This is a genomic window from Pseudomonas sp. IT-P258 (assembly GCF_949767825.1).
Classification (GTDB): domain Bacteria; phylum Pseudomonadota; class Gammaproteobacteria; order Pseudomonadales; family Pseudomonadaceae; genus Aquipseudomonas; species Aquipseudomonas monachiensis.
Map to the genome: position 1 here is coordinate 55,785 of NZ_CATKPU010000098.1, position 56,739 is coordinate 112,523.

Here is a 56,739-nt window from a genome sequence, read left to right on the forward strand (position 1 = left end):
GCTGTCGCGCAGCGGCTTGCCGGAAAACTTCGTCGACGATCTGCTCGACCTGCGCCGCACCATCGAACCGATGGCCGTGCGCTGGGCCTGCGAGCGCGCAACCGGCGAACAGGTGAACGCGATCCTGTTGGCCTGCAATGCGCTGGAACGGGCGGTGGACAGCGGCATCGATTACAACCGTGCCGACCAGTTCTTCCACGAGTGCATCCTCGCCGCCAGCCACAACCAATTCATCGAACAAATGGTTCCCGCCCTCGGTGCGTTGCTGGCGGTGGCCTTTGAAGTGTCCGCCGCCGACCCGGATGAACTGCGTCGCACCCTGCCGATTCACCGGGACCTAGCCGAGGCTATCGCGGCCCGGGATACCGCCCGGGGTGTCTGGGCCTGCATGACCCTGATCGACAACGCGGACTTGGCGATCAAGCGTTACTACCCGCAAGTCATGGCGGATAAAAAGGCCAGCTGACAACGAAAATCCCCACATAAAAACAAGAACAATGCAGGAGGTTTCATGGCGTGGACCGCGGTGACCGAACATCGGGCACAACTGGGCGAAGGCCCGTTCTGGGATGCCCCCACCCAAGCCCTGTACTGGGTGGATATCGCCGGCAGACAGGCGCTGCGATTGATCGGTGCCAACGTGCAGATATGGCAGATGCCGGAGCACGTGTCGGCGTTCATTCCCTGTGAGAGCGGCGACGCCCTGGTGACATTGAGCAGCGGCGTGTATCGCCTCGATCTCGATTCACCCGGCCTGGCGCCGCGCCTGACATTGTTTTGCGTGGCCGATCCGCAACCGGGCAATCGCCCCAACGAAGCCCGCTGCGACGCCCAGGGCCGGCTCTGGCTCGGCACCATGCAAAACAACATCGGCGTAAACGGCGAAGACCTGCCCATCGTCCGTCGTTCCGGTGGGTTGTTCCGCATCGATCGCGACGGGCGGGTTGCACCGTTGCTGCGCAATCTGGGCATTCCCAACACGCTGCTGTGGAGCGATGACGCCACCAGCGTGTATTTCGGCGACAGCCTCGACGGCACCTTGTATCGACATTTCATCCGTACCGACGGTGCCCTCGATGCGCCGCAGGTCTGGTTTGGTCCGCACGGGCGTGGCGGCCCGGACGGTTCGGCGATAGATGCCGAAGGTTTTATCTGGAATGCCCGTTGGGACGGCAGCTGCCTGCTCAGGTTGAGCCCGGACGGCAAGGTCGATCGAATCATCGAGCTGCCGGTCAGTCGCCCCACCAGCTGTGTGTTTGGCGGTGCAGACCTGAAAACCCTGTACATCACCAGCGCGGCGAGTCCGCTGGGCCATCCGTTGGACGGGGCGGTGTTGTCGATCCCGGTAGATGTGCCCGGGAAGCACTGTACGCGCTTCGCTGGGTAAATCCCAAAATATGGGATGTAAATATATATATTGAGATTTTCTGCGTGCCGGGTTTATAGTCGGCCCCACCAGTTACATGCACTCACACTTAAAAAAACAAAACAGGTGAAGTGATGCAGCGAAGTTTCCCCGTGTTCCCTTGCGGAGCCAGTGCCTCAGGGCGTTTCCGAGCTGAAACGTTTTCGCACTCACCTGTTTCCTACCCAGCGCCTTTTGACCGGACATCGACAGATGCCCGGTTTTCGTCGTGTCTTCGAACAGGAGTCTTGATCCATGGCTGAACCACTGTCATTGCCACCAGTGCCCGAACCGCCCAAGGGCGAACGCCTGAAAGGCAAGGTCGTATTGCTGACCGGTGCCGCCCAGGGGATTGGCGAAGCGATTGTGGCGACCTTCGCGTCCCAGCAGGCCAGGCTGATCATCAGCGACATTCAGGCCGAGAAAGTCGAGAAGGTCGCGGCGCACTGGCGGGACCAGGGCGCCGATGTGGTGGCAATAAAAGCTGATGTGTCGCGTCAGCAGGATCTGCACGCCATGGCCCGGTTGGCGATCGACCTGCACGGCCGGATCGACGTGCTGGTCAACTGCGCCGGGGTCAACGTGTTTCGCGATCCGCTGGAAATGACCGAAGAAGACTGGCGTCGTTGCTTCGCCATCGACCTCGATGGCGCCTGGTACGGTTGCAAGGCAGTGCTGCCGCAGATGATCGAGCAGGGCATCGGCAGCATCATCAATATCGCATCCACCCATTCCACCCACATCATTCCGGGGTGCTTCCCGTACCCGGTGGCCAAGCATGGCCTGCTCGGCCTGACCCGTGCGCTGGGCATCGAATATGCGCCCAAGGGTGTGCGCGTCAACGCGATCGCGCCGGGCTACATCGAAACCCAGTTGAACGTCGATTACTGGAACGGTTTTGCCGACCCCCACGCCGAACGCCAGCGCGCGTTCGACTTGCACCCGCCGCGCCGCATCGGGCAGCCGATCGAAGTGGCAATGACCGCCGTGTTCCTGGCCAGTGATGAAGCACCGTTCATCAATGCCTCGTGCATCACCGTCGATGGTGGTCGCTCGGTGATGTACCACGACTGAGCGATCGGGCTTTCAGCCGCCTTGGTACGTCTGAAATCCAATCATCATACGATATGACTATTGGCGGTATGTTTTTACTGCCCGCTGGTTAACAAAGAACGCTTTCAAAGAACGCTCAAGAAAAATAACAAGGAGTCAGCTTATGAATCGTCGTCATGCTATCCGTTCCCTCTGCTGTGCCGCGTTGGCGGTCTCGGCGTTCAGCCTGAGCAGCACGCTGCTGGCAGCCGAAGAAGTGAAGATCGGTTTCCTGGTCAAGCAGGCGGAAGAACCCTGGTTCCAGACCGAGTGGGCCTTTGCCGAAAAGGCCGGGAAAGAGAAGGGCTTCACCCTGATCAAGATCGCCGTGCCGGACGGCGAGAAAACCCTTTCGGCCATCGACAGCCTCGCGGCCAACGGCGCCAAGGGGTTCGTGATCTGCCCGCCGGACGTGTCCCTGGGACCTGCGATCATGGCCAAGGCCAGGCTCAACGGGTTGAAAGTGATCGCCGTCGATGACCGTTTCGTCGATGCCGGCGGCAAGTTCATGGAAGACGTGCCGTACCTCGGCATGGCTGCCTTCGAAGTCGGCCAGAAACAAGGCAGTGCCATGGCGACCGAAGCGAAGAAGCGCGGCTGGGACTGGAAAGACACCTATGCGGTGATCAACACCTACAACGAACTCGACACCGGCAAGAAGCGCACCGACGGTTCGGTCAAAGCGCTGGAAGATGCCGGTATGCCGAAAGACCACATCCTGTTCGCGGCCCTCAAGACCCTCGACGTGCCGGGCAGCATGGACGCCACCAACTCGGCCCTGGTGAAACTGCCGGGGGCGGCGAAGAACCTGATCATCGGCGGCATGAATGACAACACCGTCCTGGGCGGTGTGCGCGCCACCGAGAGCGCCGGTTTTGCCGCGGCCAACGTGATCGGCATCGGCATCAACGGTACCGACGCCATCGGCGAGCTGAAGAAACCCGACAGCGGCTTCTACGGTTCGATGCTGCCGAGCCCGCACATCGAGGGCTACAACACCGCCAGCATGATGTACGAGTGGGTCACCACTGGCAAAGAACCGGCGAAGTACACCGCCATGGATGACGTGACGCTGATCACCCGCGACAACTTCAAGCAGGAACTGGAAAAGATCGGCCTATGGAACTGACAGCCGTTTGATTTCAGCGGTGGCCCCGGCGGCGGGGCTGCCTGATCGGTGTGAAGAGGTGGTTATGCACGCGCAAACAATCCAACAGGAACACAGCCTTACCGGCAGCTTGCGCTTCAACGGGATCGGCAAGACCTTTCCCGGGGTGAAGGCGCTGGACAACATCAGCTTCGTCGCCCATCCGGGGCAGGTTCATGCCTTGATGGGCGAGAACGGCGCCGGCAAGTCGACACTGCTGAAAATCCTTGGCGGGGCCTACACGCCTTGCAGCGGTGCCTTGCAGATCGGCGAGCGGACGATGGACTTCAAGTCCACCGCCGACAGCATCGGCAGTGGCGTCGCGGTGATCCACCAGGAGCTGCATCTGGTGCCGGAAATGACCGTGGCCGAGAACCTGTTTCTCGGGCATCTGCCCGCCAGTTTCGGCCTGATCAATCGCAGTACCCTGCGCCAGCAGGCACTGGCCTGTCTCAAAGGCCTGGCCGATGAAATCGACCCCCAAGAGAAAGTCGGACGCCTGTCTCTCGGCCAGCGGCAACTGGTGGAAATCGCCAAGGCGTTGTCCCGTGGCGCCCACGTGATTGCCTTCGACGAACCCACCAGCAGCCTTTCGGCACGGGAGATCGACCGCTTGATGGCGATCATCGGCCGGCTGCGGGACGAGGGCAAAGTGGTGCTCTACGTATCCCACCGCATGGAAGAAGTGTTCCGCATCTGCAACGCGGTGACGGTGTTCAAGGACGGGCGTTACGTGCGCACCTTCGACGACATGAACCAGCTGACCCACGATCAACTGGTCACCTGCATGGTCGGGCGCGACATCCAGGACATCTACGATTACCGCCCACGCCAGCGCGGCGCGGTGGCTCTCAAGGTCGATGGCCTGCTCGGGCCGGGGTTGCGCGAACCGGTGAGTTTTGAGGTGCACAAAGGTGAAATCCTCGGGCTGTTCGGGCTGGTCGGTGCTGGACGCACCGAGCTGTTGCGCCTGCTCAGCGGCCTGGCGCGCAACAGCGCCGGACAGCTGAAACTTCGAGGCCATGAACTGAAGCTGCGTTCACCCCGGGACGCGATTGCCGCCGGGATCCTGTTGTGTCCCGAGGACCGCAAGAAGGAAGGCATCCTGCCGCTGGCCAGCGTCGCCGAGAACATCAACATCAGTGCCCGCAGTGCTCACTCCACCTTCGGTTGCCTGTTGCGCGGCCTGTGGGAGAAGGACAACGCCAAGCAGCAGATCAGGGCGCTGAAAGTGAAGACGCCCAACCCGGCGCAGAAAATCATGTACCTGTCCGGTGGCAATCAGCAGAAGGCCATTCTCGGCCGCTGGCTGTCGATGCCGATGAAGGTGCTGCTGCTCGACGAACCCACTCGCGGCATCGACATCGGTGCCAAGGCCGAGATCTACCAGATCATCCATAACCTGGCCGCCGAGGGGATCGCGGTGATTGTGGTGTCCAGCGACTTGATGGAAGTCATGGGCATTTCCGACCGCATCCTGGTGCTGTGCGAAGGCGCCCTGCGTGGCGAGCTGAGCCGCGAACAGGCCAACGAATCCAACCTGCTGCAACTGGCTTTGCCGCGCCAACGCGCCGACGGCGTGGCGAACTGAGAGGTGACTATGATGACAACCCAAAACAACACCCTGCCGACTACACGCAAACCGCTGGACCTGCGGCGTTTCCTCGATGACTGGGTGATGCTGCTGGCGGCGGTCGGCATCTTTGTCGCCTGCACCTTGCTGATCGACAACTTCCTTTCACCGCTGAACATGCGCGGCCTGGGCCTGGCGATTTCCACCACCGGGATTGCTGCGTGCACCATGTTGTATTGTCTGGCGTCCGGGCATTTCGACTTGTCGGTGGGCTCGGTGATTGCCTGCGCCGGGGTGGTTGCGGCGGTGGTGATGCGCGATACCAACAGTGTGTTTCTCGGTGTCTGTGCGGCGCTGGTGATGGGCCTGATCGTCGGGCTGATCAACGGGATAGTGATCGCCAAGCTGCGGGTCAACGCGCTGATCACCACGCTGGCGACCATGCAGATCGTGCGTGGCCTGGCCTACATCTTTGCCAACGGCAAAGCGGTGGGGGTGTCCCAGGAATCGTTTTTCGTGTTCGGTAACGGCCAGATGTTTGGCGTGCCGGTACCGATCCTGATCACTATCGTCTGCTTTCTGTTCTTCGGCTGGCTGCTGAACTACACCACCTACGGGCGCAATACCATGGCTATTGGCGGCAATCAGGAAGCGGCGCTGCTGGCCGGTGTGAATGTCGACCGGACCAAGATCATCATCTTCGCCGTGCACGGTGTGATCGGCGCGTTGGCCGGGGTGATCCTGGCGTCGCGCATGACCTCCGGCCAGCCAATGATCGGCCAGGGTTTCGAGCTGACGGTGATCTCGGCCTGCGTGCTGGGCGGGGTGTCGTTGAGTGGCGGGATCGGCATGATCCGGCACGTGATCGCCGGGGTGTTGATTCTGGCGATCATCGAAAATGCGATGAACCTGAAGAACATCGATACGTTTTATCAGTATGTGATCCGGGGTTCGATTTTGTTGTTGGCGGTGGTCATTGATCGACTGAAACAGCGCTGACCACCGAAGTCTGAAGGTACAGATGATCTCCTGTGGGAGCGGCGGTGCGACGATTCGACTTGCTCGCGAAAGCGATCTGTCGGTCACATCGATGTTGGATGTGCTGACGTCTTCGCGAGCAAGCCCGCTCCCACATTGGACCATGTACAAAACAGTTGGCCTTAACCCGCCTTGCGCAACGCCTCGATCAACTCCTGCTTGCGCATCCCCGATCTTCCCGGAATACCCTTGGCCCGGGCTTCCTTCCTCAAGCTATCGACCGTCTGGGTCTCTCTGGAGGCCCTGCTGCCACGCGAGTGTCCCTCACGAGTGGCCACCGCCCGACGCGCCGACTCCTTGCGATCGGCCGATTTTGCACTGGCCGGCTTCTTGCGTCCCGAACCGCCGGCCCGCTCGCCGCCGCCGGACTGCTTGTTGACTGTCGCCCAGGCGCGGGCTTCTGCTTCGTCTTTTGAGACGCCTTTGTTTTCGTAACTGTCTTCGATGTGTTGCGCCTTGCGTTTTTGCTCGGCGGTGTATTTGGTTTTGCTTCCACGAGGCATGGGATTTCTCCTGGCTTCATTACTGGCTCATGTTGCTTTCCTCGTCCTCGGTGGTGCTTGAACCGAGGCCACCACTGCCGGGTGTTTTTTTCTCCGGCAGGTTCGGCCCGCCCTTACGTCCCGCGTCATTGCCTTGAATCCGCGGGTCGGTGCCGGTGGCGGGCGGCAGGTTATGGTCGATCGTCGTGCCATCGGTGTTCATGCCGGGGGCACTCTGGATGGCGGGAGCCCTGGGTTTTTCCACCGGATTGGTCGGGCCGGTGCTCGAGCCGATGGTCCCGGCGAAGGAGGCTGCGGACAAAAGCGCAGTGAGAACGAGGGCGGTCAACCTGGACAGGGTCATGGCGGTGTCTCCAACGAGTAGAGTCCTTACCTGATTAGTCCGCCCTCGATCCGGATGGGTGCATTGTCAGCGACGAACGGCTCAAGCCTGTTCCAGTGCCCTGACTGCTGTGGCCCTGCGCCAGATCAATCGGCCCACGGTGATCAGCCAGTTGAGCGAGGCAACCGCCAACACCGTGAGCAACAGCGTGGGCATGCCTTGTTCAACGATGATTTTCCCGGCCAGCAATGGAAAACCGAACACGCCGATGAAGTACGACAGGCTGAACAGCAGCAGGGATTGCGCGGTGCTGCCGTTCGGCGCTTCATTGGCGGCCAGGCCGTTGATCACCGAGTAGGTCAGGCCATAACCGATCCCGAGCATCACCGCCGCGAGCACATAGCTGAAGCTGCTGTCGACGACAAAACCGAACATCACGATCGATGCCAGCATCAACCCCGAAAGTACGCATGACGCACGGAACGGATCGCGCTTGACCACGAACCCGGCAACCAGCATGCGGCCGCTGATCGCCGCGCTCATGAAGCCGAGGAAGAACAGCGAATAGTCGAGTGAGTGCGCCGCCGCGTAACTGGTTTGAAAGCTCGACAGACCACCGAACACACAACCGCCGAGGCCAACCATGATGATCGGGAAAACGGCCCTGGACGACAGCACCTGAGTCGCTGCACGCCAGGAAATCCGCGACACGCTGCCAGATTGCGCGGGCGTCTGTTTCAGTTGTCGATCCAGGCGCCAGAACAGCAAAACGCCGATCAGGCTGGCCAGCGCCGCCAGGTAAAACGCCGCCGTCACCGGATAACCGAGCGCACTCGCCGCGCGGCCGAGCAAAGGGCCGCTGCCGATTCCGGTCATCATGCTGCCCGACAACAGGGCGAAGTATTTGGCGCGCTGCGCGGGAGTCACAAGACTCGCGACGATGATCGGCCCCAGGGTGTAGAACACGCCCCAGCCCAGGCCCAGCAGCAGTCCGAAAAACAACAGCAGGTGACCGAAGCCCGGGGTCAGGGCGAAGCCCAGGCTGGCTGCTACCAGCAACACACCGAACAACGCCACCGATCGGGCGGCGCCGAGCAAGTCGGACAAATGACCGGAAACAATCACCGCCGCAAAGGTGCTGAGCATCGCCGCCGAAATCACACTGCCGGCGTCGTGTTCGTTACCGCCGCGCGAACCAATCAACAACGACAGCAAAAATGTCGAACCGTAGGACAACGACAACAGGTAACTGGCGAGGCAGAACAGGCCGAACAGCTTGCTTGAAACTGGGGGTATTGCGGTAGGCATGACGCGGTTCCTTGACCGGCTGAATGAGCAGCGCGGCTATCTAACCACGCAGTGCCCAAATGTTAGGTCCGAGGTTATCGATTCCAGGGTTAGTGTTGGCCGGAGTAATGAGCGCATTTGTGGCCAGTGAGCAAGCTCTCTCGCCACACGTCACGCGCCGACTTAGTATGGCGTTTTCCACTTTTGACAAGGCACGTCCATGACGATCGAAATCCGCCCGGCGACCCCCAGTGACGCACCGCAAATCCTCGCGTTCATCACTGAACTGGCCGACTACGAACGTGCCCGCCATGAAGTCATCGCCAGCGTTGCCGATATCGAGCGCAGCCTGTTCAGCGAAGGTGCCACCGCCCATGGCCTGATTTGCCTGCGCGACGGTGCCCCCATCGGTTTCGCGGTGTTCTTCTTCAGCTATTCCACCTGGCTTGGCAGCAACTGCCTGTACCTCGAAGACCTTTACATCACCCCGGAACAGCGCGGCGGCGGTGCGGGCAAGACCCTGCTGCGGCAACTGGCGAAAATCGCCTGCGCCAACGACTGTGGCCGTTTCGAGTGGAGCGTGCTGGAGTGGAATACACCGGCCATCGATTTCTACAAATCCCTGGGGGCGCAGCCGCAGGAGGAGTGGGTGCGCTATCGGATGGATGGGGCGGTGTTGCGGGATTTTGCTTCGGGTAACTGAAACTTCTTAAAAGATCGCAGCCTTCGGCAGCTCCTACGGATCGATGTACACCGCCAAACCGCGGCGGACGATCCCGTGTAGGAGCTGTCGAAGGCTGCGATCTTTTTTTGTCGCGTCTCACAATATGGGATTGATATTTATATATTGAGATTTGTCCCGTCTCAGGTTTATAGTCCCGCTCACTCACTGCCAAAAACCAAAACAGGTGAAGCGATGCAGGCGCAATTGATCGCGCTCGACTGGGGGACAACCTCATTACGTGCTTACAAACTGGCTGAAGGCGGCCAAGTGCTCGAACAGCGTTCGCTGTCGTCGGGGATCATGCAGCTGCCGAAAGCGCCGCGAATCATTGGCGGCCGGGAATGCGCCGATGGTTTCGAACTGGCCTTCGATGAGGCTTGCGGCGACTGGCTCGATGCCCAACCGGATTTGCCGGTGATTGCCTGCGGCATGGTCGGCAGCGCGCAGGGTTGGCGCGAAACGGCCTACCGCGACACGCCGGCGAATGTCGCCACGCTCGGTACTGCCTTGCAAACCGTGCACAGCCTGCGCGGCGTCGATGTGCACATCGTGCCCGGCGTCATCGAGCGTTCGCCTTTGCCGAATGTGATGCGCGGCGAAGAAACCCAGGTGCTCGGCGTGCTGCAAAACCTGACGAGCGAGGCGGGCGCTGATCTGCTGATCGGCCTGCCGGGCAGCCACTCGAAATGGGTGGAAGTGGCCGACGGCTGCATCATGCACTTCGACACTTTCATGACCGGCGAAGTCTTCGCTGTGCTCAGTCAACACAGCATTCTCGGACGCACCCAGCAAAGTGGCGGGTCTTTCGATGGCGATGCGTTTGATCGCGGCGTGCGGGTCGCGTTGTCGGCGGACGGTGACATCGGTCCGCTGTCGACCCTGTTCAGCGCCCGCAGTCTCGGGCTGACCGGCGAGTTGAGCGCCACCGCCCAGGCGGACTATCTGTCCGGCCTGCTGATCGGCCACGAGCTGGTGGCGCTGGCCAACGTGCAACGGCGCCGGCGCAACAGCGTGCATCTGCCTTCGATCATCCTCATCGGCAACACCCAACTCTGTGCCCGCTACAGCCGTGCGCTCGACGCCTGCGGTTTTGCCCGGGTGATCCTGGCCGAACAGGCCACCGAACGCGGGTTGTGGCAACTGGCGCTGGCTGCCGGCCTGGTCACGTGCACCGCATCCCGTTAAACCTGACTGGAGTCCTGACATGCTCAAACAAGCCCTGACGCAAAACGGCCTGATCGCGATCCTGCGTGGCCTGCGTCCGCAGGAAGCGGCGGACATCGGCGAAGTGCTGTACGCCGCCGGATTTCGCGTCATCGAAGTGCCGCTCAATTCCCCTGAGCCCTACGAAAGTATCCGCATCCTGCGCAGTACCTTGCCCGCCGATTGCCTGATCGGTGCCGGTACGGTGTTGACCCCGGAGCAGGTCGAACAAGTGAAAGCCGCGGGCGGCCAGGTGATCGTCATGCCCCATAGCGATCCGAAAGTTTTACGCGCGGCGAAAGCGGCAGGGCTGTACCTGTCGCCGGGAGTCGCCACACCGACTGAAGCCTTCGCGGCACTGGCTGAAGGCGCCGATGTGCTGAAACTGTTTCCGGCCGAGCAGATGGGCCCGGCAGTCGTCAAAGCCTGGCTCGCGGTGTTGCCGGCCGGAACCCTTCTGGCGCCAGTCGGCGGGATCACGCCGGACAACATGCAGTCGTTCATCGACGCCGGCGTCAAAGGTTTCGGCCTCGGCTCCGGCCTGTTCAAACCGGGCATGACGCCAGCGCAAGTAGCGGCCAATGCCGAGGCCTACGTCGCTGCCTGGAAAGCCCTTCGCTAAGACTTCTTTGAGCGCCGAGCGCGCTGCATCTAATAAGAGAGCCAAAAGATGAAAATCACCAAACTGACCACCTTCATCGTTCCGCCGCGCTGGTGCTTCCTCAAGGTCGAAACCGACGAGGGCGTCACCGGTTGGGGCGAGCCCGTGGTCGAAGGCCGCGCCCACACCGTTGCCGCTGCCGTTGAAGAATTGTCCGACTACCTGATCGGCAAGGACCCGCGCAACATCGAAGACATCTGGACCGTGCTCTATCGCGGCGGCTTCTACCGTGGCGGCGCGATCCACATGAGCGCCCTGGCCGGTATCGACCAGGCCTTGTGGGACATCAAGGGCAAGGCGCTGGGCGTCTCGGTCAGCGACCTGTTGGGTGGCCAGGTGCGGGACAAGATCCGTGTGTATTCGTGGATCGGTGGCGACCGTCCGGCGGATACCGCGCGGGCGGCGAAAGAAGCGGTCGAGCGTGGTTTTACCGCGGTGAAAATGAACGGCACCGAAGAACTGCAATTCCTCGACACCTTCGACAAGGTCGACCAGGCCCTGGCCAACGTCGCTGCCGTGCGCGATGCCGTCGGCCCGAACGTCGGCATTGGCGTGGACTTCCATGGCCGGGTGCACAAGCCCATGGCCAAGGTGCTGATGAAGGAGCTTGATCCGTACAAGCTGATGTTCATCGAAGAGCCGGTGCTCAGCGAAAACTACGAAGCGCTCAAAGAACTGGCGCCGCTGACCAGTACGCCGATTGCCCTGGGTGAGCGCCTGTTCTCGCGCTGGGATTTCAAGCGTGTGCTCAGCGAAGGCTACGTCGACATCATCCAGCCGGATGCCTCCCACGCTGGCGGCATCACCGAAACCCGCAAGATCGCCAACATGGCCGAAGCCTACGACGTGGCGCTGGCGCTGCATTGCCCGCTGGGCCCGATTGCCCTGGCGGCGTGCCTGCAACTGGACGCGGCTTGCTACAACGCGTTCATCCAGGAGCAGAGCCTGGGCATCCATTACAACGAGAGCAACGACCTGCTCGACTACGTCAAAGACCCACGGGTATTCGACTACGACAAAGGCTTCGTGAAGATCCCGAACGGCCCGGGCCTGGGCATCGAGATCAACGAGGAATACGTGATCGAACGCGCCGCCATCGGCCACCGCTGGCGCAACCCGATCTGGCGCCATGCCGATGGCAGTTTTGCCGAGTGGTGAGTGCCTGACACACCACTGAACCCCTGTGGGAGCGAGCTTGCTCGCGATAGCGTCCTGTCAGTCACATCAATGCCGGATGTGCCGCCGTCATCGCGAGCAAGCTCGCTCCCACAGGGGGGTAGTGCAAGTCTTCAAAATTGACCTCAATAACCATAAGAAGAGGCACCCCTCATGCAACCGCAAACCCTCACCGGGCAGGCGTCGTTGGTGACGCCCAGCCGCAAGCGTTTTTTCATCATGGTGCTGTTGTTCATCACTGTGGTGATCAATTACCTGGACCGCAGCAACCTGTCGATTGCCGCCCCGGCATTGACCAGTGACCTGGGCATCGACCCGATCCACGTCGGCCTGATCTTCTCCGCATTCGGCTGGACCTACGCCGCCATGCAGATCCCCGGCGGCTGGCTGGTGGACCGCGTGCCGCCACGGATTCTGTACAGCGTCGCCTTGCTGCTGTGGTCGGTGGCCACGGTGATGCTCGGCTTTGCCGCCAGCTTCATCGCGCTGTTCGTGTTGCGCATGGCGGTCGGTGCCCTGGAAGCGCCGGCCTATCCGATCAACAGCCGGGTGGTCACCACCTGGTTCCCGGAGCGCGAGCGCGCCACGGCCATCGGTTTCTACACCTCCGGGCAGTTCGTCGGCCTGGCCTTCCTGACGCCGGTGCTGGCCTGGCTGCAGCACGAATTCGGCTGGCACATGGTGTTCGTCGCCACCGGAGCGGTAGGCATTGTGTGGGCGGTGATCTGGTACGCGGTGTATCGCGAACCACGGGATTTCAAAGGCGCCAATGACGCAGAGATTGATCTGATCCGCGAGGGCGGCGGGCTGGTGGATATCCAGGCCGAACAGGCCAAGGTCAAAGCCCGGTTCAGTTGGACCGACCTGGGGATCGTCCTGACCAAGCGCAAGCTGTGGGGCATCTACCTTGGGCAGTTCTGCCTCAACTCGACCCTGTGGTTCTTCCTCACCTGGTTCCCGACCTACCTGGTGAAGTATCGCGGCATGGACTTCATCAAATCCGGCCTGCTGGCGTCGCTGCCGTTTCTCGCGGCCTTTGTCGGTGTGCTGTGTTCCGGGTTCTTCTCGGACTTTTTGATCCGTCGCGGCTACACGGTGGGTTTCGCCCGCAAGTTGCCGATCATCAGCGGCCTGCTGATTTCCACCTCGATCATTGGCGCCAACTTTGTCGAGTCGACGCCCTTGGTGATTGCCTTCCTCGCGCTGGCGTTCTTTGGCAATGGCCTGGCCTCGATTACCTGGTCGCTGGTGTCGACCTTGGCTCCGGCGCGCTTGCTCGGGCTGACCGGCGGGGTGTTCAACTTCATCGGCAACCTGTCGGCAATTGCCACGCCTATCGTGATCGGCTTCCTCGCGACGGGTGATTCTTTTGCCCCTGCAATCACCTACATTTCGGTGCTGGCGTTGATTGGCGCACTGTCCTACATCTTGCTGGTGGGCAAGGTCGAGCGTATCAAGTTGTAGTCGTGGCATTCGGGCGACCATAATGCCGCCCGTTCACTCGCTCAACGGTAAAGGCTGGATATGCAGGAAGACGCCCCAAAAATCGCCAAGGACGCCGCGCCGACCGGCACCCAGACCCTGCTTCGCGGTTTGGGTGTGGTTCACGCCGTGGCCAGCGGCGCCCGGGATCTCAAGGAAATCGCCCGGCTGATTGGCACCACGCGCAGCACCACCCATCGCCTGGCCAGTTGCCTGGTGGACGAGCGTTATCTGCGGGTAGTGCCGCAAGTCGGTTATCTGCTGGGGCCGAAACTGATCGAGTTGGGCTTTCAGGCCCGTGAAGAGTTGCCGTTGGTGACCCTGGCCGGGCCGTATCTGGATGAGTTGTCGGCGTTGACCGGCGACACCATTCACCTGGCGATTCGTGAGGGCGACGAAGTGCTGTACCTGCACAAGAATCCGGGGCGCAATGGTCCGGAAATGCGTTCGCGGGTCGGCCATCGCATGCCGTTGGCGCGCACCGGGATCGGCAAGGCGCTGATGCTCGATGATTCGCCGCAAGAGTGGCAGCGCCTGTACGAAGTCAGCCTGCCGGTGGGTGGGAAAAACCAGTTCTGGCCGCAGCACCCGGAGCAATCCTGGGAGCAATTCGAGCAGCGCATGGTCGAGTACGTGGCCGGCGGTTATGCCTTCGACCTGGAAGACAACGAGCCGTCGATCCGCTGCGTAGCCGCGCCGATCCGCGATGCCAGCAAACGCATTGTCGCCGGTATCAGCATCGCCAGTACCGTACCGTATATGCCGCTGGAAAAAATGGCCGAGCTGATTCCCCTGATCAAAGGGGTCACGGCCCGGCTGTCGGCGGAGCTTGGCCTTAAGGTTTAAACCTTGAGGGTCGCCATGTCGATGACGAAGCGGTATTTCACGTCACCGGCGATCATGCGGGCGTAAGCCTCGTTGATCTGGCGGATGTCGAGCATCTCGATGTCGCAGGTGATGTTGTGCTCGGCGCAGAAATCCAGCACTTCCTGGGTTTCGGCGATGCCGCCGATCAGCGAGCCGGCGAGCACGCGACGTCCCAATACCAGTTTGGCGGCATGCACCGGTGGCTCCACCGGTTCGATCAACCCCACCAGGATATGCACGCCGTCGAAACGCAGCGTATCGAGGTATGGGTTGAGGTCGTGCTGCACCGGAATGGTGTCGAGCAGGAAATCGAAGTGACCGGCGGCAGCCTGCATCTGCGCGTCATCGGTGGACACGATCACATGGTCCGCACCCTGGCGGCGAGCCTCTTCGGCCTTGCTTGCCGAGCGGGTGAACAGCGTCACTTGCGCGCCCAGGGCCTTGGCGAACTTGATACCCATGTGGCCCAGGCCACCCATGCCGAGAATCCCGACCTTGTCACCGGCCTTCACGCCGTAGTGCTTGAGCGGCGAGTAGGTAGTGATGCCGGCGCACAGGATCGGCGCGGCGCTGGCCGGGTCCAGTGACTTGGGAATGCGCACCACGAAGTGCTCGCTGACCACGATGCTGTCGGAGTAGCCGCCCATGGTGTTGCTGCCGTCGACCCGGTCCGGGGTGGCGTAGGTCAGGGTCGGGCCTTCGAGGCAGTATTGCTCCAGGTTGGCCTGGCAGGCTTCGCAGCTGCGGCACGAGTCGACCATGCAGCCGACACCGACCAGATCGCCGACTTTGTGCTGGGTGACTTTCACACCGACGGCGGTCACCTTGCCTACGATTTCGTGGCCGGGCATCAGCGGGTAAACGGCAATGCCCCACTCGTTGCGGGCCTGATGGATGTCGGAATGACAGACGCCGCAATAGAGAATCTCGATGGCAACGTCGTCAGGCCTTGGGCTGCGACGTTCGAATTTCACGGGGGCAAGGGGAGTGGTGGCCGACTGGGCGGCGTATCCGATGGCGGTGTACATGGTGAACCTCGCAAAAGCGCTGACGGGTGAGGTGGCGCATTCTGGGCGCCGAACCCTGTACTGGCCATGGTGATTCCTCCGGGTGTCATGCCTATTCCTCCGGCATGCGGGTGTGAGCCGTCGCATTGGTCAGCGGATCTGCGATGATGCTTTCGTCCCTTTTTCCGCGATTTTTTCTGTGAAGTGCCCCGATGCTGTTAACCCGTCACCTTGATGCCAATGCCACCCTGGTTTCGCTGATCGAGCCGCTGTCCACTCGCGACGGTTTCGTCCCGACTGCCTTGCCGGGCGTGCAGGTTCTGCGGGCCAGCTGCGATGTGGCCCGTGGGCCGCAGATCTACGAGCCGAGCCTGGTGATCATCGCCCAGGGCAGCAAACTGGCGTACCTGGGGCCGCGCACCCTGGAATATGGCGCAGGGCACTACCTGATTCAGGCGCTGCCGGTGCCGTTCGAGTGTGAAACCTTTGCCGCGCCGGACGGGCCGATGCTCGGGGTGTCGGTCGCGATCGACCGGGTGATGCTCGGCGAGTTGGTATTGGCGATGGGCCTGGCGCCGGGGCGGCATATTCCGGCGCAAACACCTGAGTCCATGACCTGCGCAGTGCTCGATGATGCGATGCGTGGTTGTGTCGAACGATTGTTGCGTTGCCTGCACGATCCGCTGGAATGCCAGATCATGGGGCAAGCGCGTTTGCGTGAGCTGCTGTTCGTCGCATTGCGCGGTCCGCAAGCCGATGTATTGCGAGCACTGGTGGAGCAGCAGGGGCAGTTCGCCCGGATCGCGGCCTCCCTCAGTCATCTGCATGCGCATTTTGCCGAACCGTTGAACGTCGAGACCCTGGCCAGTTGCGCGAACATGAGTGCATCGACCTTTCACGAGCATTTCAAGCGCAGCACCTTGTTGTCGCCGGTACAGTATCTGAAGCGATTACGTCTGCTGCGGGCGCAGCAGTTGTTGGTGGGGGAGGGGTTGGGCGTGGCGCAGGTGGCGCATCGGGTGGGGTATCAGAGCACTTCGCAGTTCAGTCGCGAGTACAAACGGTACTTCGAGCGTAATCCTGGCGACGAACGTGCAGCCTGACTCACCGCCAATCCCCTGTGGGGGCGGCGGTGCGGCGATCCGACTTGCTCGCGAAAACGGTGTGTCAGTCAGTATAAATGGTGAAGGATCAACCGTATTCGCGCGCAGGCCCGCTCCCACATTCGTCTTGTGGTGTGGCTTAAGTCGCGGGCAACAAAAAGGCCCCCATGTCGGGAGCCTTGATGTTCAGCGGTTCGGCTTACATGTTCGGGTAAGTCGGGCCGCCAGCGCCTTCCGGTGTCACCCAGGTGATGTTCTGTGCAGGGTCCTTGATGTCGCAGGTCTTGCAGTGAACGCAGTTCTGGGCGTTGATCTGGAAGCGCTTCTCGCCGTCTTCCTTGGTGATCACTTCATACACGCCGGCCGGGCAGTAACGCTGTGCCGGTTCATCGTATAGCGGCAGGTTCTTGCTGATCGGGATGCTTGGGTCGGTCAGCTTCAGGTGGCACGGCTGTTCTTCTTCGTGGTTGGTACCGGAGATGAACACCGAGCTCAATTTGTCGAAGCTGAGCTTGCCGTCCGGTTTCGGGTAGTCGATCTTCTTGCAGTCGGCCGCGAGCTTGAGGCAAGCGTAATCCGGCTTGGTGTCGTGCAAGGTGAACGGCAGTTTGCCGCCGAAGATGTTCTGGTCCAGCCAGTTGAAACCGCCACCGACGATGGCGCCGAACTTGTGGATCGCCGGGCCGAAATTGCGGCTGGCGAACAGTTCTTCGTAGAGCCAGCTCTTCTTGAACGCGTCGACGTAGGTGGTCAGCTCTTCGGTGCCATCCTTCTCGGCGAACAGCGCGTCAGCCACGGATTCAGCGGCGAGCATGCCGGACTTCATCGCAGTGTGGCTGCCCTTGATCTTGGCGAAGTTCAGGGTGCCGAGGTCGCAACCGATCAGCGCGCCGCCCTTGAATACCATTTTCGGCAGCGAGTTCAGGCCGCCCTTGCTGATGGCACGTGCGCCGTAGCTGATGCGCTTGCCGCCTTCCAGGTACTGGGCAAGCACCGGGTGATGCTTGAGGCGCTGGAACTCGTCGAACGGCGACAGGTAGGTGTTGCTGTAGGACAGGTCGACGATCAGGCCAACCACGACCTGGTTGTTTTCCAGGTGGTAGAGGAACGAGCCACCGGTGTTCTCGGTGCCCATGATGTCCATCGGCCAACCGGCGGTGTGCACCACCAGGCCAGGCTGGTGCTTGGCCGGATCGACTTCCCAGATTTCTTTCAGGCCGATGCCGTAGTGCTGGGCATCAGCGTCAGTGTCCAGGTTGAAGCGCTTGATCAGTTGCTTGCCGATGTGGCCGCGGCAACCTTCGGCGAACAGCGTGTATTTGCCACGCAGTTCCATGCCGGGGGTGTACAGGCCTTCCTTCGGGTTGCCTTCGCGGTCGACGCCCAGGTCACCGGTGATGATCCCGCGAACCACGCCGTTCTCATCGATCAGCGCTTCCTGAGCGGCGAAGCCCGGGTAGATTTCCACGCCCAGGTTCTCGGCCTGCTGGGCCAGCCAGCGGCACAGGTTGCCCAGGGAGATGATGTAGTTGCCTTCGTTGTGCATGGTCTTGGGCACAAAGAAGTCTGGAATTTTCTGCGCGCTTTCAGCGTTCTTGAGAACGAAGATGTCGTCGCGGGTTACCGGCGTGTTCAGCGGCGCGCCGAGTTCTTTCCAGTTCGGGAACAGTTCGTTCAGGGCCCGTGGTTCGAACACGGCGCCGGACAGGATGTGAGCACCGACTTCGGAGCCTTTTTCGACCACGCAGACGCTGATTTCCTTACCGGCTTCAGCGGCCTTCTGCTTCAAGCGGCAGGCGGCGGAAAGACCAGCGGGGCCGGCACCGACGATGACCACGTCGAATTCCATGTATTCGCGTTCCACAGGTTATCTCCTACTCAAGGCTCAACAGTTTTTTTTCTAATTTGGAAGTCGGGTGTCGCATCCATGAATCCCGGCGCAACGCCGGAAGAGGACAATCGATTGACCACCTTTCTCTTTTGGTGGCGCATTATATCTACACCACTCTCAGCGTCCAATACAAACGTTTGTTTGAATTGGCTCAAGGCCAGAGAAATCAAAGTCACGCGCCTTATGAACGGCCATTTTGGCGTATTGACCGGAATAGGCGTTCCGGTCAAGATACGGGCGGTTTTGCGCTCGCCGTAGGCTGACTGTTGGTTTCAAGAGCACCTCTAAAGACAGGGCGATGGCAGTAGAGAGTGATGTGCTGCGCGGGTTTGATGTGCAGTTTACACGCCGCGATGTTGAATGACTCGTCAGTCACCACTGACGAACGGTCATCCAGATCATGAGCGATAGTCACTTGACAGCTTTGCCGGCGTTTTTGGAGGTGCCCTTGCGCCCGATGAGCATCAACCGCCAGGTTCGCCTAGGCGACTTTCTTTTCACCGGAGAGTAACGAGGAATCCATGAAGGTTCTTGTAGCTGTCAAACGCGTTGTGGATTACAACGTCAAGGTTCGCGTCAAGGCGGACAATTCCGGCGTCGATCTTGCCAACGTCAAGATGTCGATGAACCCGTTCTGCGAAATCGCCGTGGAAGAAGCCGTACGCCTGAAAGAGAAGGGTGTTGCGACTGAAATCGTCGTCGTCTCCGTAGGCCCGTCCACCGCTCAAGAGCAACTGCGCACCGCGCTGGCTCTGGGTGCCGACCGCGCCATCCTCGTCGAGTCCGCCGAAGACCTGACTTCCCTGGCTGTTGCCAAACTGTTGAAAGCTGTTGTCGACAAGGAACAGCCTCAGCTGGTGATCCTTGGCAAACAGGCCATCGACAGCGACAACAACCAGACTGGCCAGATGCTTGCTGCATTGAGCGGCTACGGTCAGGGTACGTTCGCTTCGAAAGTCGAAATCAGCGGCGACAGCGTGGCTGTCACCCGCGAAATCGACGGCGGCGCGCAGACAGTTTCCCTGAAACTGCCGGCCATCGTCACCACTGACCTGCGTTTGAACGAGCCGCGCTACGCGTCTCTGCCAAACATCATGAAAGCCAAGAAGAAGCCTCTCGAAGTGCTGACTCCGGATGCTTTGGGCGTTTCCACCGCCTCCACCAACAAGACTGTGAAAGTCGAAGCGCCGGCTGCACGCAGCGCGGGTATCAAGGTCAAGTCGGTGGCTGAACTGGTCGAGAAACTGAAAAACGAAGCGAAGGTAATCTAAATGACTATCTTGGTTATTGCTGAACACGACAACAAAGTGCTGGCCCCGGCCACGCTGAACACCGTTGCTGCTGCCGCCAAAATCGGTGGCGACATCCACGTTCTGGTTGCCGGCCAGGGCGCTGGCGCCGTGGCTGAAGCCGCTGCGAAAGTCGCTGGCGTGGCTAAAGTGCTGGTGGCCGATAACGCTGCCTACGCTCACCAGCTGCCGGAAAACGTTGCTCCTCTGGTTGCAGCTCTTGCCCAAGAAGCAGGGGCTGCGGGCTACAGCCACATCCTGGCTGCCGCTACTTCCAACGGCAAAAACATCCTGCCGCGCGTTGCCGCTGCACTGGACGTTGACCAGATCTCCGAGATCATCTCGGTAGAAAGCGCCGACACCTTCAAGCGTCCGATCTACGCCGGTAACGCCATCGCTACCGTTCAGTCGAACGCTGCGGTCAAGGTGATCACCGTGCGTGCCACCGGTTTCGACCCGGTTGCAGCTGAAGGCGGCTCCGCTGCCGTTGAAGCTGTTGCTGCTGCCCACGACGCTGGCATCTCCAGCTTCGTTGGCGAAGAACTGGCCAAGTCCGATCGTCCGGAACTGACCGCTGCCAAAATCGTCGTTTCCGGCGGTCGCGGCATGCAGAACGGCGACAACTTCAAACACCTGTACGCCCTGGCCGACAAGCTGGGCGCTGCCGTCGGTGCTTCGCGCGCCGCGGTCGACGCAGGCTTTGTACCGAACGATATGCAGGTCGGTCAGACCGGCAAGATCGTTGCTCCACAGCTGTACATCGCCGTCGGTATCTCCGGCGCGATCCAGCACCTGGCCGGCATGAAAGACTCCAAAGTGATCGTTGCGATCAACAAGGACGAAGAAGCGCCGATCTTCCAGGTGGCCGATTACGGCCTGGTGGCGGACCTGTTCGAAGCCATCCCTGAGCTGGAGAAGCTGGTCTAATCCGGCTGCTTCACTTATAAAGAGCCCGGCCTTTTGGTCGGGCTTTTTTTTGTTCCGGATTTGAATGGGAGTGTGATGCCATGGATCTGCGTCGCCTGTGCGGCTGGTCGTTGTTGCTGCTGGGACTGTCGGCTATGCCGGCACTGTCTGTCGCCGCGGGTAAATGCGAGCACCTGGTGGTCACCGGCAGCCCGGATGCGCCACCGTACCTGTGGCAAGACCCGCAGAATCCCAAATACCTGATCGGTGCCAGCGCCGATTTGCTGCAGCAAGTGGCGGGGGAGTTGGGGCTCAAGGTCGAACTGCTTTATGCCGGCAAACGCGCCCAGGCCCTGGACGAAGTGCGCAGTGGGCGCATGGACATGCTGGCGGACGCGGCGTTGACCGTCAGCGAGCTGGAAACCCTGGATTACATTCATCCAGCCTTGCTGGAAAACGACTATCTGGTCTGGACTCGCAAGGACTCGACCCTGGTCTACAACGAAGCACAGGACCTGCACGGCCATCCCGGTGCCGTGTCGGAAAAGGCCCGAATGACCGCGCAATTCAGCACCTTTGCCGGGCAGCAACTGACCCTCACGCGCACGTCCAACCTGACCCAGGCCTTTCAGAAACTGCTGTTGGGTGAAGTCGAGTTTGTACTGGCAGGGCGTTACTCGGGCATGGCGACTGCACAGACACTGGGCATGGCCGCTGATCTGATCGCACGCTCACAACCGGTCGACAAACCTGGCCTGTACCTGGCGATTTCCCATGACTCGGCCTGCAACGATCCGTGGTTGCGCGGACAGTTGGCCAAAAAGATGACAGAATTGCCCGCGTCCGGACTGACGGAGGCCGTGCTGATGCGCAATATCGAGCGATGGAAAGCACAACGCTCACAACCACAGCCAATCCCCCAGCAACAACCCGTCAGTACCCCAAAACAGTAAGGATTTTCAGTGAGTATTCGACCTCTTTTCGCTGCCGTGGCCTTTGCCGCCCTGGCGGGTTGTGCAACCGATCCTGCGCCGAATGAACAGATTCGCCTGACCGAACAGGCACTCGAACAGGCCAAGGCCGTGGGCGCCACGGCAGACGATGTGCCGGAAATGAAACTGGCCGAAGACAAGTTCAACCGCGCCAAGGGCAACATGACCGATCAATCCTTCAAAAACGCACGCATGCGGGCCGAACAGGCCGAACTCGATGCGCGCCTGGCTGAAGCCAAGGTATTGACGGCCAAGAGCGAGGAACAGTTGAACGTGCTCAACACCCGCATCGCCCGCCTGCGCAAGCAACTGGGAGATGCCCAATGAGCCTCAAGAGCAAAGCCCTCGGCGGTTTGATCCTGGCAGGCTGCGCGAGCCTCTTTGGCTGCGCCAGCCAGCACAGCGAGTCCGCGTTGCAGCAGGCCGGTGCCGACTTTCAGAAGGTCAAGGAAGACTCCAATGTACTGCGAATCGCCCCCAAGGACGTGATTCGCGCCGGTGAATCCCTGGCCCGTGCCGATCGCCTGTCCAGCTATTGGGGCAGCGGTTCGGACGTGGTGCATTACGCCTACCTGAGCCAGCGCTACAGCGCCATTGCCCGGGAACACACCAATCAGGTGCTTAACGAAGAGCAGGCGGCGAAACTCGAACTGGAACGGCAGCGCCTGCAACTGGCACTGCGTGAGTCCAAACTGTTCAGCGTGCAGCAGCAAGGCAAATGGCTCGAGGAGCAGATCCTTGCATTGACCACCAGCCAGACCGACCGCGGGCTGGTGATGACCTTGGGCGATATGCTGTTCGACACCGGCGAAGCGGAATTGAAGCCGTCGGCCAACCGTGTGGTGTTGAAGATCGTGCAGTTCCTGCAACTCAACCCCAAGCGTGTGGTGCGGATCGAAGGTTATACGGACAGTACCGGGGGCAAGCAGGAAAACCTCAAGCTGTCCCGCGACCGTGCGCAATCGGTGGCTGACGTGCTGATGGACCTGGGTATCGACGACAAGCGCATCCAGGTCGAAGGTTATGGCGACGAGTATCCGGTGGACGCGAATGCGTCGGAACGGGGTCGGGCGCAGAATCGTCGGGTGGAAATTGTGTTTTCCGACGAAAAGGGCCAGCTCGGCGCCGCCCGGTAGGAGCTGGCGGAGCCTGCGATCTTTTGATCTTGCTCTTGCCCTTGATACTCAAGTGGGGCTGGAAAGATCGCAGCCTCGTTTCACTCGACAGCTCCTACAACCCGGCCTGCCATGCAGCGCCGGGTTTTTTTGCCTGCCGATTACCGCACAAAACAGTACAGATTTTGCTGACACTGCACTGTACGGTCGACTATTGTGGCAACTGTTCCCGTACACTTCTAAACTGTTCCGGTATTGTTTCACACAAGAATAAAATGCCCGTGAAATCGAGTGCTGCGTCATGACCAACCTTTTGCTCTATCAACGTATTGCTCAACAACTGGCCGAAGACATCCGCCGTGGGGTCTATCAGCCGGGGGAGCGCGTGCCTTCGGTGCGCAAGATGAGCTCGCAGCTCAATGTCAGCCATGCGACGGTGTTGCAGGCGTATGCCAATCTCGAAGATCAAGGGTTGATCCGCGCCCGGCCGCAGTCGGGTTACTACGTGCACCAGACGCCGGCACTCACCGCGCCGACGCCGGACATCGCCCGGGTCGAGCGCCCCGGGCTGGTCACCCGCAGCAGCATCATTCAGCAAGTGCTGGTCGAATCCCGTCGTGAAGGTGTCTTCCCGCTGGGCGCTGCGGTGCCGAGTGTCGACTATTTGCCGGTGCGGGCACTGCATCAGCAATTGGCCAAGGTCACCCGTTTCCATAGCCCGCGGGCCTTCAGCTACATGTTCAGCCCCGGTTTCGAGCCGTTGCGCCGACAGGTGGCGATCCGCATGCGCGATGCCGGCGTGGTGGTCGATCCGTCGGAGGTGGTGATCACTCACGGTTGTGTCGATGCGCTGCAGATGTCCCTGCGCGTGCTGACCCGTCCGGGCGATCTGATCGCGGCCGAGTCGCCGACCTATTACGGCTTGCTGCAACTGGCTGACCTGCTGGGCCTCAAGGTCATCGAGATCCCCAGCGATCCCGCCACGGGCATGAGCCTGGAAGCCCTGCAACTGGCGGCCAACCAATGGTCGATCAAGGCGTTGGTGCTGACCACCCGACTGAGCAATCCATTGGGCGGCACCATGCCCGAGGAGCGGCAGAAACAATTGCTGCGCCTGGCGTCGGACTTCGATATCCAGGTTGTCGAAGACGATATCTACGGTGAGTTGATGTTCGAGCAGGGGCGCACCAAGTCCCTCAAGGCCTACGATCGGCTGGACCGGGTGATCTATTGCTCGAGCTTCTCCAAGACCCTGTCGCCTGGCGTGCGGATCGGCTGGATGATTGCCGGCAAGTACCAGCAGGAGATCCAGCGCTTGCAGACCTTCAGTACGCATTCCGCGTGCAGCGTGACCCAGATGGGCATTGCCGCGTACCTGGAAAACGGCGGGTACGATCGGCATTTGCGTTTCATCCGTCAGGAATACCGGAAAAACCTCAGTGCCTTCCAGCTGGCCGTGCAGCAGTATTTCCCGGAAGGCACGCAGATGACCCGGCCTACCGGCGGCTTCATTCTGTGGGTCAGCCTGCCGGGGCGGGTCAACACGCAAGAGTTGCACGTGCGGGCATTGCAGCAGGGCATCAGTATCGCGCCGGGACTGATCTTCAGTAATACCGAGCAATTCAATCACTGCATCCGGCTCAACTGCGGCATCCCGTGGAACCGTGAAGCCGAGCGCGCATTGATGACCCTGGGCATGCTGGCCACCCAACTCTGCCAGGAGATGGCCGTCGGTTTGTAACAGGCTGCGACTACGCTTGTCTTGTGGGCTGCAACAGGCCAGCATATGCATCTCTGCCGTTTGCACCCACCGTTGGATACATGAAACCGACTTTTCCTGCCGCCTGGCTTTTGCTCTGCCTGATTGCGAGTATTCAACCGGCATCCGTCGTGGCGGCTACCGAGCAGGATCAGGCAACCGGCAGTTTCCACGTCGCACCGATAGACACCGCACCTGTAAAAAAAGCCTCGGCGGCGAGTAAGCAGGCTGCGCCCGTGAAAAAGCGTCCGCCCATTGCCTCCAAATCGAAACCGGCCAGCGAGGTGGTAAAGACCGAGCTTCCATCTGCCAAGCTGGACCTGAGCTTGCCCAAGGATATGGTTCAAGAGCTCAAGCCGGTCGGAACGGTGCCGTTGGTCAGGCGTGAACCGTTGTTACCCCAGATGTTCGGTGACAAAAGCGGCAGCAGCGAGTTCCAGCTCAATGGCCGCCTGCTTAGCAACGAAATGCAGCTGCAACTGCGAAATGAAGAACGCCACGAGGTCGAAGGCGCGGCACTGGATTTCGAGTTCAAGCAGTAACCCCGTCAGGATCCGCGAGCCGCAGGCCAGACGCTTTGTCGGAGACTGGCCGGTCATGCCCATTTGCGTTGAAAAACCCGCTCGCAGGTAATTTAAAACAACTGTTTAAGCGGGTACTCTGTGCCCCGTCCATTAACACATTGCTCGTCGCGAGGAGCTTGTCGTCATGAAATGCCGTGAGGGCTGTGGCGCTTGTTGCATTGCCCCTTCCATCAGTTCGCCGATTCCCGGTATGCCAAACGGCAAGGCCGCGGGGCAGCGTTGCCTGCAACTTTCCTCCGATAACCTGTGCAGTATTTTCGGCCAGCCGGAACGGCCGATGGTGTGTTCTGCCTTCGAGGCCGACCCCGAGGTGTGCGGAAGCAGCAGCGAAGAGGCCATCCGGTTGATTGGCTGGTGGGAACAAATGACGGCGGCGTGATGTGTGGGCTTGCACCTCCGAAAAACCTGAAGGTGATCGGAGGTGCAGGCCCAACGAACGGAACTTCAACAATAAGGAATAAGACTATGGGTTCGCTGCATCGTATGGCTGTGTTGTGTGGTTTGACGGTTGCGCTGGCTACCTCGACGGCCCAGGCCGAAGACTGGAAAGTCAAAAAGGACGAAGACGGCATCAAGATCTCCCTGAGTGAAGTGGCCGGCTCCGACTACAAGGCTTACCAGGGCGTCACATTGATGAAGACCACCATGGCCAAGCTGCGTGCGTTGCAGGAAGACGTGCCCGGAGCCTGCGCCTGGATTCACGAATGCAAAACCCAGAAGCTGCTCAAGCACGAAGGTGACCAGAGCTGGACCTACACCCAGTTCAACACCCCGTGGCCGGTTACTCCCCGTGATTCGGTGTTGCACGTCACCACCATCGAAGGCGCCGATGGCAGCCTGACCCGCAAGCTTGAAGGGGTACCGAAGTACATTCCTGAAGAAAAAGGCTTCGTCCGGGTCGCCAAGGTCGACGGTTTCTGGAAGTTCGTCCCCAAGGGCGACCAGATCGAAGTGACCTATCAGGTGCACACTGAGCCGGGCGGCAGCGTGCCGTCGATGGTGGCCAACAAGTTCGTGGTGGATGCCCCGTTCAATACCTTGAAAGCCCTCAAGGAACGCGCCGAGAAGTAAATGTCTCGCGCTTTTGAGGTGACTTCGTAACGCCCCGACTCGATCGGGGCGTTTGCGTTTTTGACCGCTGCGCAGGCTTTAATTTGTTTCTGGATATGCGTTGCACGAAATTTTCACCCACTCTCCAAGACAATTCGCCGGATCTCCCGTAACACCCTGTGTATTGCTGAATGCAGGATGAAAGAGTCGGGATGAGGGTAGTTATCAATGGCAATGCTGCCGTTGATCGTGCAACATTTGCGCACCGCGCAAACCCCCAGGCCTGGTACGGGCCGAAAAGAGGGCAAGGCGCAGCTGTATTTTTGAAACTTCAACTTCCAATGGGTCCTAAAACGACATGGCAATCCCGGACGCCCTGAATCAGCAGCGAGCTTCTAGTCGCCTGCTGCAACCGACCGTCAAATCGCATCTGGCCTACACGCTGTTGTGTGCCCTGGTCATGATGGTCATGTTCAGCCTGCTGCGCGTCGCGCTGCTGGCTTACAACAGCTCGATGATCCTCGACACACCGGCCTCGACCTTCCTCGAGGCATTCGCCAACGGTCTGCGCTTCGACCTGCGCCTGGTGGTCTATCTCAGTATCCCGTTGCTGCTGGCCTTGTTCAGTGCCCGGGCCATGGCCGCACGCGGGCTGTTCCGTCTGTGGTTGACGATCGTCTCCAGCATTGCGCTGTTCCTGGGCCTGATGGAGATGGACTTCTATCGTGAGTTCCACCAGCGCCTCAACGGGCTGGTCTTCCAGTACGTCAAGGAAGATCCGAAAACCGTGATGAGCATGCTCTGGTACGGTTTCCCGGTGGTCCGTTACTTGCTGGCCTGGGCCGTGGGCACCTGGATCCTGAGCCTGGCGTTCAAGGGCGCCGATCGTGCGACCCGCCCTCGTGGCCCGTTCAGTGGCGGCAGCATCGGCACACGCCAGGTTGCGCCGTGGTACTCGCGTATCGCGGTATTCGTGGTGTGCCTGCTGGTTTGCGTGGTCGCTGCCCGTGGCACCCTGCGCCAGGGCCCGCCGCTGCGTTGGGGTGACGTCTATACCACCGACTCGAATTTCGCCAACCAGTTGGGCCTCAATGGCACGTTGTCGCTGGTAGCCGCCGCCAAGAGCCGGATGTCCGAAGATCGCGACAATATCTGGAAGGCGACCCTGCCGCAGCCACAAGCCCAGCAAGTGGTGCGTGACATGCTGGTGCTGCCGGCCGAGAAACTGGTGGATGCCGACACCGCGGCGGTACGTCGCGATTACACCCCTCCAGCCGACAAGACCCTGCCGATCAAGAACGTCGTCGTAATCCTGATGGAAAGCATGGCCGGTCACTCGGTGGGTGCTCTGGGTGGCCCGGGCAACATCACGCCGTACCTCGACAAACTGTCGAAGGAGGGCTTGCTGTTCGACCGCTTCTTCTCCAACGGTACCCATACCCACCAGGGCATGTTCGCCACCATGGCCTGCTTCCCGAACCTGCCGGGCTTCGAATACCTGATGCAGACCCCGGAAGGCAGCCACAAGCTGTCCGGTCTGCCGCAGTTGCTCAGCGCCCGCGACTTCGACGACGTGTATGTCTACAACGGCGATTTCGCCTGGGACAACCAGTCGGGTTTCTTCAGCAACCAGGGCATGACCAACTTCATCGGCCGTAACGATTTCGTGAATCCGGTGTTCTCTGATCCGACCTGGGGCGTGTCCGACCAGGACATGTTCGACCGTGGCCTGGTCGAACTCAAGGCACGGGAAAACGGCAAGCCGTTCTATGCCTTGCTGCAAACCCTGTCCAACCACACGCCTTACGCCTTGCCGACGCCATTGCCGGTTGAGCGCGTGACCGATCGTGGCAGCCTGAACGAACACCTGACCGCCATGCGTTACTCGGACTGGGCGCTGGGCCAGTTCTTTGAAAAGGCCCGAAAGGAGCCGTACTTCAAGGAAACCCTGTTTGTCATCGTCGGTGACCACGGTTTTGGTAACGAACAGCAGATCACCGAAATGGACCTGGGCCGCTTCAACGTGCCGATGCTGATGATCGCGCCGGGCATCCAGGACAAATTCGGCCAGCGTGACCACACCGTGGGCACTCAGATCGACATCGTGCCGACCATCATGGGCCGCATTGGTGGTGAGGTGCGTCATCAGTGCTGGGGGCGCGACCTGCTCAACCTGCCCGAAGGCGACGCCGGTATTGGTGTGATCAAGCCGTCGGGCAGCGAGCAGACCACGGCCATCCTTACCGCAGACCAGATTCTGGTCCTGCCGAAGGACAAGGACATGGCGCCGAAGTTGTATCAGTATGAATTGGGGGACAAGCCTCGCGCCGAAGTCATTGCCGATGCGCCGCGTACCGCCGAGTTGAAACTCAAGCTCGAAGCGTTCCTGCAAACAGCGACCAAGAGCCTGCTGGACAACACCGCCGGTGTTGTTGATGGCAAGCCGGACTAAGTTGTGACGCAATAGAAAAGAGGCCCTTCAAGGGCCTCTTTTTTTTTGCCTGGCGGATATTTATATTCGGCCAAGCAAGAGCAGGATCAACAGCACCACCAATACGACGCCGATGATTCCGGACGGGCCGTAACCCCAACTTCTGGAGTGCGGGAAGACCGGTAAACCACCGATCAGTAACAGGATCAGAATGATGATCAGTATTGTGCCCATGTCTATTTCCTTGTCGAAAATGCAGTGGATTGACCATGCCAATCAAGGTCAGCTGGAATGAAGTAGATTCGAGCTGCTTAAAAATTCCGACTCTTGCGGTTGCAGGAAAATTCCAAGTTTTTTTGAAGTATTTCGGACGGGTTCTTATTTCTTTTGTAGTTGCCTTGGTTGCGTCTGGCGCTCCCGCAGTTTGCTCGGGCCATTCAGCAATCTGATGGAGCGTGGGTCGGGCAATTTCCTTCGCTACACTCGGTGCATCTTCCGAGAACAACAAGGCTGTTTGCTATGCAAAATCGCATGATGATCACTGGTGCAGGCTCTGGCCTGGGTCGCGAAATCGCGCTGCGCTGGGCGCGTGAAGGCTGGCAACTGGCCTTGTCGGACGTTAGCGAGCCCGGCTTGCAGGAAACCCTCAAGCTGGTCCGCGAAGCGGGCGGCGACGGTTTTATCCAGCGTTGCGACGTACGCGATTACAGCCAGTTGACTGCGTTCGCCCAGGCCTGCGAGGTCAAGCTCGGCGGCATCGATGTCATCGTCAATAACGCGGGTGTAGCGTCTGGAGGGTTTTTCAGTGAGTTGTCCCTGGAGGACTGGGACTGGCAGATCGCGATCAACCTGATGGGCGTGGTCAAGGGCTGCAAGGCTTTCCTGCCACTGCTGGAAAAAAGCAAAGGTAAAATCATCAACATCGCGTCCATGGCGGCGCTGATGCAAGGCCCGGCGATGAGCAACTACAACGTGGCCAAGGCGGGCGTGGTGGCGTTGTCCGAAAGCCTGCTGATCGAGCTGGCGCATCAGGAAGTCGGCGTGCATGTGGTGTGTCCGTCGTTCTTCCAGACCAACCTGCTGGACTCCTTCCGCGGCCCGACTCCGGCCATGAAAGCCCAGGTCGGCAAGTTGCTGGAAAGCTCGCCGATCAGCGCCGCCGACATCGCCGACTACATCTATCGGCAGGTCGCCGCCGGCGAGTTCATGATCCTGCCCCACGAGCAGGGACGCATGGCCTGGGCGATCAAGCAGAAGAACCCGCAATTGCTCTACAACGAAATGACCGCCATGGCCGACAAAATGCGCGCCAAGGCCAGGCAATCGGCAAGCTGATCTTGCCCGCGGGCAATGCTGTGGTTAGGGTGGCCGCCATCGGCCATCCTCGCGAGACGCTTGCATGCTCAATTACCTGTGGTTTTTCCTCGCCGCGCTGTTCGAAATTGCCGGTTGTTTTGCCTTCTGGATGTGGTTGCGCCAGGGTAAAAGCATGTGGTGGGTGGTGCCGGCGCTCCTGAGCCTGACCCTGTTTGCCCTGCTGCTGACCCGGATCGAAGCCACCTACGCCGGCCGCGCCTATGCCGCTTACGGAGGCATCTACATCATTGCCTCGATCGGCTGGTTGGCCGTGGTCGAGCGGATTCGCCCCCTGGGTTCGGACTGGCTCGGCGTGGCGCTGTGTGTGATCGGCGCGAGCATCATTCTGTTCGGGCCTCGATTCTCCGTGTCCTGACAGACCAGCCCCTACATTCAATCGGCCTGTCAGACCTTTCCGTAAGTGCCGTACGTCAAGGGCTGTCAGTCCGGTCTGGTTTGCTGTCGGAGCATTGTGGGTGTACGTCGGGCCGGGCATCTTCAAGGGCCAGAAACCCCTGAAGGACACTCCTCATGCTCGTACTCACTCGTGTTGTGGGCGAAACCATTTCCATCGGTGACAACATTACCGTGCGCGTTCTCGCGATCAATGGAAACAACATTCGCTTTGGCGTCGAAGCGCCCCGGGACGTCAACGTGCACCGCTGCGAAATCTACGAACGCATCCAGAAAAAACTGGCGAAAACCAAGGGACGCTGAAGACTTCAGTCAAACAGGTGTTTGGGCACGTCGTGCTTGAGCATCAGTTGGCACTGCTCGCTTTCCGGGTCGAAGACAATCAGTGCCTGGCCCTTGGTCAGCGCCTGGCGCACGCGCAGTACACGGGTTTCCAGGGGCGTGTCGTCACCATTGTCCGTGCCGTCGCGGGTCACGAAATCCTCGATCAGGCGGGTGAGGGTGTCGACTTGGAGTTGGTCGTGGGGGATCAGCATAGGCACCTCGGTTGGATCAATGGCGCGATGCTACGGCGAATGGGCGAGGACGGCCAGCCCGGGATCTTGTGTTGTCTGACAGATTGCTTTCGCGAGCAAGCCCGCTCCCACATTCGACCGCATTTTCCTGGAGTAACTCGGTCAACTGTGGGAGCGGGCTTGCTCGCGAAGGCGTTAGACCAGACACCGAAAGTCTCAGTGTTTCAACTCAATTCTCCGAACGCTGCCCCACCAGGCTGTCCACCGACGGTACCCGCGTGTCGCTTTCCATCTGAGTGTCATGTTCGAGCTGATGGCTGAAGCGATCCAGTGAGCCCTTGGCCGGTTGTGCATCGCTGGCAAACACGGGCGGGCTGAGGATGTACGCACCGAGCAGGCGGCTCAGGGCGGCGAGGCTGTCGATGTGAGTGCGCTCGTAACCGTGGGTGGCATCGCAGCCGAAGGCGAGCAGGGCGGTGCGAATATCGTGGCCGGCGGTGACCGCCGAGTGTGCGTCGCTGAAGTAGTAGCGGAACAGGTCCCGGCGTGCCGGCAACTCGTTGTCGCTGGCCAGGCGCAAGAGGTGGCGCGACAGGTGATAGTCATAGGGCCCGCCGGAATCCTGCATCGCGATGCTCACCGCGTGCTCGCTGGAGTGTTGACCTGGCGCGACCGGTGCGATGTCGATGCCGACGAACTCACTGACATCCCAGGGCAGTGCCGCCGCCGCGCCGCTGCCGGTTTCTTCGGTGATGGTGAACAGCGGATGGCAGTCGATCATCAGTTCTTCGCCACTGTCGACGATGGCCTTGAGCGCCGCCAGCAGTGCGGCCACCCCGGCCTTGTCGTCGAGGTGACGGGCACTGATGTGGCCGCTTTCGGTGAACTCCGGCAGCGGGTCGAAGGCGACGAAATCGCCGACGCTGATGCCCAGCGACTCGCAGTCGGCACGGGTGGCGCAGTAGGCGTCCAGGCGCAACTCGATGTGATCCCAACTGATTGGCATCTCATCCACGGCGGTATTGAATGCGTGCCCGGAAGCCATCAGCGGCAAGACGCTGCCACGGATCACACCACTGTCGGTAAACAGGCTGACCCGGCTGCCCTCGGCAAAACGGCTGGACCAGCAGCCGACGGGCGCGAGGGTCAGGCGGCCGTTGTCTTTCACTGCACGTACCGCCGCGCCGATGGTGTCCAGGTGGGCGGAAACGGCGCGGTCGGGGCTGTTCTTCTTGCCCTTGAGCGTGGCGCGGATGGTGCCGCGACGGGTCAGCTCGAAGGGAATGCCCAGTTCTTCAAGGCGTTCGGCGACGTAGCGCACGATGGTGTCGGTGAACCCGGTGGGGCTGGGAATGGCGAGCATTTCCAACAGCACTTTTTGCAGGTAACCGAGGTCCGGCTCGGGGATTTTGCTGGTCATGGAAACTCCTGATTGGTTATCGCCTGTTCGGCCGCCTTCGCGAGCAAGCCCGCTCCCACAGGGGAATGCGATCACATGTGGGAGCGGGCTTGCTCGCGAAGGGGCCAGCCCAGGCAACGCATCACTAAGAGACCACCGGCTGACTGTACGGAAACAACAGATCCACAAACCGCTCCGCTGTCGGCTGCGGTTCATGGTTGGCCAGCCCGGCTCGTTCGTTGGCTTCGATAAACACATAGTCCGGCTGGTCAGCGGCCGTCACCATCAGGTCGAGGCCAACCATGGGAATGTCCAGTGCCCGCGCGGCCCGTACCGCCGCATCCACCAGCGTCGGGTGCAGGATCGCCGTGACGTCTTCAAGCACGCCGCCGGTATGAAGGTTCGCCGTGCGTCGCACGAACAGGTGCTCACCGGCCTGCAGAATGCTGCTGTAGTCGTATCCGGCTGCACGCAAGGTGCGCTGGGTTTCCTGGTCCTGCGGGATCTTGCTTTCGCCGCCCGTGGCCGCCTGTCGCCGCCGGCTCTGGGCTTCGATCAATGCACCGATGGAGTGCTGGCCGTCGCCCACCACTTCGGCTGGCCGGCGAATGGCGGCAGCGACCATTTCAAAACCGATCACCACAATGCGCAGGTCCAGGCCTTCGTGGAAACTTTCCAGCAGCACGCGGCTGTCGAAGTGACGAGCGGCTTCTATGGCTTGCTGCACTTCCTCGATGGTGCGCAAATCCACCGCCACCCCTTGGCCCTGTTCACCATCCAGCGGCTTGACCACCACGCGCTGGTGTTCATCGAGGAAGGCCAGGTTGTCATCGGCGTTACCCGCCAGTTGCTGCGCCGGCAGGTTCAAGCCGGCAGCCTTGAGCACTTTGTGGGTCAGGCTTTTGTCCTGGCACAGGGTCATGCTGACGGCGCTGGTCAGGTCGCTCAGGGATTCGCGGCAGCGTACCCGGCGCCCGCCATGGCTGAGGGTGAACATCCCGGCGTCGGCGTCATCGACGTGCACATCGATGCCACGACGGTGTGCTTCCTCGACAATGATCCGCGCGTAGGGGTTGAACGCGGCTTCCGGGCCGGGCCCGAGAAACAGCGGCTGATTGATGCCGTTCTTGCGCTTGATGGCGAAGGTCGTCAGGTTGCGAAAGCCGAGCTTGGCGTAAAGGCTTTTCGCCTGGCGGTTGTCGTGCAGCACCGACAGGTCGAGGCAGGCGAGCCCGCGACTCATGAAGTGTTCGATCAAATGCCGCACCAGCACTTCACCGACACCCGGCCGCGCACAATGCGGGTCGACCGCCAGGCACCACAGGCTGCTGCCGTTCTCCGGATCATTGAAGGCCTTGTGGTGGTTGAGGCCCATGACGCTGCCGATGACTGCGCCGCTGTCTTCGTCTTCGGCCAGCCAGTACACCGGGCCGCCCAGATGACGCGGCGTCAGCAGGGTGGCATCGATGGGCAACATGCCGCGGGCCTGATACAGCTGGTTGATGGCCTGCCAGTCGGCATCGCTTTGCGCGCGTCGAATGCGGAAACCGCGAAACACCCGGGTTGCCTGCCGGTAGTCGCTGAACCACAGGCGCAAGGTATCGGACGGGTCGAGGAACAGCTGCGTCGGCTCCAGCCCCAGTACTTGCTGGGGCGCGGCGACGTACAGGGCAATGTCCCGCTCGCCGGGTTGCTCGTTGAGCAACTCTCCGGCCAGGCTCGCGGCATCGGCAAAGGTGTGTCCGATCAGCAAGCGCCCCCAGCCGCAATGCACGGCAATCGGCGCACCGCCGAGTTCACAGCGATCCTCGGCCAGGCGTGCCTGCAAGCGTTCATAGGAGGGTGACTGGCCGCGCAACAGGCGTTGGCTGATAGCCGTGGCGTGAGGTTTCATCGGTCAGATTCCTTGTTCGCTGAGCCACAGGTTGAGGGCCGCCAGTTGCCACAGCTTCGAGCCGCGTAACGGTGTCAATTGCCCCTGTGGATCAGTCAGTAGACGGTCGAGCATCGCGGGGTTGAACAGGCCGCGATCCTGGCTGGGATCAAGCAGCAGTTCGCGCACCCATTCCAGCGTATCGCCCTGCAAATGCTTGAGGCCCGGCACCGGGAAGTAACCTTTCTTGCGGTCGATCACTTCACTGGGAATCACTTGTCGCGCGGCTTCTTTCAAGACTTGCTTGCCGCCGTCCGGCAGTTTGAAACGCCCCGGAATCCGTGCCGAGAGCTCCACCAGGCGGTAGTCGAGAAACGGCGTGCGCGCTTCCAGGCCCCAGGCCATGGTCATGTTGTCGACCCGTTTGACCGGGTCGTCCACCAGCATCACCGTACTGTCCAGACGCAAGGCCTTGTCCACCGCCGTATCGGCACCGGGCTGGGCGAAATGGGCTTTGACGAAGTCACCGGCGGCGTCATTCGCGGTCAGCCATTTCGGTTGCACGGTGGCGGCGTAGTCGTCGTAACTGCGGTCGAAAAATGCTTCGCGGTACGCGGCATATGGATCGCTCGCGCCGTCCACTTGCGGATACCAGTGGTAACCGGCGAACAGTTCATCGGCGCCCTGGCCGCTCTGGACCACCTTGCAATGTTTGGCCACTTCCCGGGACAACAGGTAGAAGGCGATGCAGTCGTGGCTGACCATCGGTTCGCTCATGGCACGGAACGCGGCGGGCAGTTGTTCGATGATTTCCTTTTCGTCGATGCGCAGTTGGTGATGTTGCGTGCCGTAGTGTCGGGCGATCAGGTCCGAATACTGGAACTCGTCCCCGCGCTCGCCACCGGCATCCTGGAAACCGATGGAGAAGGTCGACAGATTGTCCACGCCGACTTCCCGCAACAGGCCCACCAGCAGACTTGAGTCGACGCCGCCGGACAACAGCACGCCGACATCCACTGCCGCGCGTTGGCGGATGGCGACCGCTTCGCGGGTGCTGTCGAGCACACGGTCGCGCCAGTCTTCGAGGGTCAGATCCATCTCATCGGCGTGAGGGCCATAGGGCAGGGCCCACCAGGTTTTCTGCTCGGTGCGGCCATCGGCTTCGATGCGCATCCAGGTGGCCGGCGGCAGTTTTTCGATGCCCGCCAGCAAGGTGCGCGGTGCCGGGACCACGGCGTGGAAATTCAGGTAGTGATTGAGCGCCACGGGATCGAGGATCGGGCTGATGTCGCCGCCCTTGAGCAATGCCGGCAATGCCGAGGCGAAGCGCAGGCGCTGGCCGGTGCGCGACAGGTACAGCGGTTTCACGCCGAGACGGTCGCGGGCGATGAACAGGCGTTGGGCATCGCGCTCCCAGATGGCAAAGGCAAACATGCCGTTGAGTTTTGGCAGCAAGGCTTCGCCCCAGGCGTGATAGCCCTTGAGCAAGACTTCGGTGTCGCCACCGGAATAGAAGGCGTAACCCAGGTTTTCCAGTTCCGCGCGCAGTTCCGGAAAGTTGTAGATCGCCCCGTTGAAGGCCAGGGACAAGCCCAGTTGCGGGTCGATCATCGGCTGCGCCGAGCCGTCCGACAGGTCCATGATTTTCAGGCGCCGATGGCCCAGGGCAACCGGTCCCTGGCTATGAAATCCCCAGGCGTCGGGGCCGCGAGGGGCCAGGTGGTGGGTGATTCGTTCAATGGCTGCAAGGTCTGCAGGTTGGTGATCAAAACGTAACTCGCCAGCTAATCCGCACATAAATTCCTTACCGGTTTTTCCGTTGGGGAGGGTCGATCGATACCGCACCGAAACAGCGGGTGCTCAGAAAGTGACCCTCATCGGTAAGGGGAGTTTTAGATCGATGAGTTATATGCGCGACTGGCCACGGCCGAATCGCCCGGTGAGGGCGACTTCGGCTGCTGTATCGACTACTTGCCCCGGATCAGGCGCCGCAGGGCAAACCGGTTGGGGTGACAGGCTTCAGCCACACTTCTGGGCAACGGCAGGGGTTCGTTGTCCAGCCAGGCTGCCAGCAGTTCTGCGGACAGCGGCGCGGTGATCAGGCCGCGCGAGCCGTGACCGCTGTTGATGTACAAACCGTCAAGCCATGGGCATTCGACGTCCGGTACCTGCCGTGCGTCCTTGCTTAGTGCTGCATACACCTGAGTGAACACCTGGGTATCGGCCAGCGGGCCGACGATTGGCAAGTAGTCGGGGCTGGTGCAACGAAAGGCAGCGCGACCCTGGAGACTTTCAGGCGCAAGTTTATCGGCCTGTAGACGCTCGACCAGGTCGTGGGAAATCTCTTCGAGCATGGCCAGGTTGCCCAGGTGTTCTGCCGTGGTCGGCGTCAGGTCATCGCTCTTGAAATCGAAACTGGCTCCCAGGGTATGTTCGCCCAAGCGGGCAGGGGCGACATAGCCTTCGGCACATACCACGGTGCTCAGTGCCTGGCTTTGCGGGGTTTGCGCCAGGCGGGTGATTTGCCCGCGAATGCGTTTGAGCGGCAACTCGGCGCTTTCGGGGAAACGCTGGATTTCAGCCGCGCCGGCGAGTACCACCACGGGGGCGTCGGCAAGCAATCGATCGCCGTCCCAGGCTTGCCAACGGCCTTCAACCTTGCGCAGTTCCAGCGCATCGTGATGGGTGAGCAGTTGAATCTGTGGATGCGCAGCCTGCCACTGGCACAGCGCCGGTGGGTGGACCCAGCCGCCTTCGGGATAGAACAGGCCTCCCTGTGCCAGCCCGATACCGGCCACGGCCTGTGCCTCGGTTTGATCCAGCAGGTGCAACAAGTCCGCCGCAAACGCCGCGGCCAACTGCGCCTGACGCTCGGCCTCCTTGGCATTGAAGGCCAGTTGCAACACGCCGCAATCGTCCCAGTCGCGGCCCCGTTGCAAGTGTTCGAGCAGGCGTCGGGTGTAGCCGAATCCGCTGACGATCATTTGCGACAGCGCCGTGCCGTGGGCGGATAACTTCAGGTAGAGCACGCCCTGCGGGTTACCCGAGGCTTCCCGGGCGATGTCGTCGTGGCGCTCCAGCACTGTCACTTGCCAGCCCCGCGCGGCGAGGCTGGCGGCGCTGGCACAACCGGCCAGGCCGGCACCGATCACCAGTGCCTGGCGCTCGCCGGTCAGCGGAGTTGGGCGGGCGAACCAGGGTTTATCCAGGGCCGGAGCCGGCGTTTCCTGGGGCCAGCCGAGGAACTCGCCGCGCAGGATCTCCCATTTGTGGCCGATGCCGGGGGTGCGTTTCATCTTGAAGCCGGCGGCGTTGAGCAGGCGCCGCACCCAGCCGGTGCTGGTGAAAGTGCTGATGGATGCACCGGGAGCGGCCAGGCGAGCCAGTTCGGCAAACAGTTCGGCGGTCCACATGTCGGGGTTTTTCGCCGGGGCGAAACCGTCGAGGAACCAGGCGTCGATTCGGGCATCGAGTTGCGGCAGTTGCTCCAGTGCATCGCCGATCAGCAGCGTCAGGGTCACGCGGCCGTGGTCCAGCGTCAGGCGCTGAAAGCCCTGATGGATGGCCACGTATTGCTCCAGCAGTTGATCGGCAAACACCTTGAGTTCCGGCCACAGCGCCAGGGCCCGCTGCAAGTCGGCCGGGCTCAGCGGGTACTTCTCGACGCTGACAAAATGCAACCGCGCACCGGCCGCGGCGTGTTGCTCGAACACCTGCCAGGCGCACAGGAAATTCAGCCCGGTGCCGAACCCCGTTTCCCCGATGACCAGCCGCCCGCCTTCGGGCAAGGCCGCAAAGCGCTCCGCCAAACGGTTCTGTTCGATAAAGACGTAGCGGGTTTCGTCCAGCCCCGACTGGTCGGAGAAATACACATCGTCGAACACTCGCGAATACGGGCGACCTTGGTCGTCCCAGTCGAGTTGGGCGTGGGGCAATACAGGTTTCATGGCTGGCTCGGCAACGGCAAGGCCGCCATTCTAGCCGATCGCAGGCGTGGTGCTTGATCCGTGGCAAGACATGCATTGGCCGAGGACGGGAAAATCCCTGCTGGCCTTCAGTTCAATCCGCTAGTCTTGCTCACATCTGGAAGGGAGCCGCTCATGTTTGAATCCGCCGAAATCGATCACGCCATCGACAAAGAAACCTACGACGCCGAAATCCCGGCCCTGCGCGAAGCGTTGCTCGAAGCGCAATTCGAATTGCAGCAGCAACGCCGCTTTCCGGTGATCATTTTGATCAATGGCATCGAAGGTGCCGGCAAGGGTGAGACGATCAAGGTGCTCAACGAGTGGATGGACCCGCGCCTGATCGAGGTCCGCACCTTCGATCAGCAAACCGACGAAGAACTGGCGCGGCCCCCGGCCTGGCGGTACTGGCGGATGCTCCCGGCCAAGGGGCGCATGGGGATTTTCTTCGGCAACTGGTACAGCCAGATGCTGCAGGGACGGGTCCATGGCGAGTTCAAGGATCCGCGCCTGGACCAGGCGATCAACGGCGCCGAGCGCCTGGAAAAGATGCTTTGCGACGAAGGTGCGCTGATCTTCAAGTTCTGGTTTCACCTCTCCAAGAAGCAAATGAAGGCACGCCTCAAGGCGCTGGCCGACGATCCGCTGCACAGCTGGCGCATCAGCCCGCTGGATTGGCAGCAGTCGCAAACGTACGACAGGTTCGTGAAGTATGGTGAACGGGCGCTGCGCCGCACCAGCCGTGACTATGCACCCTGGCATGTGATCGCCGGAGCGGATGCCCACTATCGCAGCCTGGCCGTGGGACGGATTCTGCTGGCGGGCCTGCAAGGCGCATTGAAGCGACCGAAGATCCATCCGGAAAAGGTCAGCGCCGCGCCAGTGTTCCCCAGTGTCGATCAAGTGAACCTGATCGACAGCCTGGACCTGACCCTGCAGTTGGACAAAGAAGATTATGAAGAACAGCTGATCACCGAGCAGGCGCGGTTTTCCGGGTTGATGCGTGACAAACGCATGCGTCGCCACGCGTTGGTGGCAGTGTTCGAGGGCAATGACGCGGCCGGCAAGGGCGGGGCGATCCGCCGGGTAGCGGCAGCGCTTGATCCGCGCCAGTACAGCATCGTGCCGATTGCCGCGCCCACCGAGGAAGAACGGGCGCAACCGTATCTGTGGCGTTTCTGGCGGCACCTGCCGGCCCGGGGCAAGTTCACCGTGTTCGACCGCTCATGGTATGGCCGGGTGTTGGTGGAGCGCATCGAAGGTTTTTGCAGCCCGGCGGACTGGCTGCGTGCCTACGGTGAAATCAACGATTTCGAAGAGCAGCTCACCGACGCCGGTGTGATCGTAGTCAAGTTCTGGCTGTCCATCGACAAACTGACGCAACTGGAGCGCTTCGAGGCGCGCGAAAAGATTCCCTTCAAGCGCTTCAAGATCACTGAAGATGACTGGCGCAACCGTGAAAAGTGGGACGATTATCGCGGGGCGGTCGGCGACATGGTCGACCGTACCAGCACCGAGATTGCGCCATGGACCCTGGTGGAAGCCAACGACAAGCGCTGGGCACGGGTCAAGGTGCTGCGCACCATCAACCGGGCGCTGGAGCAGGCTTTCGAAAAAACCGACCGGCATGAACGCAAGCGCAAGGACAAGGATTGAGGTCATGGTTACGCATACGCGAGGTGAATGATCGTCGCGGTCGGTGAAGGGCTGGACTTATGCTCGATCCACTCTCAACCGATAACAACAATGAGGTATGCCATGCGTGAAGTGGTGATCGTCGACAGCGTGCGGACCGGCCTGGCCAAATCCTTTCGCGGTAAATTCAACATGACCCGCCCGGACGACATGGCGGCACACTGTGTCGATGCGCTGTTGGCGCGCACCGGAATCGATCCGGCGAGCGTCGAGGACTGCATCGTCGGCGCCGGCTCCAACGAAGGCGCCCAGGGTTTCAATATCGGTCGCAACGTCGCGGTGCTCTCGCGCCTGGGCATCGGCACGGCCGGCATGACCCTCAACCGGTTCTGTTCCTCGGGCTTGCAGGCGATCGCCATTGCCGCCAACCAGATCGCTTCGGGGTGCAGCGACATCATCGTCGCCGGTGGCGTCGAGTCCATCAGCCTGACCATGAAAAGCGTCAACACCGACAACCTGATCAACCCGCTGCTCAAGGAACAGGTGCCGGGCATCTACTTCCCGATGGGCCAGACTGCTGAAATCGTCGCGCGTCGGTACAACGTCAGCCGTCAAGAGCAGGACCTATACGCGCTGCAAAGCCAGCAGCGCACCGCAGAGGCTCAGGCCGCCGGGCTGTTCACTGATGAAATCGTGCCGATGGCGGTGAAGTATCGCGTCGAAGACAAGGCCACCGGTCAGGCACAGATCCTCGACGGCATCGTCGACCGCGATGACTGCAACCGCCCGGACACCACCCTGGAAAGCCTGGCCGGATTGAAACCGGTGTTCGCCGAAGATGGCTCGGTCACGGCGGGCAACTCTTCGCAGTTGTCTGACGGCGCGTCCATGACCCTGGTGATGAGCCTGGAGAAAGCGCTGGAACTGGGGCTCAAGCCGAAAGCGTTCTTCCGTGGTTTTACCGTCGCCGGTTGCGCGCCGGACGAAATGGGCATCGGCCCGGTGTTCTCGGTACCGAAACTGCTCAAGGCCAAAGGCTTGCGGATTGACGACATCGACCTGTGGGAACTCAACGAAGCGTTCGCCTCGCAATGCCTGTACAGCCGCAACCGCCTGGAAATCGACAACGCCCGGTACAACGTCAACGGCGGTTCGATTTCCATCGGTCACCCGTTCGGCATGACCGGTTCGCGTCAGGTCGGGCATCTGGTTCGTGAATTGCAGCGACGCAATTTGCGGTATGGCATCGTCACCATGTGCGTGGGTGGCGGGATGGGGGCGACCGGGCTGTTTGAAGCAGTGCGTTAATTTTCATTGTTTTGTGTGACTTCTCAGATCGCATTCGTCGGAACGCCGCCCGGAGCAAGCCCGCTCCCACATTCAACCGTATATACCTTGAGTACTCGGTCAAATGTGGGAGCGGCGGTGCGACGATTCGACTTGCTCGCGAATGCAGACGACGCGGTTTACCGGCTCATCCATAGCCCCTCAAAGATTACGACCCGCACAGTTTCATTCGCGGCCAGACTGAAACTGTGCCTGTGTACGCTACCGCTGCGAGCCTAGAATGACGACTCTTGTCAGTTGGCGTTGGGGTTCACATGCACATTTCATCGGGTCGCTGGGGTTACGGTCTGTTCCTGGCCTTGTTGACCGCGTTGTTGTGGGGAATCCTGCCGATCAAGCTCAAGCAAGTGTTGCTGGTGATGGACCCGGTGACGGTGACCTGGTTTCGCCTGCTGGTGTCCGGCGGCTGCCTGTTCATTTACCTGGCGGCCACCAGGCGCCTTCCCAGTCGCAAAGTGCTCGGTCCTCGTGGTGGCTGGCTGGTGCTGATGGCGGTGCTCGGCCTGGTCGGTAACTATGTGCTGTATCTGATGGGCCTGAACCTGCTCAGCCCCGGCACGGCGCAACTGGTGGTGCAGATGGGCCCGATCATGCTGCTGATCGCCAGTCTGTTTGTGTTCAAGGAGCGTTTCAGCCTGGGGCAGGGGATTGGCCTGCTGGTGCTGCTGATCGGCTTTGCGCTGTTTTTCAACCAGCGCTTGAGTGAGTTGCTCACGTCGCTGACCGACTACACCGCCGGCGTGCTGCTGGTGCTGCTGGCGTCCACGGTCTGGACCTTCTATGCCCTGGGGCAGAAGCAATTGCTGACGGTGTGGAATTCGCTGCAGGTGATGATGGTGATCTACCTGTTCTGCGCGGCGCTGTTGACGCCATGGGTGCATCCGCTCGAAGCGTTGCAATTGAACCCCTTGCAGGGTTGGTTGCTGCTGGCCTGCTGTCTCAATACCCTGATTGCCTATGGCGCGTTTGCCGAGGCCCTGGCCCATTGGGAAGCCTCTCGGGTCAGCGCGACGTTGGCCATAACGCCGTTGGTGACCTTTGCCGCGGTTGCCATGGCGGCGTGGCTTTGGCCCGACTATGTGCATGCCGAGACCATCAATGGCCTGGGATATGGCGGTGCGGTGCTGGTGGTGCTGGGGTCGGCGCTGGTGGCGTTGGGGCCTTCGTTGATTGCCGGGCTGAAGGCGCGGAAGTTACGGATGGCCTGAATATCAAAAGATCGCAGCCTGCGGCAGCTCCTACAGGGATAGGCATTTACATGTAGGAGCTGCCGCAGGCTGCGATCTTTTCGCTTCACTGCAAATCTCAGCCCTTGGCCCCAGCCTCCAGCATATTTTCCGGCCTCACCCACGCATCGAACTCTTCGTCAGTCAGATACCCGAGCTGCAGCGCCGCCTCGCGCAAGGTCAGGCCTTCGCTGTAGGCCTTCTTGGCGATCTCCGCTGATTTGTCATAGCCAATGTGCGGGTTGAGCGCCGTCACCAGCATCAGGCCACGCTCCAGGTGTTCAGCCATTTTTTCCGCATCCGGCTCCAGACCGGCCACGCAGTGCTGCTGGAAGTTGCTGCAGCCATCAGCCAGCAAACGGATCGATTGCAGCAGGTTATGGATGATCACCGGTTTGAACACGTTGAGCTGCAAGTGGCCCTGACTGGCGGCAAAGCCGATGGCGACGTCGTTGCCCAACACCTGGCAGGCCAACATCGACAGCGCTTCGCACTGGGTCGGGTTGACCTTGCCCGGCATGATCGAACTACCCGGTTCATTGGCCGGCAGCCTGACTTCGGCGAAGCCGGCGCGCGGGCCGGAACCCAGAAGGCGCAAATCGTTGGCGATTTTCATCAGCGTCACGGCGAGGGTTTTCAGCGCCCCGGACAGCGTGGTCAGCGGCTCATGGCCGGCCAGCGCGGCAAACTTGTTCGGTGCCGTGATGAACGGCAATCCGGAGAGGGCGGCCAATTCCGCGGCGATGGCCTCACCGAAGCCGTGGGGTGAATTGAGCCCGGTGCCGACGGCCGTTCCGCCCTGGGCCAGCTCGCAGACCGCGGGCAATGCGCTGCGGATCGCCCGCTCGGCGTAATGGAGTTGGGCAATGAAGGCCGATATTTCCTGTCCGAAGCTGATCGGTGTCGCATCCATCATGTGCGTACGGCCGGTCTTGACCAGTTTCATGTGGCGGGCGGCCAGCTCGGCCAGCCCGCCGGACAGTTCGCTGATCGCCGGCAGCAAGTGCTGTTGCACCGCCTGGACGGCGGCGATGTGCATGGCGGTGGGGAAGCTGTCGTTGGAGCTCTGGGAGCGATTGACGTGATCGTTGGGGTGCACCGGGGACTTGCCGCCACGGGGGTTGCCGGCCAGCTCGTTGGCGCGACCGGCGATCACTTCGTTGACGTTCATGTTGCTCTGGGTACCGCTGCCTGTTTGCCAGACCACCAGCGGAAACTGGTCGTCGTGTTCGCCGGCGAGCACTTCGTCGGCCGCCTGCTCGATCAGGCGGGCAATATCGGCGGGCACGTCGCCGTTGCGATCATTGACCCGTGCCGCGGCTTTCTTGATCAGCGCCAAGGCATGCAACACGGCCAGCGGCATGCGTTCGTTGCCGATGGCGAAGTTGATCAGCGAGCGTTGTGTCTGAGCGCCCCAATAGGCTTCATCCGGGACTTCAACCTGGCCGAGGCTGTCGGTTTCGATACGGCTCATCTTGCTCACTCCTGTAGGTCCGATTGCGCAGTTTAGGCCGTGATCGACGGCCGTGGTTCCATCAGTCTGAATTTGACCATTGAACCCCTCTAAATCAGGTGCGACAAGGCTTGGGGTTGAGCGACACACTTTTTTAGGCGCAGAATGGACGCCCTTGGGGTCTTACCTCGCCAGCTAGAAAAGGAAACTCGATGACTCGTCTTCGTGCCATCTGTACCGCCGTTGCTTTGGTCTGCGCCAGCGGCCAGGTTTTTGCCGACACCGCCAGCCATAACGCCAGTGCCGAGGCTTTCCTGACCATGGCGCACGCTGACAAACTGGGCACCCCGGTGTACATGCAAGTACAGCAGATGTTTGCCCAGCGTTTCGAACAGACCAAAGCCCCTGAGTCGAAAAAGGCCGTGCTGGAAACCTACCAGGCCAAGGCCAACGCCGCTCTGGACCAGGCCATTGGCTGGAACAAGCTGAAGCCGGACATGGTCAAGCTCTACACCACCAACTTCACCGAATCCGAGCTCAAGGACCTGGTTGCGTTCTACCAGTCGCCACTGGGCAAGAAAGTCCTGGAAAAAATGCCTCAGCTGACCCAGCAATCGGCCCAGATGACCCAGGCCAAGCTGGAAAGCGCGGTGCCGGTGGTCAACAAGCTGCTGGCTGACATGACCGCCGAGCTGACGCCGAAAGATGCGGCCGCCCCAGCCAAGAAAAAGCCTTAAGCGGAGTCCGGTATGACCATGCAACAACGCATCGAATCGACGCTGGGCCTGCTTCAGCCCGAGCATCTGCAAGTGCTGGATGAAAGCCACATGCACAGCCGTGGGCTGCAAACCCATTTCAAGGCCGTGGTGGTCAGTACGCAGTTCGAAGGCCTGAACCGGGTCAAGCGTCACCAGAAGGTCTACGGCACGCTCGGCGAGCTGATGGGAGAGTTCCATGCGTTGGCGCTGCATACCTACACGCCAGAGGAATGGGCCCGGATCGACGCGGCTCCGGCCTCGCCGACCTGTGCCGGTGGCAGCAAGCACTAAGCTCAAAAGATCGCAGCCTGCGGCAGCTCCTACAGGAATACGCATTCCCATGTAGGAGCTGCCGCAGGCTGCGATCTTTTTTGTTAGAATGCCCAACGCGCCGCTAACCCGGCGCGTTTTTTTTCGCATCCGGTTCACCCCTTACGAGGGTAGCCACCTGGAGATTTACCCATGACACAACAGATTGTCGTGGCGGCACTGTATAAGTTCGTCACCCTGGAAGATTACGTCGCCCTGCGCGAGCCTCTGTTGCAAGCGATGGTCGACAATGGCATCAAAGGCACCCTGCTGATTGCCGAAGAAGGCATCAACGGCACCGTGTCCGGCAGCCGCGAAGGCATTGACGGGCTGATGGCCTGGCTCAAGAACGACCCGCGCATGGACGACATCGACCATAAAGAGTCGTACTGCGATGAGCAGCCGTTCTACCGCACCAAAGTCAAACTCAAGAAAGAAATCGTCACCCTCGGCGTGGAAGGCGTGGACCCGAACAAAAAGGTCGGCACCTACGTCGATCCGCGGGACTGGAACGCCCTGATCAGCGACCCGGAAGTGTTGTTGATCGACACCCGAAACGATTACGAAGTCTCGATCGGTACCTTCGAAGGCGCCATTGACCCGAAAACCACCAGTTTTCGCGAATTTCCCGACTACATCAAAGCTAACTTCGACCCGGCCGTGCACAAGAAGGTCGCAATGTTCTGTACCGGAGGCATCCGCTGCGAGAAGGCGTCGAGCTACATGCTCAGCGAGGGCTACGGTGAGGTTTTTCACCTCAAGGGTGGCATCCTGAAGTACCTCGAAGAGGTGCCGCAGGAAGAAACCAAGTGGCAGGGCGACTGCTTCGTGTTCGACAACCGCGTGACCGTTCGTCACGACCTGAGCGAAGGCGATTACGATCAATGTCATGCCTGCCGCACGCCGGTGAGCGTGGAAGACCGCGCGTCCGAGCATTACGTGGCCGGCATCAGTTGCCCGCATTGCTGGGATAAGCTGAGTGAGAAGACCCGTCGCAGCGCGATCGACCGGCAGAAGCAGATCGAACTGGCCAAGGCTCGTAACCAGCCTCACCCGATCGGCTTCAACTACAAGCAAGCATCCTCCGAGGCCTGAACCATGTCTGCGCGCCTGCTCTATGTGATGGACCCGATGTGTTCCTGGTGCTGGGGGTTTGCCCCGGTGGCCAACGCACTGGTCGAGCAGGCGCAAGCCGCGGGTGTGGATGTGCATCTGATCGTGGGTGGTTTGCGCACCGGTAGCGGTGCGGCGCTGGAGCCGACCACCCGCCGCTACATCCTGGAACACTGGCAGGCGGTCACCGAGGCCACCGGCCAGCCCTTCAAGTTCGAGGGCGCGTTACCCGATGGCTTTGTCTACGACACCGAGCCTGCCTGCCGGGCACTGGTGACGGCGCGCGCACTGGCGCCGGATTGCGCCTGGAAGTTGCTCGGGCTGATCCAGCATGCGTTTTATGTCGAAGGCCGGGACGTCACCCGCGCCAGCGTGCTGGTGGAACTGGCCGAGCAGGCCGGCGTGCCGCGTATCGAGTTCGCCGCCGCTTTCGACCGTGCCGACATGCACACGGCGACTGAAGCCGATTTCACCTGGGTCCAGGACCTGGGCATTGCCGGTTTCCCCACTCTGTTGGCCGAGCGTAACGGCCAACTGGCGTTATTGACCAATGGCTATCAGCCGTTGAGCGAGTTGTCCGCGCTGCTCGGCCGCTGGCTGGAGCGTGCTGCCTGTGCATGACTTGCCTGATGATGTCGCACCCGCTAAACGTGTCGACCGTCTGAGCTGGGCGGAAATCCGCCGCCTGGCCCTGCATCACAAGAAATCCCTGTGGATCGCCAACGGCGTGGCCGTGCTGGCGACCTTGTGCAGCGTGCCGATCCCCTTGCTCCTGCCGTTGCTGGTGGACGAGGTGTTGCTGGGGCATGGTGATGCCGCGCTGAAGATCATGAACCATGTGCTGCCCGAAGGCTGGCAGAAGGCCGCGGGTTACATCGGGCTGATGCTGGTGGTGACTTTGACCCTGCGTTGCTCGGCGTTGCTGTTCAACGTGGTGCAGGCGAAATTATTCGCCGGGCTGGCCAAGGACATCGTCTATCGCATTCGCATACGCCTGATCGAGCGTCTCAAGCGTATCTCCCTGGGCGAGTACGAAAGCCTGGGCAGCGGCACGGTGACCACGCATCTGGTCACCGACCTGGATACGCTGGACAAATTCGTCGGCGAAACCCTCAGCCGTTTCCTCGTGGCCATGCTGACCCTGGTCGGCACGGCGGGCATTCTGATGTGGATGCACTGGAAACTGGCATTGCTGATTCTGCTGTTCAACCCGCTGGTGATCTACGCCACGGTGCAGTTGGGCAAGCGGGTCAAGCACCTGAAGAAACTCGAGAACGACAGCACTTCGCGCTTTACCCAGGCACTGACCGAAACGCTGGATGCCATCCAGGAAGTTCGCGCCGGCAACCGCCAGGGGTTTTTCCTCGGTCGCCTGGGGCAACGCGCCCGGGACGTGCGTGACTATGCGGTGAATTCGCAATGGAAAACCGATGCGTCGAACCGTGCCAGCGGTTTGCTGTTCCAGTTCGGCATCGATATTTTCCGGGCTGCGGCGATGCTCACCGTGCTGTTTTCCGACCTTTCAATCGGCCAGATGCTCGCGGTGTTCAGCTACCTGTGGTTCATGATCGGTCCGGTTGAGCAACTGCTGAACCTGCAATATGCCTACTACGCTGCCGGCGGTGCGCTGTCGCGGATCAACGAACTGCTGTCCCGGGCCGATGAGCCCGAATACCCGGGCGGCGTCGACCCTTTCGCCGGTCGCGAGACGGTCGGGCTTGAAGTACAAGGGTTGAGCTTCGGTTACGGTGATGAACTGGTCCTGAACCAGATGAATCTGTCTATCGCCCCCGGCGAAAAGGTCGCGATCGTCGGCGCCAGTGGCGGTGGCAAGAGCACGCTGGTGCAACTGCTGCTGGGCTTGTACACGCCGTTGGCCGGAACGATTCGTTTCGGCGGTTCGACCCAGCAGGAGATCGGCCTGGAAACGGTGCGGGAAAATGTTGCCGTGGTCCTGCAACATCCAGCGCTGTTCAACGACACCATCCGGGCCAACCTGACCATGGGTCGCGAACGCAGTGACGAGGCCTGCTGGCAGGCACTGGAAATCGCCCAATTGCACGGCACCGTCCGGGATTTGCCCAATGGCCTGGACAGTATCGTCGGGCGTTCCGGGGTGCGGTTGTCCGGCGGGCAACGTCAACGCCTGGCCATCGCCCGGATGGTACTGGCCGAACCCAAGGTGGTGATCCTCGACGAAGCCACCTCCGCGCTGGACGCCGCCACCGAATACAATCTGCACCAGGCACTGGCGCGTTTCCTGAGCAACCGCACCACGTTGATCATCGCCCATCGTCTTTCGGCGGTAAAACAGGCTGACCGTGTGCTGGTGTTCGACGGCGGGCAAGTTGCCGAAGACGGCGACCACCAGCAACTGATCGCCGAGGGTGGGCTGTACGCCAAGCTGTATGGGCATTTGCAGCGGTTGTAATTCAGGACCACAACACTTTCAACGCGTCTGCCCCGCCGTCATGGCCGAACTCTTTCATCACCATGGAACATGACTCGCAAGGGCGCATGGTCGTGGCGATGTCCACGGAGCGCAGCTCTTCGGAGTCGGGGTACTTCTCGCGAAGCACGCGGATCAGCTTGCTTTCGCTGTCCAGTGACGTCGGGCGGGCGGCCATTGACGGATGGTATTTGCCGATGTTCTTGATCGTCAAAGGCACGGCCAGCAGGTTGCCTTCGGTTGTCACGTCCAGCGACGTCTTGGGAAACGTCAGACTGTAATCAATGTTGATGTAGGTCGTATCACCGATCCGTACATGGTTGGCACCCAGATGACGGAACAATGGTAGTCGGGTGGTGGAGCCCCGGGCGCCCGACACGCTGACATAGACCTCGCGTTTACCGTTCGCGGTAGTAACGTCGGCATAGGCAATGTTCCTGGCATTAAACGGGCGTTCGTATCTGGGCAACAGGTTTTGCAGTTTCTGCATCGCGCTGTCGATTCGCAATGCAGCATCCGCATTCCTGGGGTTGATGGTCGGCGACAGGAACAGGGTATCGAATACTTCTGCCGTTTTTTGCCGCAACGCCTGGGAAGCCTCTTTGCTGCGAGTCCACGATGCAGCGCCTTCCGGCCGCTGCGCGACAATCATTCGGGTCCGGTGATCGTACATCAAGGCCTCTCCGGGGCTGGTGTCCACGTTCAGCCACTTCATGTTCGCGGGTGGATTCGAGGTGGTGCCGAGGGGGATGGCGATGGTTTCCATGGTGGTCATGGCGCGTTCGATGTCTTCGAGCTTGTGGATGCGCGCGTTGTTGTTGGCCATCAACCCGCCTTCGTACACGGTCAACAACTCTGCCCCGAGCGTTCCTTCGGCCATCTCGGCGGGTTGCAGGCGCTTGAAAGTCAGCGTAACAGGCGGTTTCTGGCCTTTGGGAATCGTCGTCATGTAGAAATCCAGGGTATTGACCCGGAAAAACGCATAATCGGCAGACTCATCGACAGCAGGCACGAGAACCGCGCCGACCCGTTGCGAATCGTTGAGCCCGTCATACGTCCCGTCAACTTTGATGCGTGCAAAAATGCCTTTGCGAAACTGCAGCGTGGCCTGGGTCTGCTGCCTTGGCACCAGCCTGCCGCCCGGGATGCCCAAACGGGCCAGGTTTCCGGTAAACAATGTCGGTCTGTCGTCCACGATTCGATAGAGCTTGGCATCGACCGCCAAAAACGAACCTTCATGACCTGGCAATGCCGCGGCGTCGGATATCCGGTCGCCAAACCAGGGTGCATAACCCTTGGATTTGTCGATCGTGCCAATCGGCGGTGTGGGTGACGGTTCGCCACTCACATAGCTCGCACGACAATCGCCGGGACTGTCCGGTGCGCGGCTTGGTCGGCACGGTATCCGTGACCAGAGGCTGCTGTCATCGATCATCTCGATGCGGCGCAGTTCTTCGCCATCCAGGCGGTAGGGGACGTCGTCGATGAAGACGGTTGTGCGCCCATCGATGTCGAACTGGTAGCGGGCGTGCGCCTGTTCCGGGAGCTCGACGAAGACCAGGTCGTCGGTTTTTTTCACGCTGTCATAGCTTGAGCGACCGAGTGACAGTTCGTGGTGCTGCGGCGTGAGCCGGGGGCCATAGGGGCGGGTGGACAGCGGGTCAAGCAAGTAATGGTGGCCGTCGATCTTTCGCACCGGAACATCTTCGATGCCTTTGACAATGCCCAGTCGGTCGGTATCCACCAGCGGTTTCCAGCGTCCCGGTTCGGTCGCCTGGGGCAGGCTGCTGACAAAGTCATAGCTATCGGCCTTGCCGGCGAGTTTTTTCAATTGGAACATCGCCCGTTTTTCCAGATAGACGACTGCACGTCCGGTGCCTTTTACGCCCCTGCCAGCGAGCCGCAGCAGATCCACTGAGCCGTCCAGGGGATTGAGGTTCTTCAAGCTCGAAGTCAACAGTTTGCCGGACAACCGCACCATTCGCGGCAGCGTCGAGCGAATCCCCAATCCGCCGGTTCGCACGGCCAGCCTGATGCTTCCTGCGGCGAACTTACCCAAGGGAACTGCAAATGACACGATGTCGAGCACCAGGCCGATTGCGCCGAGAACGCGATCACCGAATTTGTCCGATTGAAGGTCTTCGATGCTACCCCAGAATGGTACGAATCCCTTGAGGTTGTGAAGCCAGTGTTTTTTGTCGCGGTCGCGTTCGAACTGCGTGACTCCCAAGGCTTCGCGACGGAGCTCCTGTTCATCAGCATAAAAAAGGTGGGTTGCGATAAAGGACGCGATTTGCCGCGTACGGGCAGATGTCAGTGTGAGATTGGGAGAACTGTCGTGATGTGCCGACGGCGTTAGAGTCGGGGGGAGGGCGTCGCCGAGTGGGTCAAGAATCGCGTTACAGGTGGCTCCTGGTTTCGGAGGTGTGCCGGTTGTATGGGCATCCCGATCGAATGGCAGGCGGTGTGTGCGATTGGCGATATAGAAGGCATAGTCCTCCTCGACAAGGTGGTCGACGTAATAATAATTGGCACGGACGCCACCGACCTGGGCAGTTGTCACATCGGTGCGCGGTCGTATGACGCCGGCACGAGGCAGGCATTCGTAGAAGCGCACGGCGTTCCCGTAAGTGGCTTGCAGTACAAACCCCATGCGTGACCTGAGCGGCAGCGTGTGTGCTGCGGTTTCTTCCTCGACCTTGAGTCCGGTTTCGTCCCGGAGGCTGAGCACCCTGACGTCTCCATGCTCCAGCGCCTTGCGATCGTCCCACGGCAGTGAGACCAACAGGCTTTTGATCAGGCCTTCGTAGGCTATTTTTGATTTGGCGAGGTAACTTTTGAATTGCTCGTCGAACAGAGCGTCGATATCAGTCAGGGTGCGGTTGCGTGGAAGCAGCAAGATCGGGGAAGGAGATTCGTCAGGGTTTGCCAACCCCCATTCAAACTTGCGATCAGGGGACAGCCTGATCCAAAAACTCGAGTTCTTGCCGTTGCTACTGATGTACCACTTGCGATCGGGGCTCAAGCCGCCCGACGCGTATACCTCCAGCAGCGGCCAGGTTTTCTGCGGTAAGTCGAGGGTGTCTATGATGTTGCGCTCAACGCGAATGCCCGCCCGATACAGGTTGCGCATCACGCGGATTCTCATGGGGTCTTGGGCAAGGTCGCTGGCCAATGCCGATTTCAGTTCTTGTTCCGCCAGTTTCAGGCGTTTTGGGGGCGCGACATCGAGTTGGACAATTGCCTCGTTCAACTGCGCCTTGTGGTCTTCCAGCGCTTGCAAGGCATTCAGTCTGCTTTCCTGAATATTGCCAATTTGCGCGCTCGGTTCCACTGCCCCGGTCGCCTGCGCCCAGGTCAACGCCGCTGGAACTCGCGTCAGGGCGATCAACTGGAGCAGGGCGTCGCTGGCGCCCTCGCTTTTCTTCAACGGCAGATCGGTGATTTGCTGGAAGGTCAGTCGTTGCAGCAGGGTTGGGTCCAGTGCATGAGCGAGATGGGCGCCGTGAACGAAATTGACCCAGACGATTGAAGTGGCATAGGGCAAGTCGTGAGGAATGTCGCGCACCTGAAATTCAACTGGAAAACTGGCTTGGCAGAGCCTTCCCAGCAGCGCTGTTTCGGTCGGCGTTGTCGTGCGAAGTGAATCCTCCAGGTGTTGCCGGAAGTTCTTGAGGATAGCCGCGTAGCTTTTGCCGTGGTTGGCGCGTTGTTGCAGTTGATAGCCGGCAATGCTCTGAGACGGATCGGTGTGCGACAGTTCGTACCACAGTCGCAACGCTTCCAGCAGCAGTTTTGCGCCGATCTCCGGTGCCGTTTCTTCGTCGGATTTGCTGCCGTACCAGTTGAGGGTTTCCAGCAGGCGTTTGGCCAGGTCGCGTGCCTTTGGAGTGTCGAGCAAGCGCTCAAGGCAGGCGGTGGGCTGGGTGGCCAGTTGCTGTGGTGTCATGGGGGGCGTGATCGCGCCGGCCAGGGCGTCGATGACGGAACCGGCGTCATCTGTGAGAACTTCGCTGATGACGTCGTAAATCGCAGTGTGATCATGCGGTTCTATCAGTTCACTGATTTGCAGCCCCTGCTCAAGGTTCAATCGGTGAATGGCGCATTTTTCCTCCACCTCTTCAATCAGTCGGGTCAGGGAGTTCGTGTTTTGAGCAGTTGGCAATGCGAGGCCGTAATACTTCAGGACCTGCGACAGGGGTAACACCCTGTCGGTGCGAATGTGTCCACCTATGTCCACAAGCGCTCGTTGAAAGGCTCGAATCTCGCTGGTGGAGCTTGTTACATCCTTGATTATGTGTGTAGCGACGGTGCCATCCTTGTGGGTCGTCGAGAACACACACTGATCGGCGATACCGTAGACTTCCGTCAGCAGTCCTTTAAGTGATCGAAGGTGTTTAGACAAGGCGTTGTCACCGGCCCCTTCGAACAATGCGAGGAGAAGCGTTTTCGCGCGTTCGTACTCAAGGGTCAGGGGCGAATCTGCCATGGGTGACAGGTAGTATCCACGCAGGTCCGAGGCTTTCGCCTTTACGGCTCGTAACGCGGTCAGTATTACCCCGTACTCGGCCTGATGGCCGGCATGCCGTTGAACCGGGGTGGGCGCAGCAGTTGCAGTTTGCATGAGAAGGCGGCTCTTGAATGGATGAGAGCCGCCAGTTTCAAAGTTTTGTTCACTACGGATGCGGTACATATGTAGTGCATGTTGTACCGTGTCTGGCTTGCCGGAAGCGATATCGCCCCCTAGTCTAGCTAAAGCGATTTCGTCCGGAAGACGAGCAGGCAGTGCTAATGCAAGGGACCACATGAATCAAACGCGGACTCTCGGAACGCCACGGTTGTTGGGCATCGTCTGGCCATTTATCGCCGTTGTGGTGTTTCAAGCCTTGCTGGGCGGCGTTAGCCTTTATGTGCTGTCGGCGGTCCGCGGCTATGTTGCCGGCGAAAGCCTCTGGTCCAAAGGCCAGAAAGACGCCATTTATTATCTCAACCTCTATGCCGACAGCGGCGACGAAGCGATTTTTCATAAATACCAGAACGCCATTTCCGTGCCTCAGGGCGGGCATGAATTACGCGTGGCGCTCGATCATCGGCCGCCGAACATCGAGGCGGCACGTGTGGCGATCCTCAAGGGCGGCAACCATCCGGATGACATCTCCAGTGTGATCTGGCTGTACCTGAATTTCCGGCACTTCAGTTACCACGAGAAAGCCATCGACCTTTGGAGGGTGGGCGACGGGTATCTGGTGCAGCTCGATGCCATTGCGCGGGAGATGCATCAGCGCATCACCACCAGGCAGGCCACCGATGCCGATATCAAGCGCTGGAAGGATCAGATATTCGTCATCAATGAAAGTGTGACACCGGCGGCGAAGGCCTTCAGCGATGCCTTGGGCGAAGGCTCGCGGATGATCCTGCGACTGTTGCTGGTGACCAACCTCGCCACAGCCCTGGGCTTGATTGCATTGGCCTTGATGCGCACCCATAAGCTGCTCAAGCAGCGCCATGCCTTTGCCGATGCGCTGCAGGTGGAGAAAGAACGGGCGCAGATCACCTTGCAATCGATAGGCGACGGAGTGATCACCACGGATGTTTCCGGTGCGATCGCCTACATGAATCCGGCGGCCGAGGCGTTGACCCACTGGAAGGCCGAGCAGGCGACGGGGTTGCCTCTGGCGGCGCTGTTCAACCTGTTGGACGAAAATGCCCAGACCGATGGCTTTACCCTGATCGAGCATATTCTGAGCGGCCAACTCAGTGGTGGCAGTGAACACTCCAAACTGATTCAACGCCTGGACGGCAGCACGGTGTCCGTCACGCTGGTGGGCGCGCCGATCCGCAATGCCGGCAAAGTCAGCGGGACGGTGCTGGTGCTGCATGATATGACCCAGGAGCGGCAATACATCGCCAATCTGTCGTGGCAGGCGACCCATGACGCCTTGACCGGTCTTGCCAACCGTCGGGAGTTCGAATATCGCCTGGAGCAGGCGCTGCACAACCTGACCCGCTACGCGGGTCGCCATGCCCTGATGTTCCTCGATCTGGACCAGTTCAAGCTGGTCAACGATACCTGCGGCCACGCGGCGGGCGACGAACTGTTGCGGCACATCTGCGCGCTGTTGCAATCCGGGCTGCGCGAAGGCGATACCCTGGCGCGCCTTGGCGGCGACGAGTTTGGCATCCTGCTGGAAAACTGCGCACCGGAAGCGGCGGAGAAAATTGCCGAAAGCCTGCGCCAGACTGTGCAGAACCTGCATTTTGTCTGGAAGGGCCGGCCTTTCGTGACCACGGTCAGTATCGGGCTGGTCCATGTCGCGCAGAATCCGACGACGCTCGAAGCCTCGCTGCGTGCTGCCGATATGGCGTGCTACATGGCCAAGGAAAAGGGGCGCAACCGGGTCCAGGTCTATCATCCGGATGACTCGGAGTTGTCCCTGCGCTTCGGTGAGATGGCCTGGGTGCAGCGTTTGCATATGGCGCTGGAGGAAGACCGCTTCTGTCTGTACGCCCAGGAAATTGCCCCCTTGGGCCAAGTCGAACAGGGTAGCGGGCACATTGAAATTCTACTGCGATTGCATGATGAAGCCGGGCGGATGATCTTGCCTGACAGCTTCATTCCGGCTGCCGAGCGTTATGGCCTGATGAGCTCGCTGGATCGTTGGGTGGTGCAGAACGTGTTCAAGATCATTGCCCAATGCCGGGCCGAGCAAGGCCCCGGGCCGCTGGCCATGTGTGCGATAAATTTGTCAGGCACGACGATCGGGGATGAGGCCTTCCTGGACTTCTTGCGCGAACAGTTTGTGACGTATTCGATTCCGCCTGAAATGATTTGTTTTGAAATTACTGAAACCAGTGCTATTTCAAATCTTGGCAGCGCCATTCGATTCATTAATGAACTCAAAGGCTTAGGCTGCCATTTTTCCCTGGACGATTTTTGTGCCGGAATGTCCTCGTTCGCGTACCTGAAACATTTGCCTGTAGACTTCCTGAAGATCGACGGGAGTTTCGTAAAGGATATGCTGGACGACCCGATTAACCGCGCCATGGTCGAAGTGATCAATCACATTGGCCATGTGATGGGTAAGCGTACGATTGCCGAGTTTGTCGAAACGCCCCAGATCGAGCAGGCATTGCTGGAGATCGGGGTAGATTACGCTCAAGGGTATGTGATTGAACGCCCGCAGTTGTTTACCTGCGACAGCTTGTTGAGTCGCCCTGCCAGGCCTCAGCCGCTGCTGTTCAAGGCGCCAGGCACGTTCCGTTGAAACTCCTGCCGGTCTTACAATCACAATCAAAAGGAGCTCGACAGTGATCGATACATTCAACCGAACCGGACCGCTCATGGAAGCTGCAAGTTACCCTGCCTGGGCCCAGCGCCTGATCCAGGATTGCAGCGAGAGCAAGCGCCGGGTTGTCGAACACGAACTGTACCAACGCATGCGAGACAACAAACTCAGTGCGAAGACCATGCGCCAGTACCTGATCGGAGGCTGGCCGGTGGTCGAACAGTTCGCGTTGTATATGGCACAAAACCTGACCAAGACCCGCTTTGCCCGTCATCCCGGCGAAGACATGGCCCGTCGCTGGCTGATGCGCAACATCCGCGTCGAACTGAACCACGCCGATTACTGGGTGCACTGGAGTCGCGCGCACGGTGTCAGCCTGGAAGAGCTGCAGGCCCAGCAGGTTCCCCCCGAGCTTCACGCCCTTAGCCATTGGTGCTGGCACACCAGTTCCGCCGACTCGCTGATCGTCGCGATTGCCGCCACCAACTACGCCATCGAAGGGGCGACCGGGGAATGGTCGGCGGTCGTGTGTTCCAACGGTATCTACGCCGCCTCGTTCCCCGAGGAAGATCGCAAGCGGGCGATGAAGTGGCTGAAGATGCATGCCCAGTACGACGATGCCCATCCATGGGAAGCCCTGGAGATCATCTGCACATTGGCGGGCAGCAACCCGAGCAAATCCCTGCAGGTGGAGTTACGCCAGGCTGTTTGCAAGAGCTACGACTATATGTACCTGTTCCTCGAACGTTGCATGCAAATCGAACATGCAGAGCGGGCACCGGTCGTGCGTGAGCGGATGGCGCTGGCCGAAAGCTGATCCAGCTATTACGCAATAAAACTGTGGGAGCGGCGGTGCGACCGCCGCTCCCACATTGGTTTGTGTCGTGGCTGAACAATCAGCGCGCCATTTCCAGCCGGTTACGACCTTCGCGCTTGGCCACATACAGCGCGCTGTCTGCCCGTCGCAACAGGCTTTCGGCAGACTCGCCGGGCAACAGGGTCGAACAGCCGAGGCTGACCGTCAGCAGGATCCT

The 56,739-nt window shown here is 60.5% G+C and carries 51 protein-coding genes (2 of these 51 running past the window's edge); 37 read left to right on the plus strand and 14 right to left on the minus strand.

Annotated elements, in window-relative coordinates; translation table 11 throughout:
* From ACM6G4_RS26275 to araH, 6 genes are all read left to right on the plus strand, one after another.
* A protein-coding gene (locus ACM6G4_RS26275; RefSeq protein ID WP_056727210.1) for a FadR/GntR family transcriptional regulator crosses the window boundary here: on the plus strand, positions 1-466 show its 3' portion. It extends 251 nt beyond the left edge of the window; the window shows 466 of its 717 coding nt (coding positions 252-717); the start codon falls outside the window, past its left edge; the stop codon is at positions 464-466.
* Between the two features lie 45 nt (positions 467-511).
* Positions 512-1,387, plus strand: a complete 876-nt coding sequence (locus ACM6G4_RS26280) for an SMP-30/gluconolactonase/LRE family protein (protein ID WP_414914920.1) — start codon at positions 512-514, stop codon at positions 1,385-1,387.
* A 273-nt stretch (positions 1,388-1,660) separates the two neighbouring features.
* Entirely contained in the window at positions 1,661-2,479 is an 819-nt protein-coding gene (locus ACM6G4_RS26285; RefSeq protein ID WP_056727208.1) for an SDR family oxidoreductase, read from the plus strand.
* 142 nt (positions 2,480-2,621) lie between these two features.
* Entirely contained in the window at positions 2,622-3,626 is a 1,005-nt protein-coding gene (locus ACM6G4_RS26290) for a substrate-binding domain-containing protein (protein ID WP_414914921.1), read from the plus strand.
* 64 nt (positions 3,627-3,690) lie between these two features.
* Positions 3,691-5,235, plus strand: a complete 1,545-nt coding sequence (gene araG / locus ACM6G4_RS26295; protein ID WP_414914922.1) for an L-arabinose ABC transporter ATP-binding protein AraG — start codon at positions 3,691-3,693, stop codon at positions 5,233-5,235.
* 12 nt (positions 5,236-5,247) lie between these two features.
* Complete coding sequence (gene araH / locus ACM6G4_RS26300; RefSeq protein WP_056727447.1) at positions 5,248-6,216, plus strand: L-arabinose ABC transporter permease AraH; 969 nt, start codon at positions 5,248-5,250, stop codon at positions 6,214-6,216.
* A 161-nt stretch (positions 6,217-6,377) separates the two neighbouring features.
* On the opposite strand, the gene ACM6G4_RS26305 is transcribed toward araH, so the two are convergent.
* From ACM6G4_RS26305 to ACM6G4_RS26315, 3 genes are all read right to left on the minus strand, one after another.
* Complete coding sequence (locus ACM6G4_RS26305; protein ID WP_056727205.1) at positions 6,378-6,758, minus strand: Rho termination factor N-terminal domain-containing protein; 381 nt, start codon at positions 6,756-6,758, stop codon at positions 6,378-6,380.
* Positions 6,759-6,777: 19 nt separating this feature from the next.
* The gene (locus tag ACM6G4_RS26310; RefSeq protein WP_056727204.1) at positions 6,778-7,101 is read right to left on the minus strand and encodes a hypothetical protein; all 324 of its coding nucleotides are present in this window, start codon (positions 7,099-7,101) and stop codon (positions 6,778-6,780) included.
* An 81-nt stretch (positions 7,102-7,182) separates the two neighbouring features.
* On the minus strand, positions 7,183-8,388 hold the full coding sequence (locus ACM6G4_RS26315; RefSeq protein WP_414914923.1) for an MFS transporter: 1,206 nt from the start codon (positions 8,386-8,388) through the stop codon (positions 7,183-7,185).
* A gap of 199 nt (positions 8,389-8,587) precedes the next feature.
* On the opposite strand from ACM6G4_RS26315, the gene ACM6G4_RS26320 reads away from it, so the two are divergent.
* From ACM6G4_RS26320 to ACM6G4_RS26345, 6 genes are all read left to right on the plus strand, one after another.
* A complete protein-coding gene (locus tag ACM6G4_RS26320) occupies positions 8,588-9,070 on the plus strand; it encodes a GNAT family N-acetyltransferase (protein ID WP_056727202.1) in 483 nt (160 codons plus the stop codon).
* Between the two features lie 213 nt (positions 9,071-9,283).
* Positions 9,284-10,276, plus strand: coding sequence for a 2-dehydro-3-deoxygalactonokinase (locus tag ACM6G4_RS26325; protein WP_414914924.1), 993 nt, complete (start codon positions 9,284-9,286; stop codon positions 10,274-10,276).
* A gap of 19 nt (positions 10,277-10,295) precedes the next feature.
* Positions 10,296-10,916, plus strand: coding sequence for a 2-dehydro-3-deoxy-6-phosphogalactonate aldolase (locus tag ACM6G4_RS26330; RefSeq protein WP_414914925.1), 621 nt, complete (start codon positions 10,296-10,298; stop codon positions 10,914-10,916).
* A 48-nt stretch (positions 10,917-10,964) separates the two neighbouring features.
* Positions 10,965-12,113, plus strand: a complete 1,149-nt coding sequence (dgoD, locus tag ACM6G4_RS26335) for a galactonate dehydratase (RefSeq protein WP_008047041.1) — start codon at positions 10,965-10,967, stop codon at positions 12,111-12,113.
* 171 nt (positions 12,114-12,284) lie between these two features.
* Positions 12,285-13,595, plus strand: coding sequence for an MFS transporter (locus ACM6G4_RS26340; protein ID WP_056727199.1), 1,311 nt, complete (start codon positions 12,285-12,287; stop codon positions 13,593-13,595).
* A gap of 60 nt (positions 13,596-13,655) precedes the next feature.
* Positions 13,656-14,459: an IclR family transcriptional regulator gene (locus ACM6G4_RS26345; RefSeq protein WP_056727198.1), complete on the plus strand. Its 804-nt coding sequence runs from the start codon at positions 13,656-13,658 to the stop codon at positions 14,457-14,459.
* Here ACM6G4_RS26345 and ACM6G4_RS26350 read toward each other — a convergent pair.
* Positions 14,456-15,508 (minus strand): NAD(P)-dependent alcohol dehydrogenase, encoded by a 1,053-nt coding sequence (locus tag ACM6G4_RS26350; protein WP_414914926.1) that lies wholly within the window; start codon positions 15,506-15,508, stop codon positions 14,456-14,458. The two genes, ACM6G4_RS26345 and ACM6G4_RS26350, sit on opposite strands and share 4 nt — an antisense overlap.
* 191 nt (positions 15,509-15,699) lie before the next feature.
* Here ACM6G4_RS26350 and ACM6G4_RS26355 point away from each other — a divergent pair, with 191 nt between their 5' ends.
* A complete protein-coding gene (locus ACM6G4_RS26355) occupies positions 15,700-16,590 on the plus strand; it encodes an AraC family transcriptional regulator (RefSeq protein ID WP_056727196.1) in 891 nt (296 codons plus the stop codon).
* Positions 16,591-16,789: 199 nt separating this feature from the next.
* On the opposite strand, the gene ACM6G4_RS26360 is transcribed toward ACM6G4_RS26355, so the two are convergent.
* Positions 16,790-18,454, minus strand: coding sequence for an electron transfer flavoprotein-ubiquinone oxidoreductase (locus ACM6G4_RS26360; RefSeq protein WP_056727195.1), 1,665 nt, complete (start codon positions 18,452-18,454; stop codon positions 16,790-16,792).
* Between the two features lie 548 nt (positions 18,455-19,002).
* On the opposite strand from ACM6G4_RS26360, the gene ACM6G4_RS26365 reads away from it, so the two are divergent.
* The 10 genes from ACM6G4_RS26365 to ACM6G4_RS26410 all read left to right on the plus strand — a co-directional run bounded on the left by ACM6G4_RS26365 (position 19,003) and on the right by ACM6G4_RS26410 (position 28,628).
* Positions 19,003-19,752: an electron transfer flavoprotein subunit beta/FixA family protein gene (locus ACM6G4_RS26365; protein ID WP_007987229.1), complete on the plus strand. Its 750-nt coding sequence runs from the start codon at positions 19,003-19,005 to the stop codon at positions 19,750-19,752.
* Entirely contained in the window at positions 19,753-20,697 is a 945-nt protein-coding gene (locus ACM6G4_RS26370; RefSeq protein WP_414914927.1) for an electron transfer flavoprotein subunit alpha/FixB family protein, read from the plus strand.
* Positions 20,698-20,777: 80 nt separating this feature from the next.
* Positions 20,778-21,629, plus strand: coding sequence for a substrate-binding periplasmic protein (locus ACM6G4_RS26375; RefSeq protein WP_414914928.1), 852 nt, complete (start codon positions 20,778-20,780; stop codon positions 21,627-21,629).
* Positions 21,630-21,638: 9 nt separating this feature from the next.
* On the plus strand, positions 21,639-21,995 hold the full coding sequence (locus tag ACM6G4_RS26380) for a DUF4398 domain-containing protein (protein ID WP_056727192.1): 357 nt from the start codon (positions 21,639-21,641) through the stop codon (positions 21,993-21,995).
* Complete coding sequence (locus ACM6G4_RS26385; RefSeq protein WP_057713742.1) at positions 21,992-22,804, plus strand: OmpA family protein; 813 nt, start codon at positions 21,992-21,994, stop codon at positions 22,802-22,804. Before ACM6G4_RS26380 ends, ACM6G4_RS26385 begins: the two co-directional genes overlap by 4 nt.
* A 280-nt stretch (positions 22,805-23,084) precedes the next feature.
* Positions 23,085-24,524 (plus strand): PLP-dependent aminotransferase family protein, encoded by a 1,440-nt coding sequence (locus tag ACM6G4_RS26390; protein ID WP_056727190.1) that lies wholly within the window; start codon positions 23,085-23,087, stop codon positions 24,522-24,524.
* Positions 24,525-24,604: 80 nt separating this feature from the next.
* The gene (locus ACM6G4_RS26395; RefSeq protein WP_056727189.1) at positions 24,605-25,084 is read left to right on the plus strand and encodes a hypothetical protein; all 480 of its coding nucleotides are present in this window, start codon (positions 24,605-24,607) and stop codon (positions 25,082-25,084) included.
* Positions 25,085-25,250: 166 nt separating this feature from the next.
* Positions 25,251-25,505, plus strand: a complete 255-nt coding sequence (locus ACM6G4_RS26400; protein ID WP_414914929.1) for a YkgJ family cysteine cluster protein — start codon at positions 25,251-25,253, stop codon at positions 25,503-25,505.
* An 86-nt stretch (positions 25,506-25,591) separates the two neighbouring features.
* Positions 25,592-26,197, plus strand: coding sequence for an START domain-containing protein (locus ACM6G4_RS26405; RefSeq protein ID WP_056727188.1), 606 nt, complete (start codon positions 25,592-25,594; stop codon positions 26,195-26,197).
* 337 nt (positions 26,198-26,534) lie between these two features.
* A complete protein-coding gene (locus ACM6G4_RS26410; protein WP_056727187.1) occupies positions 26,535-28,628 on the plus strand; it encodes an LTA synthase family protein in 2,094 nt (697 codons plus the stop codon).
* 60 nt (positions 28,629-28,688) lie between these two features.
* On the opposite strand, the gene ACM6G4_RS26415 is transcribed toward ACM6G4_RS26410, so the two are convergent.
* Positions 28,689-28,847: a DUF3309 family protein gene (locus ACM6G4_RS26415; protein ID WP_172435350.1), complete on the minus strand. Its 159-nt coding sequence runs from the start codon at positions 28,845-28,847 to the stop codon at positions 28,689-28,691.
* A 29-nt stretch (positions 28,848-28,876) separates the two neighbouring features.
* Between ACM6G4_RS26415 and ACM6G4_RS26420 the strand changes: the two genes are divergently transcribed.
* The 4 genes from ACM6G4_RS26420 (at position 28,877) to csrA (ending at position 30,680) form a co-directional block, all read left to right on the plus strand.
* Complete coding sequence (locus ACM6G4_RS26420) at positions 28,877-29,056, plus strand: hypothetical protein (RefSeq protein WP_156385853.1); 180 nt, start codon at positions 28,877-28,879, stop codon at positions 29,054-29,056.
* A gap of 70 nt (positions 29,057-29,126) precedes the next feature.
* Entirely contained in the window at positions 29,127-29,942 is an 816-nt protein-coding gene (locus ACM6G4_RS26425) for an SDR family oxidoreductase (protein ID WP_008048965.1), read from the plus strand.
* A gap of 64 nt (positions 29,943-30,006) precedes the next feature.
* Positions 30,007-30,339, plus strand: coding sequence for a YnfA family protein (locus ACM6G4_RS26430; protein WP_056727186.1), 333 nt, complete (start codon positions 30,007-30,009; stop codon positions 30,337-30,339).
* A 155-nt stretch (positions 30,340-30,494) separates the two neighbouring features.
* Positions 30,495-30,680, plus strand: coding sequence for a carbon storage regulator CsrA (csrA, locus tag ACM6G4_RS26435; RefSeq protein ID WP_409078920.1), 186 nt, complete (start codon positions 30,495-30,497; stop codon positions 30,678-30,680).
* Between the two features lie 5 nt (positions 30,681-30,685).
* On the opposite strand, the gene ACM6G4_RS26440 is transcribed toward csrA, so the two are convergent.
* The 5 genes from ACM6G4_RS26440 to mnmC all read right to left on the minus strand — a co-directional run bounded on the left by ACM6G4_RS26440 (position 30,686) and on the right by mnmC (position 38,111).
* On the minus strand, positions 30,686-30,913 hold the full coding sequence (locus tag ACM6G4_RS26440; protein ID WP_056727184.1) for a YheU family protein: 228 nt from the start codon (positions 30,911-30,913) through the stop codon (positions 30,686-30,688).
* Positions 30,914-31,121: 208 nt separating this feature from the next.
* Positions 31,122-32,312: an osmoprotectant NAGGN system M42 family peptidase gene (locus ACM6G4_RS26445; RefSeq protein ID WP_414914930.1), complete on the minus strand. Its 1,191-nt coding sequence runs from the start codon at positions 32,310-32,312 to the stop codon at positions 31,122-31,124.
* Positions 32,313-32,436: 124 nt separating this feature from the next.
* On the minus strand, positions 32,437-34,185 hold the full coding sequence (ngg, locus tag ACM6G4_RS26450; RefSeq protein ID WP_414914931.1) for an N-acetylglutaminylglutamine synthetase: 1,749 nt from the start codon (positions 34,183-34,185) through the stop codon (positions 32,437-32,439).
* 3 nt (positions 34,186-34,188) lie between these two features.
* The gene (locus ACM6G4_RS26455) at positions 34,189-35,961 is read right to left on the minus strand and encodes an N-acetylglutaminylglutamine amidotransferase (RefSeq protein WP_414914932.1); all 1,773 of its coding nucleotides are present in this window, start codon (positions 35,959-35,961) and stop codon (positions 34,189-34,191) included.
* 170 nt (positions 35,962-36,131) lie between these two features.
* Positions 36,132-38,111, minus strand: coding sequence for a bifunctional tRNA (5-methylaminomethyl-2-thiouridine)(34)-methyltransferase MnmD/FAD-dependent 5-carboxymethylaminomethyl-2-thiouridine(34) oxidoreductase MnmC (gene mnmC / locus ACM6G4_RS26460; RefSeq protein WP_414914933.1), 1,980 nt, complete (start codon positions 38,109-38,111; stop codon positions 36,132-36,134).
* Positions 38,112-38,264: 153 nt separating this feature from the next.
* Between mnmC and pap the strand changes: the two genes are divergently transcribed.
* The 3 genes from pap to ACM6G4_RS26475 all read left to right on the plus strand — a co-directional run bounded on the left by pap (position 38,265) and on the right by ACM6G4_RS26475 (position 42,319).
* Positions 38,265-39,785 carry a polyphosphate:AMP phosphotransferase gene (pap, locus tag ACM6G4_RS26465; RefSeq protein ID WP_056727179.1) on the plus strand — a complete coding sequence of 507 codons (1,521 nt, stop codon included), beginning with the start codon at positions 38,265-38,267 and terminating at the stop codon, positions 39,783-39,785.
* Between the two features lie 102 nt (positions 39,786-39,887).
* Positions 39,888-41,072, plus strand: a complete 1,185-nt coding sequence (locus tag ACM6G4_RS26470) for a thiolase family protein (RefSeq protein ID WP_056727178.1) — start codon at positions 39,888-39,890, stop codon at positions 41,070-41,072.
* Between the two features lie 293 nt (positions 41,073-41,365).
* Complete coding sequence (locus tag ACM6G4_RS26475) at positions 41,366-42,319, plus strand: DMT family transporter (protein WP_223541102.1); 954 nt, start codon at positions 41,366-41,368, stop codon at positions 42,317-42,319.
* A 97-nt stretch (positions 42,320-42,416) separates the two neighbouring features.
* Here ACM6G4_RS26475 and ACM6G4_RS26480 read toward each other — a convergent pair whose 3' ends face one another.
* Positions 42,417-43,811: a class II fumarate hydratase gene (locus tag ACM6G4_RS26480; RefSeq protein WP_056727176.1), complete on the minus strand. Its 1,395-nt coding sequence runs from the start codon at positions 43,809-43,811 to the stop codon at positions 42,417-42,419.
* Between the two features lie 191 nt (positions 43,812-44,002).
* Between ACM6G4_RS26480 and ACM6G4_RS26485 the strand changes: the two genes are divergently transcribed.
* From ACM6G4_RS26485 to ACM6G4_RS26505, 5 genes are all read left to right on the plus strand, one after another.
* On the plus strand, positions 44,003-44,527 hold the full coding sequence (locus ACM6G4_RS26485) for a DUF2059 domain-containing protein (protein ID WP_046042584.1): 525 nt from the start codon (positions 44,003-44,005) through the stop codon (positions 44,525-44,527).
* 12 nt (positions 44,528-44,539) lie between these two features.
* Positions 44,540-44,839 (plus strand): BolA family protein, encoded by a 300-nt coding sequence (locus ACM6G4_RS26490; protein WP_056727175.1) that lies wholly within the window; start codon positions 44,540-44,542, stop codon positions 44,837-44,839.
* A 171-nt stretch (positions 44,840-45,010) separates the two neighbouring features.
* On the plus strand, positions 45,011-45,952 hold the full coding sequence (locus ACM6G4_RS26495) for a rhodanese-related sulfurtransferase (RefSeq protein ID WP_409078915.1): 942 nt from the start codon (positions 45,011-45,013) through the stop codon (positions 45,950-45,952).
* 3 nt (positions 45,953-45,955) lie between these two features.
* Positions 45,956-46,591, plus strand: coding sequence for a DsbA family protein (locus tag ACM6G4_RS26500; RefSeq protein WP_056727173.1), 636 nt, complete (start codon positions 45,956-45,958; stop codon positions 46,589-46,591).
* Positions 46,584-48,401 (plus strand): ABC transporter ATP-binding protein, encoded by a 1,818-nt coding sequence (locus ACM6G4_RS26505; protein WP_056727172.1) that lies wholly within the window; start codon positions 46,584-46,586, stop codon positions 48,399-48,401. The genes ACM6G4_RS26500 and ACM6G4_RS26505 overlap by 8 nt, the downstream gene beginning before the upstream one ends.
* A 1-nt stretch (position 48,402) precedes the next feature.
* Here ACM6G4_RS26505 and ACM6G4_RS26510 read toward each other — a convergent pair whose 3' ends face one another.
* Positions 48,403-53,043: a hypothetical protein gene (locus ACM6G4_RS26510; protein WP_414914934.1), complete on the minus strand. Its 4,641-nt coding sequence runs from the start codon at positions 53,041-53,043 to the stop codon at positions 48,403-48,405.
* 181 nt (positions 53,044-53,224) lie between these two features.
* Between ACM6G4_RS26510 and ACM6G4_RS26515 the strand changes: the two genes are divergently transcribed.
* Complete coding sequence (locus ACM6G4_RS26515; RefSeq protein ID WP_414914935.1) at positions 53,225-55,684, plus strand: EAL domain-containing protein; 2,460 nt, start codon at positions 53,225-53,227, stop codon at positions 55,682-55,684.
* 76 nt (positions 55,685-55,760) lie between these two features.
* Complete coding sequence (locus ACM6G4_RS26520) at positions 55,761-56,522, plus strand: iron-containing redox enzyme family protein (RefSeq protein WP_263291613.1); 762 nt, start codon at positions 55,761-55,763, stop codon at positions 56,520-56,522.
* Between the two features lie 79 nt (positions 56,523-56,601).
* Here ACM6G4_RS26520 and ACM6G4_RS26525 read toward each other — a convergent pair whose 3' ends face one another.
* Positions 56,602-56,739, minus strand: partial view of a GGDEF domain-containing protein gene (locus ACM6G4_RS26525; RefSeq protein ID WP_414914936.1) — the final stretch only. The gene runs 789 nt beyond the window's last position; only the last 138 of its 927 coding nucleotides appear in the window; the start codon falls outside the window, past its right edge; the stop codon is at positions 56,602-56,604.

What these genes read in the sequence shown, in the direction of transcription:
- ACM6G4_RS26405 (WP_056727188.1), top strand. Translation starts at nt 25,592, where the DNA reads ATGGGTTCGCTGCATCGTATGGCTGTGTTGTGTGGTTTGACGGTTGCG.
- ACM6G4_RS26400 (WP_414914929.1), top strand. Translation starts at nt 25,251, where the DNA reads ATGAAATGCCGTGAGGGCTGTGGCGCTTGTTGCATTGCCCCTTCCATC.
- ACM6G4_RS26365 (WP_007987229.1), top strand. Translation starts at nt 19,003, where the DNA reads ATGAAGGTTCTTGTAGCTGTCAAACGCGTTGTGGATTACAACGTCAAG.
- ACM6G4_RS26355 (WP_056727196.1), top strand. Translation starts at nt 15,700, where the DNA reads ATGCTGTTAACCCGTCACCTTGATGCCAATGCCACCCTGGTTTCGCTG.
- ACM6G4_RS26340 (WP_056727199.1), top strand. Translation starts at nt 12,285, where the DNA reads ATGCAACCGCAAACCCTCACCGGGCAGGCGTCGTTGGTGACGCCCAGC.
- ACM6G4_RS26490 (WP_056727175.1), top strand. Translation starts at nt 44,540, where the DNA reads ATGACCATGCAACAACGCATCGAATCGACGCTGGGCCTGCTTCAGCCC.
- ACM6G4_RS26480 (WP_056727176.1), bottom strand. Translation starts at nt 43,811, where the DNA reads ATGAGCCGTATCGAAACCGACAGCCTCGGCCAGGTTGAAGTCCCGGAT.
- ngg (WP_414914931.1), bottom strand. Translation starts at nt 34,185, where the DNA reads ATGAAACCTCACGCCACGGCTATCAGCCAACGCCTGTTGCGCGGCCAG.
- ACM6G4_RS26345 (WP_056727198.1), top strand. Translation starts at nt 13,656, where the DNA reads ATGCAGGAAGACGCCCCAAAAATCGCCAAGGACGCCGCGCCGACCGGC.
- mnmC (WP_414914933.1), bottom strand. Translation starts at nt 38,111, where the DNA reads ATGAAACCTGTATTGCCCCACGCCCAACTCGACTGGGACGACCAAGGT.
- ACM6G4_RS26410 (WP_056727187.1), top strand. Translation starts at nt 26,535, where the DNA reads ATGGCAATCCCGGACGCCCTGAATCAGCAGCGAGCTTCTAGTCGCCTG.
- ACM6G4_RS26390 (WP_056727190.1), top strand. Translation starts at nt 23,085, where the DNA reads ATGACCAACCTTTTGCTCTATCAACGTATTGCTCAACAACTGGCCGAA.
- ACM6G4_RS26305 (WP_056727205.1), bottom strand. Translation starts at nt 6,758, where the DNA reads ATGCCTCGTGGAAGCAAAACCAAATACACCGCCGAGCAAAAACGCAAG.
- araG (WP_414914922.1), top strand. Translation starts at nt 3,691, where the DNA reads ATGCACGCGCAAACAATCCAACAGGAACACAGCCTTACCGGCAGCTTG.
- ACM6G4_RS26285 (WP_056727208.1), top strand. Translation starts at nt 1,661, where the DNA reads ATGGCTGAACCACTGTCATTGCCACCAGTGCCCGAACCGCCCAAGGGC.
- dgoD (WP_008047041.1), top strand. Translation starts at nt 10,965, where the DNA reads ATGAAAATCACCAAACTGACCACCTTCATCGTTCCGCCGCGCTGGTGC.
- araH (WP_056727447.1), top strand. Translation starts at nt 5,248, where the DNA reads ATGACAACCCAAAACAACACCCTGCCGACTACACGCAAACCGCTGGAC.
- ACM6G4_RS26445 (WP_414914930.1), bottom strand. Translation starts at nt 32,312, where the DNA reads ATGACCAGCAAAATCCCCGAGCCGGACCTCGGTTACCTGCAAAAAGTG.
- ACM6G4_RS26475 (WP_223541102.1), top strand. Translation starts at nt 41,366, where the DNA reads ATGCACATTTCATCGGGTCGCTGGGGTTACGGTCTGTTCCTGGCCTTG.
- pap (WP_056727179.1), top strand. Translation starts at nt 38,265, where the DNA reads ATGTTTGAATCCGCCGAAATCGATCACGCCATCGACAAAGAAACCTAC.
- ACM6G4_RS26375 (WP_414914928.1), top strand. Translation starts at nt 20,778, where the DNA reads ATGGATCTGCGTCGCCTGTGCGGCTGGTCGTTGTTGCTGCTGGGACTG.
- ACM6G4_RS26515 (WP_414914935.1), top strand. Translation starts at nt 53,225, where the DNA reads ATGAATCAAACGCGGACTCTCGGAACGCCACGGTTGTTGGGCATCGTC.
- ACM6G4_RS26330 (WP_414914925.1), top strand. Translation starts at nt 10,296, where the DNA reads ATGCTCAAACAAGCCCTGACGCAAAACGGCCTGATCGCGATCCTGCGT.
- ACM6G4_RS26495 (WP_409078915.1), top strand. Translation starts at nt 45,011, where the DNA reads ATGACACAACAGATTGTCGTGGCGGCACTGTATAAGTTCGTCACCCTG.
- ACM6G4_RS26315 (WP_414914923.1), bottom strand. Translation starts at nt 8,388, where the DNA reads ATGCCTACCGCAATACCCCCAGTTTCAAGCAAGCTGTTCGGCCTGTTC.
- ACM6G4_RS26290 (WP_414914921.1), top strand. Translation starts at nt 2,622, where the DNA reads ATGAATCGTCGTCATGCTATCCGTTCCCTCTGCTGTGCCGCGTTGGCG.
- ACM6G4_RS26385 (WP_057713742.1), top strand. Translation starts at nt 21,992, where the DNA reads ATGAGCCTCAAGAGCAAAGCCCTCGGCGGTTTGATCCTGGCAGGCTGC.
- ACM6G4_RS26310 (WP_056727204.1), bottom strand. Translation starts at nt 7,101, where the DNA reads ATGACCCTGTCCAGGTTGACCGCCCTCGTTCTCACTGCGCTTTTGTCC.
- ACM6G4_RS26350 (WP_414914926.1), bottom strand. Translation starts at nt 15,508, where the DNA reads ATGTACACCGCCATCGGATACGCCGCCCAGTCGGCCACCACTCCCCTT.
- csrA (WP_409078920.1), top strand. Translation starts at nt 30,495, where the DNA reads ATGCTCGTACTCACTCGTGTTGTGGGCGAAACCATTTCCATCGGTGAC.
- ACM6G4_RS26395 (WP_056727189.1), top strand. Translation starts at nt 24,605, where the DNA reads ATGAAACCGACTTTTCCTGCCGCCTGGCTTTTGCTCTGCCTGATTGCG.
- ACM6G4_RS26520 (WP_263291613.1), top strand. Translation starts at nt 55,761, where the DNA reads ATGGAAGCTGCAAGTTACCCTGCCTGGGCCCAGCGCCTGATCCAGGAT.
- ACM6G4_RS26500 (WP_056727173.1), top strand. Translation starts at nt 45,956, where the DNA reads ATGTCTGCGCGCCTGCTCTATGTGATGGACCCGATGTGTTCCTGGTGC.
- ACM6G4_RS26440 (WP_056727184.1), bottom strand. Translation starts at nt 30,913, where the DNA reads ATGCTGATCCCCCACGACCAACTCCAAGTCGACACCCTCACCCGCCTG.
- ACM6G4_RS26325 (WP_414914924.1), top strand. Translation starts at nt 9,284, where the DNA reads ATGCAGGCGCAATTGATCGCGCTCGACTGGGGGACAACCTCATTACGT.
- ACM6G4_RS26320 (WP_056727202.1), top strand. Translation starts at nt 8,588, where the DNA reads ATGACGATCGAAATCCGCCCGGCGACCCCCAGTGACGCACCGCAAATC.
- ACM6G4_RS26485 (WP_046042584.1), top strand. Translation starts at nt 44,003, where the DNA reads ATGACTCGTCTTCGTGCCATCTGTACCGCCGTTGCTTTGGTCTGCGCC.
- ACM6G4_RS26470 (WP_056727178.1), top strand. Translation starts at nt 39,888, where the DNA reads ATGCGTGAAGTGGTGATCGTCGACAGCGTGCGGACCGGCCTGGCCAAA.
- ACM6G4_RS26430 (WP_056727186.1), top strand. Translation starts at nt 30,007, where the DNA reads ATGCTCAATTACCTGTGGTTTTTCCTCGCCGCGCTGTTCGAAATTGCC.
- ACM6G4_RS26425 (WP_008048965.1), top strand. Translation starts at nt 29,127, where the DNA reads ATGCAAAATCGCATGATGATCACTGGTGCAGGCTCTGGCCTGGGTCGC.
- ACM6G4_RS26455 (WP_414914932.1), bottom strand. Translation starts at nt 35,961, where the DNA reads ATGTGCGGATTAGCTGGCGAGTTACGTTTTGATCACCAACCTGCAGAC.
- ACM6G4_RS26420 (WP_156385853.1), top strand. Translation starts at nt 28,877, where the DNA reads ATGCCAATCAAGGTCAGCTGGAATGAAGTAGATTCGAGCTGCTTAAAA.
- ACM6G4_RS26280 (WP_414914920.1), top strand. Translation starts at nt 512, where the DNA reads ATGGCGTGGACCGCGGTGACCGAACATCGGGCACAACTGGGCGAAGGC.
- ACM6G4_RS26510 (WP_414914934.1), bottom strand. Translation starts at nt 53,043, where the DNA reads ATGCAAACTGCAACTGCTGCGCCCACCCCGGTTCAACGGCATGCCGGC.
- ACM6G4_RS26370 (WP_414914927.1), top strand. Translation starts at nt 19,753, where the DNA reads ATGACTATCTTGGTTATTGCTGAACACGACAACAAAGTGCTGGCCCCG.